This window comes from Yersinia bercovieri ATCC 43970 (assembly GCF_013282745.1).
GTDB lineage: Bacteria > Pseudomonadota > Gammaproteobacteria > Enterobacterales > Enterobacteriaceae > Yersinia > Yersinia bercovieri.
This window is the reverse complement of record NZ_CP054044.1, coordinates 630,812-688,482: the sequence shown is the minus strand read 5'-3', so window position 1 is coordinate 688,482 and position 57,671 is coordinate 630,812. Positions and strand designations below refer to the sequence as shown.

The window sequence follows — 57,671 nt, the reverse complement described above, 5'->3', positions numbered from 1 at the left end:
CCAGTTCAGCGCCGGAATGGCGGTATGGGCGATGGAGACACTGGTAGCACTCCAGGCTTTAATCTGCCCGCGCGAGTGGTAATTATCGGCGTCAGTAGCGGCGCTATCCGCCATCATCGCCCCATGAGGGTGGGACATCGGCATACTGTCTGCCATTGGTTGAGTCGCGGCAAACAGGGGGGCAGAGAACAGAGTCACCGCAGAAAGTACAACAGCCGCAGTCGCGGAGAGGGCATTAGATAAGAAACTCATAGGAATAACTCCAAAACATAAAATAAGCGCAACGCACCGCACTAAGGCGGCCTGAAAAATGCGATCAGCTAGGTCTGGAGTTACTCTCTAAATCGGCAGAAAACGATTTCGGTGGGGGGGCCAACAATTGGGGGTGTTTGCCAGTCAAGGCGGTGAATGCGCGGGTTTTGCTGCACATCTGCCAGCACTAATTCAGTATGGGTCGGCAGGGCTGCCAGTACCAGCATACCGCTGTCAGACTGCACTGAGTCAGGGATGCAGTGCTTTTCGCACAGTGAGTTTTGCGCCTGACCATGGGACATATTCATCATCGATGGCATGTCATGCATCTGGTTCTGCAAATGACCTTGGTTCTGCAAATGGCCTTGGTGCTGAGTAAAGACTGGCGAGGCGGCAGGCGTGATATCACATTGATGGCTGGCAACCGCCAATTGCGCATTGAGGATCAACCAGCAGGCAATCAGCAGCATACCGCACATGCGCTTTTTACTGGCGCGCATCCGATGCATAAGCTGTGATATTCCCATGAATACTGGCATTTTTAACCCGAATGAGTGGCGGTATGAAATTATGCTGTCAGCGAGTATAGGGCTATCCCCCTGTTTTTAGAATGGTTTTGTCCGGTTACGCTGATTGAATGGAAAGGTTACATAAAGGTTAGCACACTGAATTTATTCTGTTTTTTTTAAAACGCGAGGCATAAATGGCGCGAATCGAGGTAAAAATTTACTTTTCTTTAATCAATTATCGGTAATATTAATAATTCTGAGCCTACTCAAAAAGGATAGTCCGTGAGCGTGGTGAACCGATATCCAGATAGTCAGCAGTTGTTACACTCACCTTCGGCCGGCAGTGACGGCTGGTGGCAGCAGATTGCACAGTGGGGCACTCCACTGGCTGAACCGCTGGGTGAGGGCAAAGTAAAGCTGACATTTCTCTGGCGTGATCGGCAGGGTAGGGCGCGCGATGCTGTGGTTAGCCGGGTATATATCGACGTCAACGGTGTAACTGATCACCACAGTGTCAATCCTGAAACCCTCCAGCGGTTGGGCCAGACCGATGTCTGGTATTGGCAGGCGGAGGTGGAGTCTGATTTTCGCGGCAGCTACAGCTTTATTCCCGTCACTGGCGAGACGTGTTTGTGTTTGCCGGCAGGCAGCCGGCAGGAGCGGCGTCTGGCACAGCGTAATTGGTGGATCTCATTAATGGATCTGGCGGAAAACGACCCGCTAAACCACACTGCCGCCCATGCTAGTTATCGGGGGATGGCGCTCTCGGCGATACATTTAGCCGATGCTCTGCCACAGCCCGCCTGGCACCCCATTGATGCAGGCCAACCACTCCCGCCCGATCCACAACGGCTGCAACTGATCACTTGGGACAGCCCGTTATTAGCTAACAGCCGCAAGGTGTGGATTTACTCTACGGGCAGTGCTGAAGCTCTGGCCGAGCGGCCATTAGCTATCTTGCTCGATGGGCAGTATTGGGCGGAGAGACAGCCACTGTTTGGCGTACTGGATAATGAAACCGCTGTGGGCCGCCTTCCTGCCACTGTGTATGTGTTGGTAGATATCATTGACCAAAAGCATCGTTCACAGGAACTGCCCTGCAATCAGGATTTCTGGCAGGCGTTGCAAACGGAGCTGTTACCGCAAGTGGCCTTGCTGCAACCCTTTACCGAGCAGCCATCTCGCACCGTGGTGGCGGGGCAAAGTTTTGGCGGCTTGGCATCGCTGTATGCCGGATTACACTGGCCACAGCGTTTTGGCTGCGTGCTGAGCCAATCGGGTTCTTTTTGGTGGCCGGACGTCGACCATGTTAAGGGGTTAACCGCCGGTACGGTCGAGCGTCAGGGCTGGTTGACTGAGCAGGTGTTGCAAGGGTTGGGGGCTAACCAGCCGTTGAATATATTTATGGAAGCAGGCCGCCACGAGGATGTGATTTATCAGGTCAATGAAGTGATGAGTGAAGCGCTACGCCGTGCCGGGCATCGATTACAGTATCGGGTTTATTGCGGCGGGCATGATTCACTCTGTTGGCGAGGGGGGCTGATTGAGGGATTAGGGCGATTGCTGGGAGCACGGTGTGGTGGTTGATGATTGAGATTGGATCTGGTTTCGGTTGATATTCGTTCAGTGATCACCTGACCCTCGACGCCTCAACCGAGTCGGGCCGCAGGGCGGCGGCCCAACACCCGCGCCTTGCGCGAAATATTGCCCTGCGGGTAAACCTCCTACGTCTTTCGGGCTGACGAGCCAGCGCGATTCGCATCCATGCTCAAGCGCGCTTTTCGCGGGCGTCCTGCCCGCTCACTCTACCCTCCATCCTCGTCGGCAATATTCCTGATTGCGCTCAACATCAAAACCCTCTTCTTTGTTTTAGGTGTTGAAGTTAAAAGCACATTTGAGCTGCCGAGTGAAGAGTGGAGCAAGGGAAATCCGCCATGGACGGCGGATTTAGGCGTCATGAGCAGGGATGCGAATAAAGCCGTCCCGCCAGCGAAAGGATGAGTCGAGGGAACCTGCGAAGCAGGCAAGCGATACGTGCGCAAGCGCAGGGGTTCCAAGGGGGTTACGCGCTTGTAACCCCATTGGCGGTTGAGGCGCTGGAGGCCAAGTGAACGCCGATCTCATGTCAACCGAACCGATCGCCTGAGCCGCTATCAACCGAAACCTGATCCGATCTAACTAAACTTAAACTTAAACCGAAACCCTAAATCTCCCCCTCGGGATCACCAACGGCGTCCCCGACACCGGATCATCAATAATCAAACACGGCATACCAAACACCTGTTCTACCAACTGGGCGGTAATCACCTCGCGCGGTTTACCTTGCGTCACTATCTGCCCGTCGCGCATGGCGATAATATGGCTGGCGTAGCGGCAGGCGTGGTTGAGATCATGCAGGACAGCAACCAGCGTGTGGTTATTGTGCTGATTCAGGTGGCTGAATAACTCAAGTAAATCAATCTGATGGGCGATATCCAAATAGGTGGTTGGCTCATCCAACAGCAGCAGCGGTGTTTGCTGCGCCAGTACCATGGCGATCCAGACTCGCTGGCGCTGCCCGCCAGATAGGGCATCGACTGACCGGTCAGCCAGTTCACTGACGCCAGTGGCCTGCATCGCTTCACTGACTGCCCGTTTATCAGCCTGTGTCCACTGCTGTAATAGCTTCTGATGGGGATAGCGGCCCCGCGCCACCAGATCCAATACGCTGATACCGTCCGGTGCTTGCGAGCTTTGCGGCAATAAGCCCAAATGGCGTGCGACGTGGCGAGTATCAAGGCTGGCGATATTCTTGCCATCCAAAATCACCTGGCCCGCCTGCGGTTTCAGCAAACGGCTCAATGCGCGCAGCAATGTCGATTTACCACAAGCATTGGGGCCGACTATCACCGTAAACTCACCATCAGGAATGGCGACACTCAAATTTTGGCTGATTACCTTGCCGTCATAGCCCAGTGTCAGGGCATCAGCCTGCAAACGGGGGGTGCTGCTCGCTGGGTTAACAATAGTCATGATCGCCCGGACTCCCGGATTAAAAGCCAAATAAGATACAGCCCACCAATACTGATAGTGATAACACCGACTGGCAGTTGATTAGGTAAAAACAGGTGTTGGGCGCAGAGATCCGCTGCGATCAACAGAAACGCCCCCATCAACGCCGAGGCGGTGAAGGTCACTGATGATGTTCCCGCCAGACGCCGTGCAATTTGTGGCGCGGCTAAGGCAATAAAGGAGATTGGCCCAGCGGCGGCGGTGACGGCAGCCATCAGAATCACCCCAATCGCCATTAGGCTCAGGCGCGTTCTCTCCACTGGCACACCCAAAGCACCCGCAGCATCATCACCCATTTCGAGCAACGGCATACGGCGGCTAAGTAGTATCGCAACCAGCATGGCGATAGTGATAAACAGCACCGAAGGCAGACTTTTCGCCCAAGTCAGGCCATTGAGTGAACCGGCCCCCCAGGCCGCGGCGGTCATGGCAGACTCCAGTGACGCGGTGATCGTCAGCCAGGTATTGAATGCCGTCAGCATTGCACCCATGGCAATGCCGACAATAATCAGCCTAAAGCCCTGAATCCCCTGCCGATATGCCAGTAAATAGACCGCAATGGCGGAGAGTAACCCCCCCACCAGTGCGCTACTGGCAATCTCAAAATAGTTGCCATTAAACAACGTGATGGCGACCAGTGCGCCGGTATAGGCCCCCACATTGAAGCCGATGACATCTGGGCTGCCCAGTGGGTTGCGCACTAATGATTGAAATATTGCGCCACTAACACCTAGCGCCGCCCCGAAAATTAGCGCCATCACAGCACGGGGTAAGCGCCATTGATTGACGATAATATCCACAGTGCCATGGCTATTGCCGAGCAAGGCATTCACCACCTGCTCGGGAGATAACGACAGCGTGCCGGCCATTAATGCCAACAGCGCACTCAGTAAGCAAGCCAGTAATAGCAGAGCGCCTACCATCAAACTGCGTGACCGGACACGTAAGTTTACCGGGCCATCAGGACGCCCCAATAGCCACGTGGGTGTGGCGGGTTTCATAGTGTGGTCATCCTTTTGTTACGCCGTACCAGCCAGATCAGTAGGGGCGCACCAATAAATGCGGTCACGATGGAAACCCGCAATTCGCCCGGCACCAAAAAGCGCCCAACAATATCGGATGCCAATAGCAGGATAGGTGTCATTACCAGCGTAAATGGTAAAATCCAGACCTGATTTGGCCCGACAATCCAGCGCGCAATATGTGGCACCATCAGGCCAACAAAGGCGATAGGGCCGACGGCCGCGGTCGCCGCACCACATAATAGAGTGATGGTGATTACCGCCCAAAATTGGGTGCGGGCAATACGCGCCCCCATCGCCGCCGCCAGATCCTGCCCCATATGTATGGCATTTAGTGACCGCGCCAGTAGCAGGGCAATGATGCAACCGAGCAGAATGAGTGGGGCGACGGCTATCACCACCGCCATGTTACGGATATCCAGCGATCCCGCTTGCCAGAAGCGGACACTATCGTAAACCTGTGGATGGGTCAGCGAGATACCGGAAGTGATGCCGGTTAATACCGCACCAATGGCGACGCCAGAGAGTGTCAGGCGCAGAGGATTCACCCGCCCGCCGCCGGTTGCGCCGACCCAATAGACCACCAGAGTGGTGATCAGGGTGCCGATAAATGCCGAGATCATATAGCCGTAAATGGCGTGCACGCCAAACACCACTATGCCGATGACCACAGCAAAACTGGCCCCTGCATTCACCCCGAGAATACCGGGATCAGCCAGCGGGTTGCGGGTCAGCGCTTGGATCACCGCACCTGATAACCCCAAGGCAGCACCCGCGAGCACCCCGATCAGGGTGCGCGGCAGGCGTGATTCCAATATCAAAATGCTATCGGCATTGTGGCTCTCACCGAGCAGGCTTTGCCACACCACGGATAAGGGGATAGCTTTGGCCCCGAACATCAGGCTGGCCGCCATCACCAGCATCAATATAAGGAGGCTGAGAAGCAGTAACAGGGCGTGTCGGCGCTGCGTTTGCGCACCTGGAGTGGGGGCTGGTTTCAGCGCTGTTGTTGACGATTGATCTGAGGAATAAGCAGCTGGCATTGTTACTCTTTTTTAACAAATGATTATTGTTATCGATTTGATTATCATTATTATTTGCTGGGGTTATGTTAGCACGAGTTATGGTGGGAGGGCAGGGGGATTTATTACAATTCAGTTTGGTACAGTTTGGTTCAGTTTGGTGATTGGTTCGGTTGTTAAAGCTTCAGTGTTCACCTTGCCTCCGATGCTCCAACCGCCAAAGGGGTTACAAGCGCGTAACCCCCTTGGAACCCCTGCGCTAGCGCACGTATCGCTTGCCTGCTTCGCAGGTTCCCTCAATCATCGTTTCGGCTGACGGACCGCCGTGATTCGCTCCTGCTCAAGCACGGCTCGCTCGGCATCCATGCCTCGCGTCCTACCTCCACTCTTCACTCGGCAGCTCAAATGTGCTTTTAACCTTGAGCGCAATCAGGAATATTGCCGACGAGGATGGAGGGTAGAGTGAGCGGGCAGGACGCCCGCGAAAAGCGCGCTTGGGCAGGGATGCCCATCGCGCTGGCTCGTCAGCCCGAAAGACGTGGGAGGTTTACCCGCAGGGCAATATTTCGCGCAAGCCGCAGGTGCAGGAGGGCCGGCCTGCCCTCCTGCTCGGTTGAGGCGACGAGGGTCAGGTGATCACTGAACGACTATCAACCGAAACCAGATCCAATCTCAATCTCAATCTCAATCTCAATCTCAATCTCAATCTCAATCACCAAACGAATATCAACCAGAAACCTGGTTCGGTTTCCCCCTTTACCCCTTAAACATCCCCTCAATCCGTGCTAACAAATGACTCGCACTATAATAATCCAGCCGGAAAGTATCATAACCCACCGCATAAACACGGTTGTGCTCAATCGCTGGGATGTGCGCTAAAAACTGATTACTTTTCAATGCATCAACTGCAGGTCTCTCGCCGGAGAACAGTAAAATCGTCTCCCCGTTTAACCCCTCGGCCAGCTTCTCACCACCTAACTGAATGATATCCTTGCGATGTCCCATGCTGGTGTTGCCTTTCACGGCATCAGGAATAGTCGCCAGTGTGAAGCCCAATTGCTGCAATAACTTCCCCTGCGCTGAGTTATCAGTCCATAAATTGGCGGTGCTGCCCGCTGCTTGATAGACAAAAGCGGAGGTGGGTTGTGGTGGCAGGGTGATATTCTGCTTCACCTCATTAAGCCGATTGGCAAAACTATCAATCACTTGCGTTGCATCTGACTCATGCCCGGTAGCCTGCCCTAAAAGGATGGCTAACTCCTGCCAGCTCTTATCATCGTAATTAATCACTAATGTTGGCGCGATAGCGGATAACTGCTCATACAACTTCAGCGCGGAGTCGCCACCGGTAGCGGAAATGATAATTAAGTCCGGATTCATGCCGGCGACAGCTTCGGCATTCGGCTCGGTTTGATACAGCGGTACCAGTTTTTTAGCCTGTGCAACATCTGACCACTGGATAAAGAACCCTTGATTATCCGCGACAGTGGTATTGGGGGCGGTGGCTCCGGTGGCAATAACCGGGGCATTGATCGCCAGTAAAGTGCCAGTGATGGTGATGCTGGTGGAGACAATACGCTGCGGCTGTGAGGTCAATGTAACCGGGCCTTTTGCTGTCTCCACCGTTCGGGACCAGGCTGGCGTATCTTTCGCTGCCGCTGATGTCTCGGCTTCTTGCGCAGGTTTGCAGCCAGATAAGCTGAAAGTGAGAGTCAAGAAACTCAGCAGGAGGAGAGCAAAACGAGCTGTTTTGGGTGAAATTGGTGGCACGTATCGGGATATCACGGCGTTTCTCTCTCTATTTGACGATGCTGGGCCGTAATTTATCACGCCATAAAATGAATGGTAGTAATTATTATTTCGATTATTATTTGTGACGAGGAGACAAAAAAGAGCTGCCAGAGAGGCGTTCGATAGCATGGTTGATCGGGCGAATAGTTGTACTTTAAGCAGGATATTGGTGTGTTAAGCACGGAAATTGCTTTTTATGTCCCTATAGCCAATATGTGATTGAGCGGTATTCATCGGTTAATTTCACTCAAGGTAGCTCGATAGGCTGGTTTTAGTTTTCATACTAATCATTTCAATTTAATTCACTCGGATTATTGGTTTAATTCACTCATAGCGAAAACTATTGCACCAGCCAAATCATTTAGACGATAATGATTATCGTTAAGCTTTGTTGGCTAAAGTTCCCTTCCACCGATTTTTTATGCGCTGACCTCCATGACTCATATGACCACATTCTGGAGTAACTTCTATCTGGCTCATCAGGGCTGGTTGCGTGGATGGCTGCGTAAAAAAGTGGGTTGTCACCATAGTGCCGCCGATCTGACCCATGACACCTTTATCAAATTGCTGACCATGGCTGATCCCAGTGTGATCCGCCAGCCCAGAGCTTATCTGATGGTGACGGCTAATCATGTGATGATCGATCAATTCCGTAAGCGCAAGCTGGAGCAGGATGCCTTAGTGGCGCTGGCCCAGATGGCGGAAGATGTACATGAGCAATCGGCAGAAGAGCGGGCGGCGGTCAGTCAGCTGGTGGCGCAGGCGGTGCAGATCCTGGCAAGCGAGCTGGAAGATCACGTCTGCCGTGCCTTCTTAATGGCTCGTGTTGAAGGGTACAGCTACAGCGAAATTGCCCAGATACTGGGGGTCAGCGAAAGTAGTGTAAAACAGTATCTCGCCAAGGCACTTATTCATTGCCATAGCCGCATTTTTTGTCAGGAAAATCATGAATAAAAACCCCCATAGCCCTGATGGTGGGGTTGCTCAAATTCAGCAAGATGCGGCGCAATGGCTGTTGGACTTCTCTGAGGCGACGCCCGGCAGCCCGGAGCATAGCAAGCTGTTGGATGCCTGGTACAACTGGTGTCAGCAGAATGAGCAACATGAAAAAATTTATCAGCAAATGAGTGGGTTATGGCACAGCGGCCAACATGAGCCAGTGCGCCGCCGACCGGGTCTGCGGGTGTCGATTTGGCTGGCGCTAATGGTCAGTGGGTTGCTGCTTAGCCAACTGCCATACGGCTACTGGTTGGCGGATCAACGCACCGCTGTTGGCGAAATCAAACATATCCCGCTGGATGATGGCAGTGAGATCATTCTGAACAGCAACTCGGCTGTGAACATTCACTACTCATCGGGGCAGCGCCTAATCACCCTGCAACAGGGCGAGGTGTATGCCATTGTGGCAAAAGATCAGGCTAAGCGGCCCTTTGTGGTCAGTAGTCGTGATGCGCAGGCGCGAGCACTGGGTACACGTTATACGGTAGAACAGCAGCAGCAGGAGACCAAAGTCAGTGTGGTTGAGTCCGTCGTCGAGGTCAGGGCGAATGGCAACCTACAGGCCAAGGTGACATTGGTGGCAGGGCAGCAGGTGAGTCTCAATAAGCACGCATTTACCGGCCCGGTATCCAATAACCGCAACGCCGACAGTTGGCTGCAAAACCAGCTGATTTTTGAGGATGCGCCACTTGAACAGGTGATTGAACAATTGACCCGCTATCGCGCCGGCCTGATGTATATCGATCCCCGTAGCCGGCGCGCATTAAGCGAATTGCGCTTCACAGGTGTACTACCTGCAACCGACAGTGATCAGGCGCTTAGCCTGCTCAGACAATCACTGCCGCTAAATGTGAATACAGCGCTGCCCGGTCTGGTGTGGCTATCAAAAAAATAAATCATCACTATTCAATTGGTTAACTCTTTTTTGAACAAAAATGATAATTAATTTCATTATCAACTGCCCATTTTTATCTCTGATGCGTCTTTGATCCTGAAAACATAAAAATATTATTTCAGGGTAAAAGTATGCGCAGGAAAATTCTGCTGAATACATTGCTGACAGTCATTCTGTCTGGCGGTACTTCAGCGCTGGCTATCGCAGCTTCAGGGAGCGGCGGCAGCACCCAGGTTATCACTATCTCTGCACAGCCATTAGAGAGTGCATTGACGCAGTTTTCCAAACAGACCGGCATCACCTTTGGCGTCGATAGCCGCTTATTGACGGGTAAACAGGCAGCAGCCATCAGTGGCAATTACAGCACCCCTCAGGCGCTGGAATTACTGCTAAAAGGCAGCGGGCTGTATGCGGAGTTATCGGTCGATGGCCGTAGCTATATTTTGCGGCCACTGGCAACTTCAGCGGGTGAGACCGCTGATTCTTACCGCAAAACACTCCCCACTGCCACCGAAAATGCACAAAGTACCGGGGATGTGATTACCGTGCGAGGACGTGCGGCGGGGCAGTTGCAAATTGGTAGTCAGCAGATGACGGAGACAGATATTGCCAAACAGCCTACCGGCAACGGCAATATTACCGAGCTATTGCGCACCAATCCCAATGTGCAGTTTTCTGAAACGTCGCGCAACAGCACGACGCCGGGAGAGCTGGCCCCTGAGGCGGTCTCTTTCCACGGGGAAAAGTTCTATAACAACAATTTTATTGTTGATGGTTTATCCAATAATGACCGCTTAAATCCCGGCGACAATGTTGCTGATATTGAGAAAGCACCGAATGGCAATTCAGGGGCAGACTTTCCTGCGGGTCATCCGGAAGCCTTTTGGATTGATACCAGTTTGCTGGAGTCGGTCTCCGTCTATGACAGCAATATCTCCGCCAAATATGGGCAATTTACCGGTGGTGTGGTGGATGCCACACTAAAACGCCCGTCATTTACTGAATCTAGCGGCAATATCTCTTATCGCACCACTCGCTCTAGCTGGGCGAAATACCATATCGAAGATAAGAAACAGGTCAGTTTTAATAAAGCCTCCTCACTGGATGCTCAGCCCAAATTTACCAAAGATTTTTACAGCATCACGGTCAATCAACCGCTGAATGACCGCGCGGGTTTTACCTTTTCCTATAATCGCAAAGAGTCGGCCATCCCCTATTGGCACAGCTACATGCAAAAGTGGGAGGACCAGTCACGGCTGAGCGAAACCTACTTATTACGTGGCTCTTGGGACAGTGACGAAAATAATAAATTTAACCTGACATTAATGTATTCACCGCACAGTTCGACCTTCGTGCGCGCCAATACCATGAATGGCCAATATACCAATGAGGGGGGCGGTTATAGCGCTAATTTTGATTGGGCAAATCAGAATAAATTAGGTTCGCTTAATACTAAGCTGGCCTATCGGCAAAATGAAAACACCATCACTAACCAAGAGCAGAACTATTTTGCCTGGATATCCAGCCCCCACTTTGATTGGCGTAGCTCCGCCGGCTTGTCCGGTTTTGGTGGCTATGGCAGGGTAGAGACACAGCAGAGAAGCCAGATTTTACAGCAGGAGATGGCGTTCAATAGCTTCTACACCGGCCCTGTGAACCACAAAATTGATGTGGGTTATACCGCCGAATTTTCAACGGCAAGCTATAACCGGCCAACCAGCAGCTACGGTTTTACCGGGCAGATTGCCGCGCCTAATGTGGTCTGTAACGGGGATATCGGCTGTCTGGATGGCGACCAATATTTCTATATGCGATCTGTGTATAGCGCCGGAAAAACGGACGTTAACGCCAGCACTTACGGGATCTATTTGCAGGATACGGCGAAATTTTCCCTCCTGACCATGATGCCCGGCGTGCGTGTGGACTATGACGATTACATGAAAAATCTCAATGTCTCACCACGATTTAACCTTGCTTATGATGTGTGGAATGATCACCACACCGAGGTGTTTGCTGGGGCTAACCGCTACTATGCGGGCAATATTCTGGCCTATAAATTGCGCGAATCCCGTAAGGCGGTTTATACCGAGTGCCGTGCCGGACATCTGTCGTCCACGGGAACTTGCGCGAAAGGGAAAACCCCGCTTACCACTCCGGGGCCGTGGGTTTACAGCAAAGCTCAGTCAACCACCAACTATAACTACAGCCAGTTGAACACGCCGTACAGCGATGAGCTGAACTTCGGTTTGCAACAACGTATTGGCGAGACGATTTGGACGGCCAAATGGGTTCATCGTCAGGGTAAAGATCAATTTGCCGCAGAAAAAATTGAGGGCACCAAAACCTATGTCATGACCAATGACGGGGAGAGCAGAGCAGATACTTACAGTTTGACGGTTGCCCCTGTTGCCCCAATTGACTGGCACTCGCTGGTTTTATCCTGGAATTTGGGTGCCAACATTCAACGTAGCTATAGCTCGAATGGGACTTATGACGATGAGGCCGATCCTGACCAACTGATTATCTATCGGGGCAGTGTTATCCGACAAATAGAGAAACCCGCAGATAACTTTAATCGCCCATGGTCGGCGTTTGCTGAATTAAATACAGAAATTCCGGCATGGCGTTTGGACTGGACACAGCGGCTGAGTTATATCGCCGGTTATCGCTCTATCACCACCAAAGAGACAGTTTCATGTAACGTCGATGTGCGCTGTCAGGGTTATAGCGGCACCATGGATGTTTATGAAGAAGAGCAATTCAGCCCAAATATTAATCTGGATTGGCGCGTTTCTTATACCCAACCATTAGGCAAACAAAATATTAAGGTGGGTTTGGATATATTCAACGTACTTAATCACGTCAATAAAACGGAATCGAATTATCAGATGGGCCGTCAATATTGGCTGGATGTGGCATATAGCTGGTAAGCAATTTTAAATAAAGAATAAGGATAGTTATGACACGCATATTGCGCTATTGGTCAGCGGGTATTCTATTGCTGCTGACTGGGGTTCCTGTTGCCAGCGCACAGGAAATTAGCAGCCCGGCACCTGAGATAATCGAAGGGCAATTGGAGAATGGCCTGCGCTATTCGCTGGTTCCACTGGCGGGGCAAAAAGGGCGGGTGGATATCCGTCTGGTGGTCGGTGCCGGCTCTCTGGATGAAGAGGAGCAACAGAGCGGCGTTGCCCATATGGTGGAACATATGGTGTTTCACAGTAGCAAAAATTACCCGCAAGGGGTCTCTGAATATTTGCATCAACAGGGCTGGGTGCGGGCGCAGCACTATAATGCAATGACCAATTATGAGCGCACCTCCTATTTATTCAGCCCCCCTAAAGGCAGTAAGCAATTACCTGAAGCACTGGCGGTATTAAGCCAGATGGCAGGTGATAGCAATATTACGCAGCCGGAGTTGGATCGCGAACGGCAAATAGTTTACGAAGAGTGGCGCAGTAAACTCGGGGTGGCTGAACGTATGAATCAGCAGCGGGTTCAGGCAGTCCGTTTTGCTTCTCGCTATCCCGAACGGCCAGTCATTGGTGATGAAAAAAATATCAGAACACTACCCGCCACAGAGTTAAAAGCCTTTTATCAGCGCTGGTATGTACCGGGTAATATGCATTTGATTATTACCGGCGATATTGATGGGGAAAAAGTCACGCAACAGATTATCCACTATTTTGCGCCTTTGATTAGCACCCAACTCCCTGAGCGTCACTATTATGAGCCGACGCTATCCCCGCAACTGCGGGTGGTTCGCCTGCAAGATAGTGAAAGTGGTGGCAGTCAGGTCTCTTGGGTCTATCGCTTAGATGAATCTGCCAGTCGGGTGGCGGGCTATAACGGTATTTATGCGCGTTTAGTGGATCAAATCGCACTCACCGCACTTACCCGCCAACTGCGCCGTCAACAGCAGCAGCTTCCGCCTGCGGTCAGCTCGATGGTTATTCGGAAATCCAATATTGGCAGAACCACGTCAGCGCTGGGTATTTTCGCGCAAGTGACACCAGAGGGGCATCGCCGCGGGTTGACGCAGATTCAGACTGAGATCCAGCGCTTACAACGCTACCCGATTGCCGCTGACGATATCAACGACATCAAGCAAGAGCTGCTGGAGACACTGGCGAAAAGCAATGATCGCGAAGAGAGCCGCGATTTTGCCGCCTGGGTGCAGAAGGTCAGTGATACGCTGGTGCAAGACAAGCCAATGACCAGCCAGAAGCAGATCAACCAATGGGCCACTATGGCGCTGAGCCATATTGATGCCGATAAAGTGAATGCTCGCATTCAGCTTTGGTTATCCACGCCAGACCGCTTAGTACAATTCACCGTGCCGGGTAACGCCCCTTTTGCCCTGCCAACTCCGGGGGCGATTTTGCGTGCCGAGCAGCATCTCCAAAACAGAACCATTGCGCCGCCACAAGCTAAACCAAAAACTGTCGCCGCGCCGGTTTTACCCGTGGTCAAAACCACAGGGACGGTAGTGCGTAAACAGAATTATCCGCAGCAACAGGTTACTGTTTGGTCGCTCAGCAATGGTGACCGCGTGGTCTGGTTACGCTCACCGCAAGCGGATAAAAAAGTCTGGTTTACTGCCGTCAGTGGTGCCGGATTTATGTCCCCAGATCTTAATCCGTGGCAGGCCCAGTTAGCCTCGCAGTTGGTACAACAAAGTGGCCCTCAAGGCTGGAGTGGAGAACAATTTGCCGCATGGAGAAAGCAGCAAGGCGTCTCACTGAGCTTCAACCAAAATGCAACTGAGTTGCAGATAAGCGGCCAGGCTGATGCATCAAAGCTGGATGATTTGCTGGGCTTATATAACAGCCTCCATCAGCAGCCGCAAATAGCATCAGAAGTGATGAAAGAGAGTCTAAATTCGCTATTACGGATGACGGCAAGTAGCGCTGATTCTGTTAGCGCGAATAAGGAGCAATTGGTAACTCAGTTGCGGTTTGGCCAAGAGATCTTTACCCGCCCAACTCATGCGCAGTTATCTGCGGTTAGCCAGGAAGACTTGTTATCACAGTGGCAACGAAGTGCCGCTGCGCCCGCCACGTTCTATCTGCTGACGGATGTAGATGCTCCGCAACTACAAGAAAAAACCGAGCGCTATCTGGCGGGGATCCCCCGAAAACCGCTGGCCGCCGCAGCCACCCACTCCCCACTAACGGGCCATCGTGAAACCCGTAATCAGTGGAATATCGAGCCGCGCTCAGATTTAAATGTCTGGAGTTTCACCCCGCTGAAATGGACGCCGCAGCAGGCGGTTCAAGTGGCTATCGCCCAAGACCTGGCGCGTAAATACCTCAAAACAGCTTTACGGGATGATTCACTGGGTATTTACCGCATGAAAATTGACAGCACATTAGCGGATAAAACCAATCGCATCGACACCACAATGAGTTTTGGCAGCGAACCGGCTCGAATTGAGGCGCTATTGCAGCAGGCCGAGAGAGTCTTTGCCCAATTGCCGACGTTGATTACCGAGCAAGATGTCAACGAGGGGATCGCTAACTTCAAACGTAGCCAAGCCCCTCGCCTCAGTGATCCGACGACCCAATTACGGCTGTTGATCCTGAGTGACGAGAATTATGGTGATCCTCGCTATCTGAGTGAGGTTAAGTCGCTAGCGGATACCATCACCTTGGCGGGGGTGCGCACGGCGGCGGGCCAGTTATATAATCGGCAAAACAGTGTGATATCCATTATTCAACCACAGGAAAAACCTGCTAAGCCACAAGGTAGTTCGACAGTTCCGCAGGAGCAACAGCCGTGAAAAAGCTGTTTGCGATGCTGCTCGATTTAAGTCGCCCATTCTGGTGGAAACGCCAGAACTGGCAGGCGTGGCTACTATTGGCGTCAATATTGGCGATCGGCTTTGGTGTGGTTTATCTGAATATTCGGATTAATGACTGGAGCAAATCTTTCTATGATGCGCTGGGGGCATTTGATAGCGCGAAACTCTATGGTTTGGTCAAAGAGTACAGTCTCTATATTGCTATTTATATTGGCATTTATGTCTATCAGGATTGGCTCATCAAGTTGTTGACCATTCAGTGGCGAGGGGCGCTCACCGAACAACTGATCGACAGCTGGTTTGCCAAAAGAGCATTTTATCGTTTATCGCTCAATGGCCAGATGGACAACCCAGACCAACGTATCGCCGAAGACATTGACCTGTTTGTCACCAAAACCCTTGAGCTGTTTACCTCATTTATTATCAATTTTGCTCAATTGTCCTCATTTGTCATCATTTTGTGGAATCTCTCTGGAGTGCAGCAATTTACCCTGTGGGGCAAAAACATCACCCTATATGGCTATTTGGTGTGGGTAGCGGTCATTTACACCTTGCTGGGCAGCTTGATTACCCATTGGATTGGTAAAAAACTGCATGGCTTAAACTACCAGAAGCAGAAAGCCGAGGCCGATTTCCGCGCCTCATTGCTACGTAAACACGATAACGCCGAGCAAATTGCACTCTATGGCGGCGAAAATCAGGAAAAACATCATTTAAAACGTAATTTCTCGGCGATCGTGAGCAACTGGCGCGCCATGATGAATAGCGAACGAAATTTGGGTTTCTTCACTGTGGGTTATGGGCGTATCAGTATGATTGTCCCTATTTTCGCGGCCCTGCCTGCTTTCTTGAACAAAACCGTGACGCTGGGGGGCTTGATGCAAATTCGCAGCGCCTTTAGTCAGGTTTACAGCGCGTTAAGCTGGTTTGTGCGGGCATATCACTTGCTGGTCACCTGGTCGGCAACACTGGAGCGCTTAAGCCAATTTAAGCAGGCGATTTTGGATGAACAGCGTAAACAGCCGTTAGCCACAGCGGGAGACGAATTAGTCACTCAGAATTTATCGCTGTCGACCCCACAAGGCATGGCTTTGCTGCACGATATCAAACTGCATTGTGCTCACGGCAGTTGGCATCGGCTCTCCGGAGAGAGCGGCTTGGGTAAATCGACCCTGTTGCGCACATTAAGTGGATTATGGCCTTACTATTCAGGTGGTTGGGTAATGCCGCAAGGGCGAAATCTGCTGTTGCCGCAGCAGAGCTATCTGGGGCAGGGCACATTGGCTGAGTTACTGTGCTACCCGCTGGCAAGCACCGCAGAACCTGAATATCTGCGCGAAATACTGCATAAAGTGGGGCTGTCGGGCTGGCAAGATCGGCTTGATGCGCGGCTTAATTGGGATCGCATATTCTCCGGTGGCGAGCGCCAGCGTTTGGCTTTTGCCCGAGCGCTGATTAACCAGCCGGATACGCTCTATCTCGATGAAGCAACCAGCAATTTAGATACCGCAACAGCCAGAGAGTTGCTATTGCTGCTTAAAAAGCAGCTACCACAATGTACTCTGGTGGCTATCACCCATCAGCATGGATTGGCTGACCTTTTTGAGTATCAACACGACTTAAGTCAATTCAGGCTACCTACTGCTGCAATCTCCGCCGTGAATTAAGGGAAATTAACCGCCAGCGCTCCAAGAAGTTTGCTGGCGGTTTCTCTTCCGGATAACTCAATGTTGCGCTATGCATTTAGCCGCATATCAATGAATAAAATTGTCACTCTTCTCGCCATATTTCTTTGCTCAAAAATCGATACAAAAAACAATTTTGATAAATAGATAAATTCTGCTGTATATCTAATCTGATAACTTTAAATGAATTTTTGTTAATTTTTTATTTATTTCGTCTAATCTCATTTAGTGGAGTGTTTAATGCTGCCATTGTAGGGGCGTTAATGACGACTCAGTAAGCAAATTAATTGTTTGGCTTATAATCCTAATAGTTAATAGGCAAGATGACACTGTATTTATATTCAAAATAAAGACATATTCTGCGAAAAATAGTGAGAGTTGCTAATTACTTTTCGATCAAAATTAGCGATCGTTATTTACATTTTAATAGATGAAATCAATTAGTTACTTATTATTGATCGGTTATCTCGATCTTTTGTGTTGGTTTTATGCTATTTTGGTGATTAATCCTGATATTAAGCCTTTTTCCCTGCGGGAATTATCAGCGATAAACACCTTGAAATCTCAAGGAAATAAACTAAAAAAATAAAACACAAGGGTATTCCCGTGAATTTTCTAAAACATATCACCATCAGGATGGCGTTATTATCTATTCTTGTTATATTTTTGTTGCTCTGGGGCGGTGTTTCAACCTTTACATTATTTTCACTTAATCAATTGATGCACTCTTTGCAATTGAGTTCCAACCAACAGAAAAACATTAATATTATTAACCGGGGCAATGACCAATATTTCCGCGTGGTAACACGTTTAAGTCGTGCGGCAGCATATCGCCAGAGTGGGGCAACTGCCGAGGCAGATCGTGAACTGGCTTCGGCAGGGGTAGCGCTGAAAAATACTCAAGACGCGTTGGCGGCATTTAAGCTGCAAATCCATGAGCCGATGGACCCCGCATTGACGGATAAAACGATTCAAAGCTACTCAACACTCCTAAGTCAAGGGATTGAACCTATGTTCAAGGCGGTAGCTGAAAATCGATTTGATGATTATAACAAACTGTTTAATCAAGGTTATCCACCATTAAGTCGCGAGTTTGGCGCGGCAGTAGAGAAATATAACTCTACTGTCGATCAAGCAACCGAGGCCGCCAGTGTCCGGGTTGAGCTATTGGTCACTTGGTGTGTGCGGGCGCTGATCGCGGCATTAATTGCCGGTTTCATTATTTTGCTATTAACCGATCGCTACATTGTTCACTATCTGGTGCGCCCGCTGGATTCGATTAAACAGCACTTTAAGCGGATGGCGGAAGGGCAGCTAGGTCGACCAATGGCTGAATTTGGCCGCAACTGCGTTGGGCAATTAATCCCCTATTTGCGTGAAATGCAAAACAGCTTAGTAAACACGGTTTCGACTATCCGCAGTAGCACCGATGCCATCTATACCGGCGCCGGCGAGATAGCGGCGGGCAATGCGGATCTCTCTTCGCGCACTGAACAGCAAGCGGCGGCACTGGAAGAGACGGCTGCCAGTATGGAGCAGCTAAATGCCACGGTGAAACAGAATGCGGAGAATGCGCATCAGGCCAGTAAGCTGGCAGATAATGCCTCTGTCACGGCACAAAATGGTGGGCGAATAGTCAATGATGTGGTCGCCACCATGAGTAGTATTACCGAAAGCTCGCGGCGTATTGCTGACATCATCGGCGTGATTAACAGTATCGCCTTCCAGACGAATATTCTGGCTTTGAATGCCGCAGTGGAAGCTGCTCGTGCGGGTGAGCAGGGGCGTGGTTTTGCGGTGGTCGCCAGTGAAGTGCGTAATTTGGCGCAACGTAGTGCGCAGGCCGCCAAGGAGATCGAGGGGCTAATTAGCGAATCGGTCTCTCGAGTCAATATTGGTTCGAAGCAGGTCTCTGAGGCTGGAGAAACGATGAATAGTATTGTTCAGGCAGTGACTAATGTGACTGATATTATGGGAGAAATTGCCTCTGCCTCTGATGAGCAAAGTCGTGGTATCAGCCAAATTGGTCAGGCTGTCGCTGAGATGGATGGTGTTACACAGCAAAATGCCTCCCTGGTGCAAGAGTCAGCAGCAGCAGCGGCTTCGTTGGAAGAGCAGGCTCGTCAACTGACTGATGCTGTTTCGGCATTTAAGCTTTCGGATAATATGCAAGAGTATAACCATAATTAAAATAAGGATTAGGCTTAAGTTAGTGAAACTATTGCCGTCATAAAATAGTCAGTAGATAAACCATCCGTTTGGGCTAAGTGATTAGCCTAGGCGGGTGGTTTTTTATTTTCAACTAAAGATATTTTTTGATAGAAAAGATATAATATGAACGAATAGAGCTGGTTTGTAGTAATAAAAATCATATATTCTTCATCAGGTTAAATAATTAATATGACTTTTTTCCGCAATGTTTTTTTTCTCTTGATACTGCTGTTTTCATCCTCATCTTTCGCCATTAACTGCCAGCGGGCAGTGACACCGGTAGAGTATACCGTATGCAGCAATGAGGATTTACACTGGTTAGATCAGACCTTCAGTGAGATCTATCAGGTGATGCTCATCAAATATGATACTGAAATAGTTTATCAGCAACGGCGAGTGTGGGAGAAAGCGCTGAATAGCTGTACCAGTAATAGTTGTATTCAGCGCGCCTATTTTCAAGGCATCGCGTCTATGTCTGATATTGATAAGAACTTTGATTGGAAGGGGCAGTGGTGGAATATTACCAAAGGGAATGATCGTGGGGGGGTTATCAAAATTAACCGAATTACCGAGTGGGGGTTCAGTATTGATAGCCGTGCCTGGTCGGGCGAAAACAGCGGTACTTTCAGAGCCGAAGCGCGCAAGATTGAGGGGCTGGCTGTTGTCGATCTCATTGATAAAACATCAAATTGTCGCTTGTTGCTGATCCCGATAAAAGATGGTTCTATTCAGGTACACAGCAATGGCAGCTGGGGCTGTCGTATTTCGATGCCCAAAGATGTCTTTATTGATGGGCAATATGTGAGGGCGGATAAAGATCCCCGCGAAGAACCAACACTGCTCTCTATCGGTATTTTTGCTAATGCTGAGGACGATAAAAACTTCCGCGATTTAGTTGGTGATAATTACACTCAATTTGTCGCTTCAGCCAATGTCTATATCTATACCCATGATCTGGATAACCTAGGGGCGAAAGTATTAACCACTTGGGTACGTGGTGCGGCCAATACACGGGCATCAATAATCATGTACAGCCCTACCGGTGAAATATGGGCTGCTTTTGTTGCACCGGAAAAAAATGGCGACTTGCAGATTCACTATTTCACCAATGTCGCTGGCGATAAAGATAAGAGACCAAAAACCATTACACAATGGCAACAAACATTTATGGATAACTGATTTTTACGCTAGGCCACAGTGCTATTTTTTCTGCTTTTACACTGTGGCCAGTTTTATCATCACTTGTTGTGAAATAGCGCCTTTACTCCAATGTACCAATGACATTCAGTGCCATATCATCGGGCACTTCATTATAAGACAATACATTTAGCCCATCGCAGAATAATCGCGCATAGCGCGCGACCAATGGGCGTAGTTGTGGTGTAACCAATAAAATTGGCTGGTGATTCTCTGCCTTCATTTGTTCTTTAATGATGGGCATATTCTGTTGCAGCTGAGTTAGGATATTGGGTTCAACAGGGAAATTATCCAAAACAACTTTCCCCGCTTGCTGTGCCTGATTCAGTGAACCCAATAACATATTCTCTAATTCGTGATTGATGGTATAAACCGCCAGATTTTTATCGTCGCCATTGATGGCATTAACTATCCCTGAGCGCAAGGCGTAGCGTACATCAGAGGTCAATAACAGAGCATCCTTGGTAACATTGGCGCTTTCCACTAAGGTAGTGGCAATGGTGACTATATCTTTCAGTGAGACATTTTCGATTAATAATTGGCGATATACTTTAAGCAGTTGACTGAAATTAAGTGCTGCAGCCAAATCTTCAGCCAGACGTGGTGACAGTGATTCAAGCCGTTGGTGTAATTGAGTGATGTCGTCATAGTTAAACAGTTCAGATAAATGATCCCGCACCACTTTATTCGCATGTGTCGCTACCACACTGGCACAATCAACTATCTGATAACCCAAGTTTAAAGCGGTCGCTTTATCATGTGGCTCTATCCACACTACAGCCAAGCCGTAAGTCGGATCGATATCCAGAATACCATCGATCTCGCCATATTGTTCCGCTGTAGGAATTGCCATCAGTTTATCAATATGGACTTCGCCCCCCGCCATTTTGACACCATTAATATTGATGGTGTACTGAGAGGGCTTTAAGCGAAAATTCTCTCGGACTTTAATTTCGGGTAATAAAATTCCGCAGGTTTCGGAAATAATTTGCCGTACCCCCCGCAGGCGTTGGATTAATGGGCGACCTTTTGATTCATCGACCAGTGTTACCAGTTTATAACCCAAATTCAGTCCAATTGGCTCTACCACCGGGATATTATCCCAATTGATATTTAACGCACTATCTTCAGAGATGGCTTGGTTGATGGCTGTAAGATCGGGTTCAGCATCAGCTTGCTGAATTTTTTTACTTTGCTGCCAAGCAGCGAACAGGAGTAATCCGGTGAAGCTGAGAAAGGCAAGATGGGGCATCCCCGGCACAATGGCGAGAATGAACATCACAAATGCCGCGGCATATAAGATGGTCGGTTTAGCCAATAACTGATCTTTAATTTCATCAGTCATATCCCCGCCATCACTGACTCGGGTGACAATAATTGCCGCTGCGGTTGCCAATAATAGCGACGGAATTTGTGCAACTAAGCCATCACCAATGGTCAGCAAGACATATTGCTGGAACGACTGGCTAGCACTGAGATCGTACTCAAATATACCGATACAAACACCGCCGATCACGTTGATCACCAGAATCATAATACCGGCAATGGCATCACCGCGAACAAACTTGGATGCACCATCCATTGCACCGTAAAAATCAGCTTCACTGGCGACATCTTTGCGGCGTAGACGTGCTTGCTCTTGATTGATTAACCCAGCATTCAGATCGGCATCAATTGCCATCTGTTTCCCTGGCAAGGCATCCAATGTAAAGCGCGCGGAAACCTCAGAAATTCGCTCGGCACCTTTGGTTACTACCACAAAGTTGATTGTTGGGGTCGTCTCCGAAGAGGAGCGACAAGAAATTGTGGCGCAATTGAATGGCGAAACCATTTTTGACAAGCAATCCTATATTTCGATCCCCTCCAAAAGTAAGAGTGGTGGCGGCAAGTTCTCCGACAGCATTGATGGTCACGAACAGGCCAAAGAGACCAAAAGTAACCTTGCAGTGGAGGTGCCGGAGCCAGAACAGTCATTGGAAGAGGTGGTGGATAAGTCGGGTAAAGAGATGGAAGAGTTATCGCGCATTATTATGCAAATCACCTCAACCTACGACGCGCAATCTAACTTGAAAATGGAGGTAGTACCGCAAGGGCTACGTATCTTGATTCAAGATGATAAACAGCGGGATATGTTTCAGCGCAGCAGTGCGTTATTGACCCCATTCTTCAGCCGTTTACTGGCTGAACTGGCACCCGCCTTTAATGAAATGGACAATAAAATCATTATTACCGGTCATACCGATGCATCCCGTTATCGTGATCAGGTGCGGTATAACAACTGGAATCTATCTGGCGAAAGGGCACTAATGGCGCACAAAGCGCTGGTAAAAGGCGGATTGAGTGAGGAGCGAGTGCTGCAAATCAATGCAATGGCGGATCAGATGCTACTGACTCCGACAGAGCCTTTAGCGGCCAGTAACCGACGTATCGAAATTATGGTCTTAACCAAAACAGCGTCGGACACCCTATATCAGTTCTTTGGCAACCACGGTGAGAATGTCGTGAAGTCGGCGGTCAAAAAAGTCGAACAGTGACACTCATATTTTTCACCGTCCAGCCTACCCTCGAACCTCAGGGCTGGACGGTGTTTTTTATTGGCGATAATCGATTTGTTAACGCCACTCCTGCTAACGCCCATCGAATGTCGCTATTTGTCACGCCAAAAATTATCGTGGCGTGATAGTGACACTATTGCCATTGGTGGCAATCGTCACCCGTTGACCCGCATGGAACTGTGTCACCCCTTGCGCCTGAACAACCAGGAAGGTGGTGCCATTATCACGGCGGACTTCCAGTTCAACCCCACTGCTGCGGTTCATCATGCTCTGGACTTGTTGGCCGACAACGCCACCAGCAACCGCCCCTGCGGCGGTGCCGAGACGGCGGCCAGTACCACCACCAATGGTGTTACCCAAAAAGCCACCCACAACAGCCCCACCTACCGCACCGGCAATGTTATTGCCATCCCCACCCTGAATAGTGACCGGACGAACAGAAACCAAGGTGCCGTAAGTCACCGATTGGGCTTGCCCCGCCTGAGAGCTGCTAAAGGTATCGCCCGAAAGTGTATTATTATTGGCGCAGCCACTGAGTGTGGCGATGGCTAGAGCAGCAACAATGAATGATTTTGTCATAGCGGACCCTTCCTACTTGAAGTTGCAGCGGTGTTAGCTGCGCTTACTCACCCGAATCACTTACTGGAGTAAGCTCATCGGGATTCGCTCGTTTGCTGCCTAACCGGTTGAATAGTGACCGGTAAACAAATCATAGCACGACTCATTTACCGATAAATTGATTAAAACACAAAATATACAATTAACTACGATATTGGTGAGTGAGATTAAGGCTTTGTACCTGCGCTGAATTGACGAGGGGGAGGTCACCGGGGGCGCGTGTGTCACCTTTGGGCATGATATTACCGCTTTGCTGGCTCATCGACTAACCCCAGTAAGGTGATGGCGGCAGCACAGGTAAAGTTGATGACTCAATATACCTATAACGAGTTATTATCCGGGGCTGATATTATCTGTTTTCATTTCTCGACTTATGAAATTAATATTTATAGTTAAATAACTAAAATAAGTAATCGGCTATTAAAGTTATTAAGTCAATTTATGTTTTTGGCTAAATGATATTGAATTTCATCGGCATTATTCGCGGTATCACCTGACAGATTTTTTATTTTCTGGCAAATGAAATATTTTGCTGAAACGGTTTTAGTTCACAGATATTAGCCCCCCAATCATTCAATCAATTTCCATTGATAAAGATCAACTTAATTAAATTGGTGAGGTTACAAACTATTAACACTAAAACCATGTTTTATCTAAGGGTATAAACAGAGGAATAATAATGGTAGGGGAAAAAAACATGCTTTCCCAGCATGGCGTTAACCGTCGTGATTTTATGAAGCTTTGTGCAGCACTGGCTGCCACCATGGGTCTTAGCAGTAAAGCTGCCGCTGAAATTGCTAACACGGTCAGTTCACCGCAACGACCACCGGTCATCTGGATTGGTGCGCAGGAGTGCACCGGTTGTACTGAATCGCTACTACGTTCGACCCATCCCACCATTGAGAATCTACTGCTCAGTGTTATCTCGATGGAGTATCACGAAGTGCTGTCGGCCGCATTTGGTGAGCAAGCGGAGGAGAATAAGCACCGGGCTATCGAACAGTACAAAGGGAAATATGTGCTGGTGGTCGATGGCTCTATCCCGCTGAAAGATGGCGGGATTTACTGCATGGTGGCGGGCAAGCCGATTGTCGAGCATATCCGCGAAGCAGCGGAACATGCGGCGGCGATTATTGCCATTGGTTCCTGCTCCGCCTGGGGAGGTGTGCCCGCCACTGGCGGCAACCCGACTGGCGCGGTGAGTTTGCAAGACGCACTGCCCGGCAAAACGGTGATTAATATCCCCGGTTGCCCACCCAACCCGCATAACTTTTTGGCGACTGTCGCCCATATCATCACTTTCCAGCGGCCACCCGCGTTGGATGCCAAGAACCGCCCAACCTTTGCTTATGGCCGCTTGATTCATGAAAACTGCGAGCGCCGTCCGCACTTTGATGCTGGCCGCTTTGCGCGCCAGTTTGGCGACGAAGGTCACCGGCAGGGCTACTGCCTTTACCACTTGGGCTGTAAAGGGCCAGAGACTTATGGCAACTGCCCAACACTGGAGTTCTGCGATGTCGGCGGCGGCATCTGGCCGGTGGGTATTGGGCACCCTTGCTACGGCTGCAATGAAGAGGGAATTGGCTTCACCAAAGGCATCGCCCAATTGGCGAATGTGGAGAACCCCACACCGCGCGCTGAAAAACCGCTGATTCATAATCCGGAAGGCGGCGAGGTGTCGACCACGGCGACGGCACTGCTGGGCGGCGTGGTGGGATTGGTGGCGGGCGTTAGCCTGATGACCGTCCGTGAGCTGGGGCGGCAACAGAAACAGCGCCGTAAAGATGACGATCACCCATCGCGGGAGGAGTAGCCGTGAACCGACGTCACTTTTTCAAATTAGCCTCTGGCGGTGTGCTGCTGGCAGGGCTTTCGCCCAGTGCGCGAGCTGAGGTACAAAATCGGCCACCGATCCCCGGTGCGTTGAGCATGTTATATGACTCCACGTTATGTGTCGGTTGTCAGGCGTGTGTGAGCAAATGCCAGCAGATCAACCATAGCGAGTTTGCCGAACATGGCGAAACCTATGCCAGTGGTGAGGCCATCTGGTCAAACAACGACAAACTTAGCCCCTACACCAACAATATTATTCAGGTGTGGACCAGCGGCGCGGGGATTCATAAAGATCAGCTAGAAGATGGCTACGCCTATATCAAAAAGCAGTGTATGCACTGCGTTGATCCCAACTGTGTTTCTGTCTGTCCGGTGAGCGCACTGCGCAAAGATGCCAAAACCGGCATTGTCCACTATGACCCCAATGTTTGTACTGGCTGCCGCTATTGCATGGTCGGCTGCCCATTCAATGTGCCGAAATATGATTATGACAACCCCTTTGGCCAGATCCACAAATGTGAATTATGCAATCAGAAAGGGGTAGAGCGGCTGGACAAAGGTGGGCTACCCGGCTGTGTCGAGGTGTGCCCAACTGGTGCGGTGATATTTGGCACCCGTGAGGAGTTGCTGTCTGAGGCGCAACGGCGGCTGACCCTGAAACCGGGTGAAAACTACCGCTTCCCGCGTCAGACACTCAGTGCCAATGACACCTACGAGCACCCGGTCGCCCACTATGAACCGCACGTTTATGGTGAAAAAGAGGGCGGCGGCACACAGGTCTTGGTGCTGGCGGGGGTCCCGGCCGAGAAGCTCGATTTGCCGCCACTGGCAGAACTGGCGACTGGCGCGCGCTCTGAGCATGTCCAGCATACGCTGTACAAAGGCATGATCCTACCGCTGGCGGTTCTGGCGGGTGTCACGGCACTGGTGCATCGCAATACCCGCGATGAGCGCAAAGAAGATGATAGTCAGGAGCCGCCACAGAGCCAGGGTAAGCCGCAGACGCAGAACAAAAAGGAAAGTCGCGATGACGATGCATAAATCCAGCCCACTGGGTGGGCGGCTGGTCAGCTGGCCAGTGATGCTGTTAGCGCCCTTTGTGGTGCTCTGCGCGCTGCTGATAGTCAAGCGCTTGGTGCTTGGGCTGGGGTCTGTCAGTGATTTGAATGGCGGCTTCCCATGGGGGATCTGGATAGCCTTCGACTTACTGGTCGGCACAGGACTTGCCTGTGGCGGCTGGGCGCTGGCGTGGGCGGTTTACGTGTTTAACCGTGGTGAGTATCACCCGCTGGTACGCCCGGCACTGCTCGCGAGCCTGTTTGGCTATGCGCTCGGCGGTTTGTCGATCACCATTGACGTGGGCCGCTACTGGAACCTGCCGTACTTCTTCATTCCCGGCTATTTCAACGTCAATTCAGTGCTGTTCGAAACCGCCGTCTGTATGACGATTTATATCGGCGTGATGGCGCTGGAGTTTGCCCCCGCCCTATTCGAACGTCTCGGCTGGAAAGTCTCGCTGAAGCGGCTAAACAAAGTGATGTTCTTTGTTATCGCCCTCGGTGCGCTGCTGCCCACCATGCATCAATCCTCCATGGGGTCACTGATGATTGCTGCGGGTGCCAAGATCCATCCCCTGTGGCAAAGCTATGAAATGCTGCCGCTATTCTCCCTGCTGACGGCCGCCATTCTGGGCTTCTCGATTGTTATTTTCGAAGGCTCCTTAGTACAGGCGGGATTGCGCGGGCGAGGGGCCAATGAAGCGCCGCTGTTCACCCGCTTAACCACCATCATTGATCTGTTCCTGCTGCTGTTTGTGCTGCTGCGCCTCGGTGAAGTCATCGTGCGCCATAAGACCGATTATCTGTGGCATTTTGACCGCTACGCCATCGCCTTTTGGGCGGAAATCGTGCTGATGACCCTGCCGCTGCTGATCTTCCGTATTCGGCGGGCCAGAGAGGATAGCCGCTTACTCTTTATCGGCGCGCTCTGCATGATTGGCGGCGCGGCACTGTGGCGGCTCAACTACTCGCTGCTGGCCTTCAATCCCGGCGGTGGCTACAACTACTTCCCCACCACCAGTGAAATTCTGATCTCAATCGGCTTCGTCGCCATTGAGGTCTGCGCCTACATTTTATTGATTCGGCTGTTGCCGGTGCTTCCCGCTCACGGACAGTTACATAAGAGTAATCAAACAGAGGTAAAGCATGAGCCAACGCATCACCATTGATCCCGTTACCCGCATTGAGGGACACCTACGGATCGACTGCGAAATTGAGGATGGCAAGGTGATCAAGGCCTGGTCCTCCGGCACCATGTGGCGCGGCATGGAGGAGATTTTACAGGGCAACGATCCGCGCGATGCCTGGATGATTGTGCAGCGCATTTGCGGCGTCTGTACCACCATTCATGCCATCGCCTCGGTGCGTGCGGTGGAGAACGCGCTGGGGATGGAGGTGCCGGTTAACGCGCAACATATCCGCAATCTGATCCTCGCGGCCCATAGCATTCATGACCATATCGTGCACTTCTATCAACTGTCGGCGCTGGATTGGGTGGATGTCACCTCTGCGCTGCAAGCCTCGCCACAAAAGGCGGCCGCCATGTTGAGCGGCCTATCCAGTTGGCCATTGAACAGCGCTGAAGAGTTCACCCGCGTGCAGCAGAAAATCAAAGATCTGGTCGCCAGCGGGCAGTTGGGTATTTTTGCCAACGGCTATTGGGGCCATCCGGCGATGGCGCTGCCGCCAGAGGTGAATTTGATTGCGGTGGCGCACTACCTGCAAGCACTGGAGTGTCAGCGCGATGCTAACCGCATCGTGGCAGTTTTGGGCGGTAAAACCCCGCATATTCAGAATCTTGCGGTAGGTGGCGTGGCTAACCCGATCAATCTGGATATGCCGAGCGTGCTCAATCTGGAGCGCCTGATGCTGGTGAAATCCTTCATCGATCGTCTGGGCAGCTTTATCGAGCAAGTTTACAAAGTGGATACGGCGGTGATCGCCGCTCACTATCCGGGCTGGCTCCATCTGGGCAAAGGGGCGGATAACTACCTCAGCGTGCCGGAGCTACCGACAGATCGCAAAGGCGAAACCTTCCTGCTGCCGGGGGGCTATCTGGAAAATGGCCGCTTCCGCCCGATAGCCAATCACAACGATCCCTATCTGATCAAAGGTATCGCCGAGAGCGGCAAACACGCCTGGTATCAGGACGACGAACCGCTCGCGCCATGGGAGGGTAAAACCAACCCGAACTACACCGGCTGGCAGGAAGATGGCAAATATTCGTGGGTCAAAGCGCCGACCTTCTACGGCAAAACCGTGGAAGTGGGGCCACTGGCGTGGCTGATGTGTGGCATGGCGGCAGACCATGGGCCAACCAAGCAGCACTTCAGCGATATCGGCGCGGCCTATCAACAGCTCAGCGGGCAGGGGATCACTGCCGAACAGTTACCTTCAACACTGGGCCGCATTATTGGTCGTGCGGTGCATTGCTGCGTGCTGCATGAAACGCTGGCGCAGCAGTGGACGGCACTGGTCACCAATATTGGCACCGGTGATGTGGAAACCTTTATCAAGCCGGATATTCCATTGACAGGGGAAATACGTGGTGTCGGATTTGAAGAGGCACCGCGCGGCATGTTGTCGCACTGGGTGGTGATTAAGGATGGCAAAATCGCCAATTATCAGGCGGTGGTGCCCTCCACCTGGAATGCCGGGCCACGTAATTATAACGACGAACCGGGGCCATACGAGCAAGCGCTGGTGGGCACGCCGATTGCTGATCCTGCCAAGCCGCTAGAGGTGGTGCGAACCATTCACTCATTCGACCCGTGTATGTCTTGTGCTGTACATATTGTTGATACAACGGGCAACGAAGTGACCAAAGTCAAGGTGCTGTGATGGGGATTTTGGTATTAGGTATAGGTAATTTGCTACTGAGTGATGAAGCGGTGGGAGTGCGTCTGGTGGAAGCACTGGAGCAGCGCTTTGCCATTCCTGCGGGTGTCGAAGTGCTGGATGGCGGCACGGCTGGTCTGGAGCTAATGGAGGCGATGGCGAATCGCGAGCATCTGATTGTGGCCGATGCGGTGCTAACTGGCCAGCCGCCGGGCAGTGTCGCGGTGCTGCGTGATAAAGAGATCCCCGCCATGTTTAGCCGCAAAGTGTCGCCCCATCAACTGGGGCTATGTGATGTGCTGATGGCGCTACAACTGACTGATGAGTTCCCGCGCCAACTGACACTGGTGGGCGTGGTGCCGGAGTCACTGGCGCCGGGGATCGGCCTGACCTCGACCGTGACGCAAGCAATGGAACCGGCACTGGAACAGATCCTGGCGGCGCTGCGGGCCAGTGGCGTCACCCTCAACCGACGGGAAGAGAGTCATGTCTGATGTGATTACCGGCCATCAACACCATCCGGCGGCATTGCTGGAGAGTCGCTTTGGTCAGATAGCGGCTGAGTCGATGCGCGGTTTGCCGTTTTACCGCGACCACATCCCACTGCGGGCCTGTGGATTTCAGCTATTTGAGCAGCAGTGGATTGGCGCGCTATTGACACCGTGGATGCTGAGTTTAGTGGTGTTACCGGGGCCGAGTCAGAGCTGGCAGCGCCGCACTGTGGGTGAGCGACTGATGCTAGCGCTGCCTTGTGGCACCATCGGTTTTACCGTCAGCGAAGTGGCGGGCTGTGGCCAATACCTGAGTCGCTCGCTGATGTCGCCACTGGATACTACCCTCAGCGCGGAGCGGGCGCTGCAACTGGCAGAGCAAAGTGCGCGCATGGCGCTCTCACTGCCGGTGGTAGATGCCGACGGCCCTGCCAATCCACGGCGGCGCGCTTTGTTTAATAAAGTTAGCCAAATAAAGAATCAGCATGCATGAAATCAGCTTATGCCTCAGCACGCTAGAGCTGATTGAACAGCAGGCGCAGCGCCACGGTGCCAAACGGGTAACCGCAGTATGGCTAGAGATTGGGGCGCTCTCTTGCATTGAAGAGAGCGCCCTGCGATTCAGTTTTGATGTCGCTAGCCGCCAGACACTGGCCGCCGATTGCCAACTGCATCTCAGCTACTTGCCGGCAACGGCTTGGTGCTGGGAGTGTAGCGCCAGCGTAGAGATTGAACGGCATGATGCCGGGTGCCCGCATTGCGGCAGCCATGCTCTGCAAGTAGAGAGTGGCGGCAATTTGCAGGTGAAACAGATAGAAGTGGAATAATTCTGAAGGAGTGAGTTCCTATGTGTACCACTTGTGGCTGCGCCAGCGGCGAGAGAAAAATCGAGGGCGACGACAGTCACCATCACGACCATCACGACCATCATGACGGCCACCACCATCATGACCATCACGACCATCATGACGGCCACCACCATCATGACCATCACGACCATGATGATGGCCACCACCATCATGACCAGCACGACAGTGATACCAATGCGGCAAACATTCAGCATAAGCATAAACACAAATATGTCGCCAAAGGCACACAGCCAGTCATTGTCCATCACCACTATTACTACCATCAAGGCGATGTCCATCACCACTATCATGGTAAAGGCGCTGAGCATGACAAAGCCCCTGAGTCGCTGACTTTCTCTGAACCCGACGACACTGATGCGCCCGCCGTGGAGCCTTTTACCCCGCAGCTACATGCCGATCAACAAGGGCTGCATTACGGGCAAGGTGAGGCCGGTAGCCATGCGCCGGGGATGGGGCAGCGCCGTTTGCTGCAAATCGAGCAAGATGTGCTGAGTAAAAATAACCAGTTAGCCAGCCATAACCGTGAGCATTTTGTTGAGCAACATATTCTGGCGCTGAATCTGGTCTCCAGCCCCGGTTCCGGCAAAACGACCTTGTTGACCACTACTCTGCGACGGCTGGCAGGGCTGGTGCCTTGCGCGGTGATTGAAGGCGATCAGCAAACCACCCACGATGCCGAGCGCATTCGTGCCACGGGGGTGCCGGCGATTCAGGTCAATACCGGCAAAGGCTGCCATCTGGATGCGCAGATGGTGCATGATGCCGCGCACCGCTTGGATCTGAGCAATGACAGCCTGCTATTTATTGAAAATGTCGGCAATTTGGTTTGCCCCGCCAGCTTTGATCTGGGGGAGCGCCATAAAGTGGCGGTGCTCTCAGTGACCGAAGGCGAAGATAAGCCGTTGAAATACCCCCATATGTTTGCCGCATCCAGCTTGATGATTATCAATAAAATCGATCTGCTGCCCTATCTGGATTTCGATATTGAGCAGTGCATCGCCTATGCCCGCCAGGTGAATCCGGGCATTCAGGTGATTGCCCTGTCCGCCAGTAGCGGCGAGGGGATGGATCTGTGGCTGGAGTGGCTGGAGGCGCAGCGATGTGCTTAGGCGTACCCGGTAAAATTGTGGCTGTCGGTGAGGATATCCACCAGCTGGCTTGGGTCGAGGTGAGCGGCGTAAAACGTGAGATCAATATCGCGCTAGTGTGTGATGAATCACCAGCGGCCCTACTCGGCCAATGGGTATTGGTGCATGTCGGCTTCGCCATGAGCTTGCTTGATGAGGAGGAGGCCCGGCAGACACTGGCCGCGCTGGCCCATATGCAGGCGGTTGGATTGGATCTGGACCATATGGCAAGTGGGGCTGGTGATGCGCTACGTTGATGAGTTCCGCGATCCCGCCTTGGTGAGCGCCTTACTGGCCCGGATCGAACACTTACTGCCGCAACTGCCGCAACTGCCGGATCAACAGTGCTTGCCATTGCAGATCATGGAGGTGTGCGGCGGTCATACCCATGCGATCTTCAAGTTTGGCCTCGATCAACTGCTGCCGGACGGGCTGGAGTTTGTCCATGGGCCGGGTTGTCCGGTGTGTGTGTTGCCGATGGGGCGTATCGACAGCTGCCTTGAAATTGCCGCCCATCCGGAGGTGATTTTCTGCACCTACGGCGACGCCATGCGCGTACCGGGGCGTAATGGCTCAATGCTAGATGCCAAGCGGCGCGGCGCGGATATTCGCGTGGTCTACTCGCCGCTGGATGCGCTGACACTGGCACAGCAAAACCCAGAGCGGGAAGTGGTGTTTTTCGGCCTGGGTTTCGAAACTACCATGCCCGCCAGTGCCTTAACTCTGCAACAGGCCAGGCGGCTCGGGCTGAGTAACTTCACCCTGTTCTGTCAGCACATCACCATCATTCCCACTCTGCGCAGCCTGCTGCAACAACCAGATGTGCGCATCGACGGCTTTCTGGCTCCCGGCCATGTCAGCATGGTGATCGGCACCACGCCATACGGCTTTATTTGCGATCAATTTTGTAAGCCGCTGGTGGTCACGGGTTTTGAACCGCTAGATATCTTGCAAGGGCTGGTGATGCTGCTGGAACAGAAGGTCAGCGGGCGCTGCGCGGTGGAGAACCAGTATCGCCGCATTGTGCCGGACAGTGGCAACTTACTGGCGCAACAGGCGCTGGCGGAGGTCTTTACCGCTAAAGCCAGCAGTGAATGGCGCGGCTTGGGCGAGATAGCCGACTCCGGTGTCCAGATAAGCCCAGCGTATCAGGCTTTCGATGCCGAGTTGCGCTTCAACCCGCAACAGCAGCGGGTCGCCGATGATCCGCGATCCCGTTGCGGTGAGGTGTTGACCGGCCGCTGCAAGCCAGATCAATGCCCGCTGTTCGGCGGCGAATGTACGCCAGAAAATGCATTTGGGGCGCTGATGGTCTCCTCCGAGGGGGCTTGCTCCGCTTACTATCAATATCGATAGTTTTCGATATCAGAGTTATGGCAAAGCTGGCCGGCGGGGAGATGTGCCGAATGGATCGTAGCGACGCAAGTCGTCGGAGCGCCCATCGGTGTAGTCGCCCCGCTAGTCTCCGAACTATAACTATTGGTTATCAAAATCAATAATCAGGCTACAACATAATGAATAACAAAGAGATTACCTTGGCTCACGGCAGTGGTGGCCGGGCGATGCAGAGCTTGATCGAGTCGCTGTTTCTGACGGCATTTTCTAACCCAGCGCTGAATGAGCGGGAAGATCAGGCGCGTATCGCGCTGGCGGATCTGGTGGCGCAAGGAGATCGACTGGCCATCTCGACCGACAGCTACGTCATTGATCCGCTTTTCTTCCCCGGTGGCGACATTGGCAAGCTGGCAGTGTGCGGCACCGCCAATGATGTGGCAGTCAGTGGCGCAACCCCGCGCTATCTCTCCTGTGGCTTTATTCTGGAAGAGGGGCTGCCGATGGCTGACCTTGAGCGCATTGTGCACTCGATGGCCGCTACCGCCCAGCAGGCGGGTATTCAGATCGTCACTGGCGATACCAAAGTGGTACAGCGCGGGGCGGCAGATAAGATCTTTATCAACACCACCGGCATCGGCGTGATCCCCGCCGAGATCCAGTGGGGAACCGCAATGATCCGTGCCGGCGATCGGATCATTGTCAGCGGCACCTTAGGTGATCATGGCGCGACCATCCTCAACCTGCGGGAAGGTTTGGGGCTGGAGGCCGAGCTGAGCAGTGATTGCGCGCTACTGGCCCCCTTGATTGCGCCACTGCGTGCTATTGCGGGGGTGAGAGCGCTGCGTGATGCAACTCGCGGTGGGGTCACCGCAATTTTGCACGAATTCGCCGCCGCCAGTGGTTGCGGCATGGAGATCAACGAAGCAGATTTGCCGCTAAAATCGGCAGTGCGCGGGATCTGCGAGCTGCTGGGGCTGGATGCGCTCAACTTTGCCAATGAAGGCAAACTGGTGCTGGTGGTCGCCCCCGAGGCGCAGCCGGTGGTATTGGCCGCACTGCATCGCCATCCGCTAGGTCTTGATGCCGCAGTGATCGGGCAAGTAACCGAACGCCAGCAGGTGCGCTTATGTGGTGCGTTTGGTGTCTCGCGGCGATTGGATCTGCCGCTCGATGAACCTTTACCGCGTATTTGTTAATCCCATTCGTACTTGAAGCCGCAGGGGTGTTAGCTGCGTTCGCTCACCCGAATCACTGACTAGTGTCAGCTCATCGGGATTTGCTTACTTGCTGCCTACCTGCGACTCCAATTACTTTTGGGATCCCAGAGTCCTTTAAGCGGCAGAGAATTAACTATCAGTGGGAGTGTGATGTGGAGACAAACGGCCTCTGCCTGCGGGTAAAAGGCAAGGTGCAGGGGGTGGGGTTTCGGCCCTATATCTGGCAGCTTGCCCACCGCTACGGGTTGCGGGGTGATGTCAGTAATGACAGCGCTGGCGTCACTATTCACTTGTGGCAATCGGCAGCGGTGGCTGACTTTTTGCGTGCGCTGCCGCAAGAGTGCCCGCCATTGGCGCAGATCGACAGCATCACCACCACCCCCTATCACTGGGGGCAACCGCCGCTGGATTTTGTGATCCACCACAGTGGGGCGGGGCAGATGGACACCCAGATTGTGCCAGATGCCGCGACCTGCGCTGCTTGCCTACATGAAATGAACGATCCCGCCGACCGCCGCTACCGCTACCCCTTTATCAACTGCACCCACTGCGGCCCGCGCTTCACTATCATCCACCGGATGCCCTACGATCGCCCAGACACGGCTATGGGCGAATTTCCGCTGTGTGCGGCTTGTCAGGCAGAATATGACCATCCCGCCGATCGCCGTTTTCATGCCCAACCCAATGCCTGTGCGGCGTGTGGCCCGCAACTATGGTTGAGCGAGGCGAATGGGCAAGCCGTGGCCCATGGCTTTAGTGCGCTAGAGCAGGCCGCGCAAGCCCTGCTGGCGGGCGAGATCGTCGCCATCAAAGGCTTGGGCGGTTTTCATCTGGCGGTGGATGCCACTAATGCCGCTGCGGTGGCCCGTTTAAGACGGCGCAAGCAGCGGCCCTCTAAGCCACTGGCGGTGATGCTGCCGAGTGAGGAGTGGCTGACGCGCTGCGTGCAGAGCGCTGATAATGACGCACTGCTCCGATTACTGCGCAGCCCAGCGGCTCCGATTGTCCTGGTCGCGAAACAGCCCGACAGCCCGCTCTGTGCGGCAGTCGCGCCGCAATTAGCTGAAATTGGCGTCATGCTAGCGGCCAATCCGCTGCAACATTTGTTGCTGCAACAGGTGGCGCGCCCGCTGGTGATGACCTCCGGCAATGGCAGTGGCAAGCCTCCGGCGCTCAGTAATGAGCAAGCCCTGAGCGCCCTGAGTGATATCGCCGATCACTGGCTGCTACACAACCGGCAAATTGTGCAGCGGGCTGATGACTCACTGGTACGTTTCACGGCACAAGGGGCTGAAATGCTACGCCGTGCCCGTGGCTATGTGCCGGATAGCTGCGAACTACCGCCGGGATTTAGTCAACAGCCGGCGATTCTGGCGCTGGGCGCTGACATGAAAAACACCTTTTGTCTGCTGCGCAACCACACTGCGGTCTTGAGCCAGCACTTAGGGGATCTGGCGGATAGCGATATCGCGCAGCAACAGCAGCAGCTTTTGGCGCTGTTTTGCCAGATTTACCACTTCACGCCGCAGGCGGTGGTGGTGGATGCCCACCCCGCTTATGTCAGTCACCAATTGGGTAAACAGTGGGCCGCACAGCGGGAGATCCCCTGTGTGGCGGTGCTGCATCACCATGCGCATCTGGCGGCTTGTCTGGCCGAGCATGGCTGGCCGCGAGAGGGCGGGGCGGTGATTGGTCTGGCGCTGGATGGGCTGGGCTATGGTGCTGAGGGGCAGCTGTGGGGCGGCGAATGCCTGCTAGTGGATTATGCCAACTGTGAATATCTGGGCGGCTTGCCAGCGGTGGCGCTACCCGGTGGTGATCTGGCCTCCCGCCAGCCGTGGCGCAACCTGCTGGCACAGTTGCAGCGTTTTGTTCCGCACTGGCAACAGTTACCTGAAGCGGCGGCAATTGCGCAGCCGCAGGGGATGATGTTGGCGCGCGCTATTGAGCGCGGGATCAATGCACCGTTGGCCTCCTCGACTGGGCGGTTATTTGATGCGGTCGCCGCTGCGCTGCATATTGTTCCGTCGTCGATAAGCTGGGAGGGGGAAGCGGCCTGCTTGCTGGAAGCGCTGGCAGGGCAGAGCGCCCAAACCGCCCCGCCGGTCACTCTACCGCTGCGTGATAATCAACTGGATTTAGCCACCTTTTGGCAGCAGTGGCTGGCCTATGATGCCTCACCAGCTGAGCGGGCTTATGCTTTCCACTTTGCACTGGCGCAGGGTTTTGCCGCCCTGGCCCGTCAAGCCGCTCAGCGTTTTAGCATTGATACTATTGCCTTTTCTGGCGGTGTGCTGCACAACCGACTGCTGCGAAAGTTACTTTGCGCGCAGTTGAGCGACTTTCAGCTCTTGCTGCCGCAGCGTCTACCTGCTGGTGATGGTGGATTAGCCTTGGGGCAAGCACTGATTGTGGCGGCCCGTGGTGTTGCTGGGCGATAGTCATTGCCCCGAGACCGAGCGGTGTTGGGTGGTGCGGCAGTTAGTCGAAATAGGCATTGCGGATAAGCACCGATAAATCATGCAATCTCATTGGCTTGCCCAATAAGTAACCCTGCACTTCATCACACATTAGCGACTGTAAATAGCCCAGTTGCGCCTCGGTTTCAACCCCTTCTGCCGTCACTGTCATTGAGAGTGCATGACCAAGATTAATGATGCCCTCGACAATCGACTGCCCCTCATGTGATTCAGCCAGCTCATCAATAAAGCTTTTATCAATCTTCAGCCCATCAAACGGGAAGCGGCGCAGATAGTTTAGTGATGAGTAGCCCGTGCCAAAATCATCCATCGATAAGCGCACGCCAAGGGCTTTGAGCGCCGTCATGGTCTTAAATGCCCCGTCGGCATCTTCAATCATGATCCGCTCGGTGATCTCCAGCTCCAGCCGATGGCTGGGCAGCCCTGTTAGCAGTAGCACTTGTCGCACCCGCTCAATCAGGCGCTGGCTGCGGAATTCAATGGCGGAAATATTGACCGAAACAATCAGTGACGGATGCCATGTGGAGGCATCCTGACACGCCTGCAACATAGTCCAGTCGCTGATTGAGGTGATAAGCCCGGTCTCTTCTGCCAGCGCAATAAATTGATCCGGCATCAGCAGCCCCAGCACCGGGTGATTCCAGCGCACCAGAGCTTCGGCACCAGTTAGTTGCGTGCCTTCGATGCGGTAACGCGGCTGGTAATAGAGGCTGAATTCGTTGTGTTTGACGGCTTGACGTAAAAATCGCTCCAGTTCACTGCGCTGCATTAGCCGATCATTCATCTCACTGGAGTAGAAACTCCAGTGGTTAAGGTCACTGTTTTTGGCTTCATACATGGCAATATCGGCAAAGCGCAATAGCTCCTCGGCCTGCATGGAGTCTTGCGGAGCCAGCGCGATACCGATGCTGGCACTGATATAAATATCCTGATCATTAATGACGTAAGGGCTTTCGATGTGCGTAATCACGCGGGCGCAGAGCTGCTCAATCTCCTTGATTGAGGAGAGGCCGGTAATAATCAGAATGAACTCATCTCCCCCCTGACGGGCCACTAAATCTTGATCGCGCAAACAACTTCTTAGCCGCTCAGAGACTTGATGCAGCACCTTATCGCCAGCAATATGACCGAAGGTGTCGTTAACCGGCTTAAATTTATCCAAATCAACATTGAGAATAACCAGCGGGTGCGGTGAGGCGGCGAGATTTCGCAGCTTATTTTCCAGAAACTCTTTCATTCGCAGACGATTAGGTAAACCTGTCAGCGCATCATGCAAAGAGAGGTGCTGAATACGCTCCTGCGCTTCTATTTCTCGGGTGATATCCGATGCGGTGCCACGGAAACCGATGGTTTCGCCATTTTTGATAATGGGTTTGGCATAAATACGGCAGATCCGTTTCTCGCCTTGGGCAGAGAAATAGGTGCATTGCAGCTCATTGCGCGACTCGGTGAGATGGGTATGTTGCAGCCAGGAGCGGAGCGGAATAATCTCGCAATTGAGCAGCGAATCCAGATTACGCCCTAGCCAATGCTCCACACTTAATCCGGTGATGGTTAAAAAACGCTGAGACAGATAGGTGATGCGCAGATTGGCATCGGTCTCCCATAACCAGTCAGTGGCGGCTTCGGCGACATGACGAAAACGCTCTTCGCTGGCTATCAAGGCGGCTCTATTTTCATCGGCAATCTGTGCTTCGGACATTGCACGCCTTAGTACCAGCCAGCCGGATAGCCCTAGGATCAGTGCAACCAGTGCCAGCAGCGGGAGCAAGATATTGAGCAGTTGTGCACCGGGCATATTTTGGTTCCAGTGCAGCGCCAGCGTACTATTATCATCTGAGGATAGCAGCATTGACGGGTTGGCGGCGGCATCCTCTTTGTCTCGAGGTGTGCGCAGTTGATGGATACCATAATCTTCGCCTAAGGCACTTAGCTCAGTTTGGGTCAGAAAATCGATAAAAACTAAAACAGAAGGTGCACCGGCGACTGATTTAACGCGCGGGTCACTGCCGGTGGTTAAGGCCGCGGCGGCCACGATCACCGGTTGCCCCGCCACCTCAATGGTTTCTGTCGCGATATATTGTTGTGTCGCCCGCTGGCGTGCCGCATCAATAATGGGGGTAATATCTTGGCCGAGCCAATCTAGCAAACTGGTACTGGCCAACTGCCCTTTGATGACGGAGTAGCGGGTCTTTCCCTGCCCATCAACCACAAATACGCCTTCATAGCGAAAGTCGTTATACAGCGACGGCCCCAGATTTTGGCTGACATAGGCCCACTCGGGGTCCACTTTGGTATGCAGATGCTCGTAAGCATCCCCCCAAAATGCATTATCTTTGATGCGAACTTTTATGGCGTCCTGGCGCATTTGCCAGGCTTTCTCTACCAGAAAACGGCTTTGGGACTGTGCTTGTTCATTCAACTGTGAGGCAATATAGATGATGCCCACCGCAGCAATAATAATGGTTGCTCCCACTAACAAGGCCATGGCCTGTAAAGTTTGTTTTGCGAAGAAAACATTATCCCCTTTTGCCCGTGTTTCCGGCCACTTGGAGTCTGTCATGGTGAATTCCCTTAGCACTGACGAAGTTCGGGCTGATAGTGAATATGATAAAAACTTTTTTTTAATCAGCAGGAAGCGATGACTCTGAGGCAATACAAGCTAGCATATTTCTGCATACATATAATTTGAGCTTAGAATAATTTAATGTTCAGATGCTGATTTTTTCAGCAAAAAAGAGAGAATTTAGAAAAAGCCTATATTATTACCGACTTAATCTTAAGGAGGTATGACCTGTTTATTCTGTGGGCGGCGCGATAAGGGGGATCATTCATCAGGCGGTGATAGGAATTTTTACCCTAAGACGTTAAAGTGACATCAGAATATTATTAATCCCGCTAAGCTTTGTTAAAGCCGCACTCAAACACATTATCCTGCCGAGAGTAAGGAATAAACCACCATGCCCACACTGAAATTGATTCGTCACAGGATAATGGCTGACATGCAGCAAGCCCGATTTGCTCGGCGACACCCTCTGACCCCTTATATTATTGCGCTACTCCTGAGTTTCAGCCCATTCGGCGCGATGGCTGCCGACGCGCCACTGCCGGCGGTGACCGTGGCGGTGGTGACCTCAGCCACGCCAGATTCGGCACTGCAATATCTGGGGCGAGTGGAAGCCATTCAAGCGGTGGATGTGACAACCCGCACTGAAGGTTTTATTGCCCGCCGGTTATTTACCGAGGGGCAGATGGTTAAGCAAGGGGAGCTGCTGTATGAGATTGATCCCGCGCTGCATCAGGCGTCAGTCACTCAGGCGCAGGCGCAGTTAGATAGCGCCACTGCCAGTGCCAACCATGCGCAGGTGAATCTCATCCGTTTGCAGCGGTTAGGCAATAATCGCTCAGTCAGTCAGGCGGAAGTGGATGAAGCGCAGGCGCAGCGGGATATCAGCCGTGCTGCGGTGGCACAGGCGCAGGCCAACTTACAAATTCAGCAGTTACAGCTCGGTTTCACCCAAATCACCGCCCCGATCAGCGGTCAAATTGGTCACAGCCGCTTTAATGTTGGCAGCCTGATTAACCCCGCCAGCGGCACCTTGGTCAGTATTGTCCAGCTTGATCCGATTCGTGTGGCGATTGCGGTCAATGAACGCGATTACATCACGGCGACCTATCAGTTATCCGCTGCGGGAACCACTGCTGATAACACTGCCCTGGCGTTTGGCAATTTCACGCCACGCATTCAACTGGCGAATGGTAAGCAGTACCCAGACAGCGGTGTTTTTGAATCCGTCGATAACCAAATTGATAAGCAGACCGGCACTGTGACGATCCGCACCCGTTTTGCCAACCCTCGGCATCTGCTGCTGCCCGGTGGGGTAGTGAATGTGTCGCTGGCGGCAGAAACGGCGAAATCAGTGATAGCGATACCCATTGCCGCGTTACAGCAGAATAAGCAGGGCCACTTTGTGTTAGTGGTGACTGATAAGGATCAGGTTGAGGTGCGGCCAGTGACCCTCGGCGAGCAGTTTGAGCAGCAATATGCAGTGAAAGATGGCCTGAAAGTGGGCGAGCGGGTGATTGTGGCGGGGCTACAACATGTGCGGCCCGGTATGACCGTCAACGCCACGGTTGCTACACCGCTGACCACGAACTAAGGGGAAGGCCAGATGCTGCATTTCTTTATCCGTCGCCCTAAGTTTGCCATTGTAATCGCCCTGGTGATCACCATTGTTGGTTGGGTGTCACTGCATGTGATCCCGGTGGAGCAATACCCCGACATCACGCCGCCAGTGGTCTCTGTCAGTGCCGTCTATCCGGGGGCCAGTGCTCGTGATGTGGCGCAAGCTATCGCTTCTCCCCTCGAGGCTCAGGTCAATGGCGTCAGCAATATGCTCTATATGGAGTCGACCAGCGCCAATAACGGCAGTTATCAGCTCAGCATTACCTTTGCCAGTGGCACCGACCCCGATATGGCGGCGGTTGAGGTGCAAAACCGCATCTCTCAGGTCAGCGCCCAGCTGCCGGCAGAGGTGAATGAAAACGGCATCTCAGTGCGCAAGCGGGCCTCCAATCTGCTGTTGGGGGTCAGTGTCTTTTCGCCAAAACAGACCCATGACGCCCTGTTTGTCAGCAACTACACCAGTATTCAGTTGCGTGATGCGATTGCGCGTATTAATGGTGTCGGTGATGTGCAGGTGTTTGGGGCGCGTGATTACAGTATGCGCGTCTGGCTGAACCCACAACGTATGGAATCGCTGAATGTCAGCGTGCAAGATATTGTCGCCGCACTACAGCAACAGAATGTGCAGGCGGCGGCGGGGCAGATTGGCTCATCCCCGTCGATGCCCGGTCAACAGCAGACCTTAACCATCAGCGGGCAGGGGCGACTGACTGACCCGCAGCAGTTTGCCAATGTGATTATTCGCAGCAATCCTCAAGGCGGGATGATTCGTCTGGGTGATGTGGCGCGCGTGGCTTTGGGGGCGCAGAACTATCAGGTGAGTGCGGCGCAAAACCAGACGGAATCGGCCTTTTTAGTGGTCTACCCGGTGCCCGGTGCTAACGCCCTAAATGTGGCGAATGGGGTGCGTGATGAGATGGCGCGCCTGTCGGCCTCTTTCCCCGAGGATCTGACCTATGAAATCAACTATGACTCCACCTTGCCGGTCACCGCGACACTGCATGAGATCGCGCTGTCACTGACCCTGACCCTGATTGTGGTGCTGGCGGTGGTGTACCTGTTTTTGCAAAGTATGCGGGCGACATTTATTGTCGCGCTAACAATTCCGGTCTCCCTGCTCGGCACCTTTGCTGTGCTGTATGTCTTTGGTTACTCAGCTAATACCCTCAGTTTGTTCGCCATCATTTTGGCGCTCACCATCGTGGTGGATGATGCCATTGTGGTGGTGGAAAACGTCGAGCGCTTATTATCGAATGACCCGAATCTGACCCCGGCGCAAGCCACCAAACAGGCGATGAGCCAGATAGCGGGGCCGATTATCGCCACTACACTGGTGCTGATGGCAGTATTCGTGCCAATAGCCATTTTGCCGGGAATCATTGGTGAGCTGTATCGCCAGTTTGCCGTGACCCTCTCAGCGGCGGTTATTTTGTCCAGTATCAATGCGTTAACCCTCAGCCCGGCGCTGTGTGCGCTGTTGCTGAAGCGGCGAACGCTGTCGACCACTGGGGTATTTGGTGGCATCAACCGTGGTTTGGATCGCGCCCGTGATGGTTATGTCTCATTGACGGGCCGTATCAGCAGCCGCGCACTATTCAGTATTGCCGCGCTGTTGCTGGTGGGATTGGCAACCTGGTGGGGCTATACCCGCCTGCCAACCTCATTTCTGCCGGAAGAAGATCAGGGCTACTTTTTTGTCAGCTTACAGCTGCCAGATGGGGCTTCCCTGAATCGGACTCAGGCGGTCATGGATCAGATGTATCAACAGGTGACCGCCAACGACGCCGTCGAGGATGTGATCAAAATCACCGGTTTCAGTCTGCTCAGTGGCAACAACGCCCCCAATGCAGGTTTTGCCATTGTGATGCTCAAACCTTGGGGGCAGCGGCCACACATTGATCAGGTGCTCGCCGCGATCCAAGCCAATTTAGCAGCCATCCCGTCGGCGATGATTATGGCGGTAAACCCGCCGGCGATTGCCGGTCTGGGGAGTGCTTCAGGCTTTGATTTGCGCATTCAGGCGCAACTGGGCCAATCACCGCAAGAGCTGGCGCAGGTCAGTCAGGGGATTATTTTTGCCGCCAATCAGGATCCGAAACTGAGCCGGGTATTTACCACCTTCAGCGCCTCAGTACCTGAAACCAATTTGAGCATTGATCGTGACCGCGCCGCGCTGCTACAGGTGCCAGTTAGCCGCATTTTCCAAACCTTGCAGACCTCGCTTGGGGGGATGAACGCTGGTGATTTCACCTTGAACAACCGCATGTTCCGCGTGCAATTGCAAAATGATATGGATTTTCGCCAGCGCACGGCGCAGATCAATAGCTTGAATGTGCGCAGTGATAATGGGGCGCTGGTCAGTTTGGCTAATTTGGTCACCCTGACGCCGTCGGTCGGTGCACCATTTATCAGTAATTTCAACCAGTTCCCATCAGTCGCGGTGAGCGGCTCGGCGGCCGAGGGGGCCAGTTCGGGTCAGGCCATGGCGGCGATGGAAGCCCTGTTGGCGCAGAATTTACCGCAAGGTTACAGCTATAGCTGGAGTGGCATGTCATGGCAGGAGCAGCAAACCGGCGGGCAGGTGATGCTTATTTATCTGGCGGCGTTGGTGTTCGCTTATCTGTTTTTAGTCGCTCAGTATGAGAGCTGGAGCATTCCGCTGGTGGTGATACTGTCGGTGGTGTTTGCCGTGGGGGGGGCGGTGGCCGGGTTGTCAGCCATGGGCTTTGCCAATGATGTTTATGCGCAAATCGGGTTGGTGCTACTGATTGGGCTGGCGGCCAAGAATGCCATCTTAATTGTTGAGTTCTCTAAAGCCCGACGGGAAGAGGGGGCCAGTATTGCTGAGGCCGCGCAGGATGGGGCTAAACAGCGCTTCCGTGCGGTGATGATGACGGCAATCTCATTTATTCTTGGTGTGATGCCGCTGGTTTTCGCCAGTGGTGCCGGGGCGATGAGCCGCCAAATTATCGGTATTACTGTATTTGGCGGCATGTTGATGGCGACCGCAGTGGGGATTCTGTTTATTCCGGCGCTCTATCTACATATTCAGCGGCTGCGGGAGTGGGCCAAATCCCGCAAGCAGCCTTCGGATGAAGGTTCGCAACACTAAAATCACTCCCGGATGAAGAGTGTCGGCAGGGCGCTGTTCATCTGGGCTTGGTTGAATAGAGATCACTCTATTATAGATATTCTATATTGTTGTCAGAAGAGGAGATCTGCTCGATTTTGAGCACACAGAAAAACCAGAATCATTCTGCTGTATCTTTGTGCATCTGCTGCGAAACAGTGCGAGAAATGCCTACAATCAGTGCCTCTCTCCTATTATCTCACTCATTATCATCATAAAAAATACGGGTATATCCACGCATTAGCGGATGCCCCGTATTTGGTACAAACTTTGCTTTAGCCCTAGACCGCACTATATACCGTTAAATTGCTTTGATAGGGGTAAGGTATGTCACAGGTGAAACAAGCACCGGAATTAAAACGCACGTTGGGCAGTTTTCAATTATGGGGTATTGCTGTCGGGTTGGTTATTTCCGGCGAATATTTTGGTTGGAGCTACGGTTGGGCGCAGGCAGGGACTTTGGGCTTCCTGTTTACCGCCTTAGGCGTGGCGGCGATGTACACGGCATTTATCTTTAGTTTTACCGAATTAACCACCTCGATTCCCCATGCTGGCGGGCCGTTCGCCTATGCTCACCGCGCTTTTGGCCCCACTGGCGGTTTTATTGCCGGTCTTGCGACCTTAATTGAGTTTGTCTTTGCACCACCCGCCATTGCCATGGCTATTGGTGCCTATATTAATGTCCAATTCCCCGCCATTGACCCTAAATGGGTGGCGGTTGGCGCTTACCTAATATTTATGTCACTGAATATTCTGGGTGTCAGTATTGCTGCCACTTTTGAATTATTAGTCACGATATTGGCAATTTTTGAGTTGCTGGTCTTTATGGGGGTGGTGGCACCGGGTTTTGAAGTCAGCAACTTTGTCGCCGGGGGCTGGGCGGGTTCAGATACCTTCAGTGTTGGCGCACTGTCGGGGATTTTTGCGGCGATACCCTTTGCTATCTGGTTCTTCCTGGCGATTGAAGGCGCTTCCATGGCGGCGGAAGAGGCCAAAGATCCACAACGTACTATCCCGCGCGCTTTTATCGGCGGCATTCTGACATTAGTGGTACTGGCGCTCGGCGTGATGGTGTTTGCCGGTGGGGTTGGCGACTGGACGAAGCTGTCCAATATCAATGACCCATTACCGCAGGCCATGAAAATCATTGTTGGTAGCGACAGTGGTTGGCTGCATATGTTGGTGTGGCTCGGGCTGTTTGGTCTGATTGCCTCCTTCCATGGCATCATCATGGGCTATTCGCGCCAGATCTTTGCCCTGGCCCGCGCCGGGTATCTACCTAAGCCGCTGGCAAAAGTGAATCGGCGTTTCCGCACTCCACATCTGGCTATTCTGGCCGGTGGCGTGGTGGGGATTGCGGCGATTTTCTCCGATTCGCTGATAGTGATTGGCGGTATGCCACTGACGGCAAATATCGTCACTATGTCGGTGTTTGGTGCCATCGTGATGTATATCATCTCAATGCTGTCACTCTTTAAGCTGAGACAAACCGAGCCACGTTTGACACGCCCATTCTCTGCTCCGCTCTACCCGTTTGCGCCAGCATTGGCGCTGGTTTTGGCCGTGGTCTGTCTGGTCGCGATGGTCTATTACAATCCACTGTTGGCGCTGATTTTCGCCGCAATGATGTTGGCCGGTTATCTCTATTTCCGCCTGACTCACCGCTCGCGCGCTGCGGCTGCATTCGATCCGCAACTGAGTGGTGCCGAGTAATTTCGCATTGGTGGTGTCGACGTCATCACTACAGGCTGCTTCGGTAGCCTGCTGAACTAAGGGACGCGTTATGTATCAGACCACCTTGAGCCATCGCAGCTATCACTTTGGCGATCTACGGGAGTTGATGGCGAAAGCCTCACCTGCCCGTTCGGGGGACTATTTGGCGGGTGTGGCGGCAGAAACAGCAGAAGAGCGCATGGCGGCCCGCATGGCACTGGCCGATGTGCCGCTAAAAACATTCTTACAGCAGATGCTGATCCCGTATGAGCAGGATGAAGTGACCCGGCTGATTATTGATAGCCATGACCAACCGGCTTTTGCTCCGATAGCCCACCTCACGGTGGGGGATTTTCGCGACTGGCTGCTCAGTGAGCGCACCGACAGTGCAATATTGGCGCAGGTCAGTGCGGGCATTACCCCAGAAATGGCGGCAGCAGTAAGCAAAATCATGCGCAATCAGGATCTGATTCTGGTGGCGAAGAAGTGCCGTGTCATCACCCGTTTTCGCAATACTATTGGCCTGCCCGGCCATCTGAGTGTGCGACTACAGCCTAACCACCCGACGGACAGTTTACCGGGCATCGCCGCCAGTATGCTTGACGGCCTGCTGTATGGCAGTGGCGACGCGGTAATTGGCATCAATCCTGCCAGTGACAGCTTGCCACTGCTAGAAAAACTGAATTATATGCTGGACGATGTCATCAGCCGTTTTGCGATCCCCACCCAATCCTGCGTGCTAACCCACGTCACCAATACCATTAAATTGATTGAGCGCGGTGCGCCAGTGGATTTGGTGTTTCAGTCAATTGCGGGTAGTGAAGCGGCGAACGCCGGATTTGGCATCAACCTCGCTCTATTGGAAGAGGCACAGCTTGCCGCATTGAGTCTCAAACGCGGCACCTTGGGCGATAATGTGATGTATTTCGAGACTGGGCAGGGCAGTTGCCTCTCCGGCAACGCCCATTTTGGTGTCGATCAACAAAGCTGCGAAGCGCGCGCTTATGCCATTGCCCGCCGCTTCTCTCCGTTGCTCACCAATACAGTGGTGGGTTTTATCGGGCCGGAATATCTCTACGACGGAAAACAGATTATTCGCGCCGGTTTGGAGGACCATTTTTGCGGCAAATTGCTTGGCGTGCCGCTCGGTTGCGATGTCTGCTACACCAATCATGCACAAGCAGATCAAGATGATATGGACACCTTGCTGACCTTGTTGGGGGCGGCGGGACTGACCTTTATGATGGGCGTCCCGGGGGCGGATGACATCATGCTGAATTATCAAAGCACCTCTTTTCATGATGCGCTCTATATCCGCCAATTACTCGGCTTGAAACATGCGCCCGAGTTTGGCCAATGGTTGGAAAAAATGCACATTATGGATGCACAGGGGCAACTACTTGATGCAGGGATTAATCATCCATTACTGAAACAACTGCCCTATATGGAGGTGTCCTGATGAGTCGTCGCGAGATAGATCTGCTCCATCACAACCCGTGGCAAGCCCTGCGGCAGTTTACGGCGGCGCGCATCGCACTGGGGCGCAGCGGGGCCAGTTTGCCTACCGCTGAATTGCTAAAATTTGGCCTGGCCCATGCCCAAGCTTGTGATGCGGTGCATCAGCCCTTTCTCAGCGAAGAGCTTGCCAGCCAGCTAGCAGAGTTAGGGCTGCGAACAATAACGGCTAACAGTGCGGCACCGGATCGCTTGACCTATCTGCGCCGCCCAGATTTGGGGCGAAAACTCTCGCCGCAAAGTCATGATCAACTGTGTGCATGGCCAGATAAGCAAGCGGATCTGTTGTTGGTTATTGGCGATGGATTGTCATCAAAAGCGGTGCATCGACAAGCTGTTCCGCTGATAGTGGCACTGTTGCCCTATTTGCACACTCTAGGTTTGTCACTAGCACCCATTGTCCTGGCGCACCAATCTCGGGTGGCATTGGGCGATGATGCAGGTGAATGTCTGCAAGCCAAAGTTGTAGTTATGCTAATTGGTGAACGGCCGGGACTTTCATCGCCAGACAGTTTGGGGGTTTATATGACTTGGGGGCCGAATATCCGGCGGCTGGAGTCCGAGCGCAACTGTATTTCCAATATCCGACCCGAGGGATTAGATTATCCGCAGGCAGCATTTAAATTGGCATGGCTGTTGGAACACTCTTTCCAGCGGCGCTTATCTGGTGTGCAACTCAAAGATGAGAGTGATAACCCAGCACTGCATGGCCAAGTAAGTCCCGCTTATGTAATTGATGGCATGAATGGAATGTCCAACTAGATATAGCTGCAATACCAGCTAGAACAGCGCATATAACCTTTTATTTCCGCAGTTTAAGTGGCTATTTTGGTATGGTTCAATTAGCCACTCTACTGCTTTATAGTCAATTCACCCTACACATCTCCTCTATTTACAACTATTCTTATAAATCTACAATAAAGTTTTTAACCCTTAATCGGTACTACCATTTATCTGTGGGTTTGACTTTATATCGTGGAGCAACAGGGTAAATAAGGAAGAAAAATGGGACTCAGAAGAAAGAGTGTTAAACCGATGCAAATCAATGACATTACCATCATTGATGACACCAAATTGAAGAGAGCGATTACCGCCGCGGCGCTGGGCAATGCAATGGAGTGGTTCGATTTTGGGGTGTATGGTTTCGTCGCATTCGCCCTTGGACAGGTGTTTTTCCCCGGCGCTGACCCAGGTCTCCAGATGATCGCCGCATTGGCTACTTTCTCCGTGCCTTTCCTGGTTCGCCCCCTCGGTGGCCTATTTTTTGGTGCCTTGGGTGACAAGTATGGGCGGCAAAAAGTCCTGTCTGTCACCATTATTATTATGTCGGTCAGTACCTTCTGTATTGGTTTGATCCCCTCTTATGCCTCGATAGGTATTTGGGCACCGATACTGCTGTTATTGGCAAAACTGGCGCAGGGTTTCTCTGTCGGTGGCGAATATACGGGGGCCGCTATTTTTGTTGCTGAGTATTCACCGGACAGAAAGCGCGGTTTTCTGGGTAGTTGGCTGGACTTTGGCTCTATTGCCGGTTTCGTCTTAGGGGCCGGGGTGGTGCTGCTGATCTCCAGTATCGTCGGCGAGGCCCAGTTTCTCGAGTGGGGATGGCGGATCCCATTCTTCATTGCTGCGCCATTAGGACTGATTGGTATCTACCTGCGTCATGCGCTTGAAGAGACGCCGACCTTCCAACAGCATGTGGATAAAATTGATAGTGATTCGCGTAACAGTATTGCCGAGCCACCTAGAGTCTCTTTCCGCGAGATTCTCACCAAGCAATGGAAAAACCTGACTATTTGCGTCGGCATCGTGATTGCCACCAATGTCACCTATTACATGCTACTGACCTATATGCCGAGCTATCTCTCTCATAGCCTGCACTACTCAGAAGATCATGGCGTCTTGATCATTATCGCCATCATGCTCGGAATGTTATTTGTCCAGCCAGTCATGGGGTTAATGAGTGATAGATATGGCCGAAAACCTTTTATTATTTTCGGCAGTCTCGGGCTGTTTATTCTCGCGATCCCCAGCTTTATCCTGATTAATAGCGGTGTTATCGGTTTGATATTTTGTGGTTTGCTGATTTTAGCCATTTTGCTTAACTGCTTTACCGGAGTGATGGCTTCAATATTACCGGCGATGTTCCCAACCCATATTCGCTACAGTGCCTTGGCTATCGCTTTTAATGTCTCGGTACTGGTTGCTGGCCTGACCCCAACGGCTGCCGCATGGTTGGTTGAAACCACGCAAAATCTCTTTATGCCGGCTTATTATCTGATGGTGGTGGCACTTATTGGGCTGGTTACTGGGATATTTATGAAGGAGACGGCGAATAAGCCGCTGAAAGGGGCGACACCAGCCGCGTCTGATCGGGCGGAGGCTAAAGAGATATTGCAGGAGCACCATGACCATATCGAACAGAATATTGAAGATATTGATCAGCAAATAGCGGAGTTGGAGAAGAAGCGTAAAAATCTGATTGCTCAACATCCTGATATTGATTAATCCGCATTGTGAGGGATATCACGGGTTGAATTTGATTTAAATCAATAAAAGCCATTTCTATACAATCACTTACCTTTCTATTCAAATCTATCTTTGACCCTCCCCTTAGGGGAGGGCTTAGATTATTGCGACTTACATTGAGATTATGACTCTTATCGACAGGACCCTCACAATGAATAAAACCTTCGCTTTCGCTACCCGACTGGCGGTTATTGCTTTAGCCGCAATGACTTTCAGCCATTTTGTTTCTGCGCAAACAACTACCAGCGCTGAAAATAACTTTCTGGCTCAACAGGGTTTAGCCGGAAAAACCACTGAGCAGATGATTGAGGCGATTGATCAGTCGAAACAGGCGCGGCCTCTACCCTATTCAGCCTCGGTCACCGGCACCGAACTAAAATTATCGGATGGACAACAGCAACTCTCTTTCCCGCTGGGCGATAAGTTTTATCTCTCATTTGCGCCTTTCGTGAAGCAAACTCACCCTTGCTTTAATCACAGTTTATCCGGCTGCCGTGGTGAAATGGCGGAGACGACATTTGATGTCAAGATTACTGATAACGCCGGGAAAGTGATCATGCAGGATAAGTTAACCAGTTACCCAAATGGCTTTATTGGTGTGTGGCTGCCGCGTAATAGCGAAGGGACGATTGAGGTGAGCTATCAGGGCCTTAAGGCAGTATCACCTTTTGCTACCCATGCTGAGAGCCAAACTTGTATGACCACACTACAGCTGAAAAAATAGATCCCACCGGATATTAGGCTTAAATTGAAATCAGTGGGGATCAGTCATCAACGGCACATATCATTTGGTATGTGCCGTTTTTATGGTCAGCATCCGCTTAATCCAAAGGCTCTTCCTGCACTTCCAGCACATGGTAGGCCGTCGAGCAAAATAGTGAGTTTAAGCGCTTCATATCCCCTAGCAGCCCCATATGCAGGCTACTGGTTTCAATGCTCTGGACGTTTTGCTGATGCAGACGTTCAACGTGAGAGTGGGAGTAGCGGCGGTTCAGCAGGCGGAAACGGTGCTTGGCACGGCGCAGGCGCTTGGCGTTATTGATATCACGCGATAAAAATACCGACATGCCCAAATCCAGATTCGCCACCAGTCGAGTATGCAGGGTATTTAGCTCCTCAAAGCCCTCTGCGGAAAATGGCTTCTGGGCATTGAGGGATTTGGCGGCGACATCGGCGGTCATGCGGCCAATAATATCGCCAGCCTGTTGCAGGTTGACGGCGGTATCAATAATTTCTGCCCAGCGGCGTGAGTCAATCTCACCCAATTCATCTTGTTGAATTTGCGCCAGATAGAGCTTAATCGCGCTATACAGCATGTCCACTTCATCTTCCAGCAAACCCACTTCATGTTTTTGCTGCTTGTTGCCCTCGAGCACCTCTTTAAAGCGAAAGAGCATCTGCTCCAATACATCACCCATGCGCAGAGTTTCCCGCACCGCATTAGCGAGCGCCAGTGATGGCGTGTCGATGGCGGTAATATCAAGATAGCGCGGGGCTGAGGGCAGCGCGCTATTGGGGTCATCTTTAACTAATCGGCTACAGATGCGGGTCATCACTTCCACCAATGGCAGCATCAGTAAACAGCGCAGCAGGTTATAGAACACGTGGAAGTAGATGACCACCTCGGCGGCAGGGAGGTTCTGACCGAGCAACCACTGCGCTAAGGTATTGACCCATGGCAGCACCAAAATACAGCCGATCACTTTAAATAATAAGCTCCCTAACACCACTTGTCGGGAGATAGCATTCTGCCCACGGCTGCTGATCAGTGCCAGTAAACCGCTGCCCAGATTTGAGCCGATCACAATGCACAGGGCGATATTCAGTGGCACTAAGCCGGTGGCGGCCAGTGTGGCGGTTAGCAATACGGCGGCCAGACTGGAGTAGCTGATCATGGCGAACAGTGCGCCGATCAATAACGCCAAAATGGTATCGCCGGTCAGGGAGGAGAAAATGGCCTGCACGGCGGTGGCCTGGGTAATTGGCCCGGCGGAGGTGACAATCAGTTGCAGCGCCAGAATAATCAGCCCAAGGCCAATCCCCACGCGGCCCATCTGGCCAATGCGGCTTTTGCGCTGGCCGAGAAAGGTAATCACCCCGATTAAAATCAGCAGCGGCGATAGCCAGGAGAGATCAAAGGTCAGCACCCGTGCCATCAGCGCGGTGCCGACATCGGCACCTAACATGATAACCAGTGCAGGCGACAATGAGATCAACCCCTGCGAGACAAAAGAGATCACTAGCAGCGCGGTGGCATTGCTGCTTTGCACCAGTGCCGTCACCCCAATCCCCGCCATAAACGCGGTCGGTTTTTTCTGGATACTGGCACTTAGAATTCGGCGCAAATCAGCGCCATAAACCCGCATGATGCCGGTACGGACAATGTGTGTTCCCCAAACTAGCAGGGCGACGGAAGAGAGCAGGTGAAGCAGTGTCAGCATAGTTAATCTCAGTTGTGGTAAAGCGGTAGCCTTACACTGATTTAAGTCAGATCCTATTTAAGCGGGGCCGCCCGACAGCGAAAAGCCCCAAGATGGATAGCTATGATAGCTGATACCTGCCGAACAGGTGCTCAACCAGACTAATGATAACAACTTAGGGCGTGATAAAGCGTCGCCAAGAGTTTTTTATTATCAACAGCTTGCAGTATCGTGACCGGTTTACCTTTGGGGGCCGGAATGCCAACATCCAAACGCAAACTCTCTGGGCTGAAACGCAAGGTCATGCCACGGGTCAGTGCCCCCTCCAGCGCCACATCTAGGTAGTCGCTGCCGGTGGTGACGATGCTTTTATCCAGCAACCAGGCGACCACCAGTGCATCATGCACCCAACAGCCCGGCAACTGACGAGTCTGCATTGAGTAGCTGATCCACGGACGGATAGTCTCCACCAGATAGCGGCTGAGTGGCGACTCAATTTGCGCGATTTTATCCAAATCCTGATGCAGCAGTTGGGTCTGGGTGGTGACATCCAAAGGTGCGAGGGTGATATTCGCGCCACTGGTCAGTACCATATGGGCCGCTTCTGGATCGAAACCAAAATTGGTGTCTTTCAGGTAACCATCGACATTAAAAACCCCGCCCATGATAGCAATTTCGGCGACCGATGAGGCCAACTGCGGATAGAGCTGCATCGCGTGGGCGATATTGGTCAATGGGCCGATAGCCACCAAGGTTATCTCACCGGGGTTATTACAAATTAATTCACCTATGGCATGGGCCGCCAGTGGTGCATTGGGTGCCACAACGGGTGGGCGCGCTGTTTGCTGCCAAAGTGCGGTTAATCCACTTTTGGTTGCGCCATTATCCAGTTTGTCGCGCCATGGTTCGGGTGGCTCAACCAGCGCCTGCGAGGCCCCACGAACAATGGGGACACTCAATCCCAGACGGTTGACTAAATCATGGGCAACAGAGAACCCCACCTCGCTTGGGGTGTTGCCCGCCACGATGGTGATTAATTCTAAGGCTATTTCCGGGGCCGCGATGGCCAGTGCCAGGGCTAAACCATCATCGACATTGGCGCCGGGTACGCCATTTCCTGGGTCACAATCAATAATTAAACGCATATTTTTTATCTTTTTTATGTTGGAAACTAATCTCTTTTACTTCTGGAGCAGCCGCAGGACTCACCGAGTTGCAGTGAGAAATTGAATTCGCGAATAGTTGGCGCGCCGCTCCAGTTTTTCAGCATTTCGATAGCGGCTTTCGCCATTGCATCCACCGGTTGGCGTACAGTGGTCAATGACGGCACGTTATATTCAGATTCGATGTGCCGTTAAAGCAGATAAGCGCCAGATCCTTAGGTGCCGTCAGATTGTGTTCGGCCATGGCCCGCAGACAGCCAAACGCCTGTAATTCATTGGTGGTAAACAGGGCTTGTGGCAACCGCCCTTTTAGCATCTGCTGTGCCGCCTGATAACCACCGGGGCGGGTATAGCTGGTCGCGAAAATCCACTCATTGCGCACGGGCAATCCGGCCTGTAGCAAGGCATCGCGCCAACCATTGACCCTATCTTGAGTATTAAGCATATCCAGCGGCCCGCAAATAATGGCGATTTCACGATGGCCATGCTCAATCAGATGTTGGGTCGCCTGAAACGCCGCTGCACGTTCATCCACCCGAATGGCGCAGACTTGCTGCGCAGGGTCGACTCTATCGAGCATCACAAAGGGTGTGGCGGTGGACTGAATCAATTCGATATAGGGATGGTGGTCGACACTGGTATACAGCAAACCATCAACCTGACGAAGCAGCAGGTTATTAATGAGTTCGAATTCACGCTGACGAGAGTCACCGGCGTCGCCCAGCAGCAACACTTGCCCATTGGCAAAGGCTTCACGTTGCAGGGCATGGGCCATTGAGGAGATAAAAGGGTTGGAGATATTGGGCACCACCAGACCATAGGTTTTAGTGGTGCCGGACGCCAATGCTCTGGCAATTCCATTGGGGCGGTAACCGGTTTTTTCGATAGCATCCAGCACACGTTGCCTGGTTAGCTCAGCTACCGGACGCGGCCCGTTATTAATGACATAACTCACCACTGCCACAGAGGTACCCGCTTCGCGGGCCACATCAGAACGTGTAATACGGTTGACCAAAGTTACCTACTTAATCTGCAAACAGATGCCAAACATCCCTGAAGGGGTTATCCCCAGTAAAGCGGGTGCTAAACTCACTTTACCGTGAAAGGCAGGTAATTTCTGTATTAAATCGCATACTTCAAGCTGCCTGTGTGTTGGCTACATTCGTTACTCGACCCATCCATGGGTCGCGGCATTAAATTGCATCTTCTGGCAGATTGAGGTCACGTCCGCGCGTCTCAGGGGCAAAGAAGGTGGTGACAAAGCCGATTCCTGCCATAACAGCAAAGTACAGGGCGATTGGCCACCAGTGGCCGGTGAAGGTCAACATGGCTGCGGCCATCAGTGGGGCAGTGCCGCCGGACAAAATGGAACCTAGCTCTTTAGCCACCGCCATCTTGGTGTAGCGGTTAGTCACGCCAAACAACTCAACGCCCCACGCCGCTTGCACGCCGAAGATACCCAGTGATGCCAGGCCCATACCCACAATGATAGTTGCCATTACAATAATTGGCTCGCGGGTTTCCAACAGCATAAAGGCCGGGAACGCATAGATAATCAATAACAGGCAGAACCAGCGGTAGGTGATACGGCGACCAAAACGATCCGACAGATAGCCCGCCAATGGGATGATCAGGAAGCCGAGGCAGGAGGCGATAAACACCGCCATGGTCGGCACCGACTTATCAACCATCAGCACTTTGGCGACATAACCAATCATAAAGCCCTGGGCCAGATAAGAGGGGCCGTTCTCGCCGATACGCAAGCCCACCATGATCCAGAAGGATTTACTGCGCTGCCAGAAGCTGCGGTTATCCACTTCTGCAATGTGCTCACGACCCAGTGCCAGTGCTTGTTGGCGCTGCTGCTCCAGCACCAGTTTTTGGCGTTCAAATACTGGGCTTTCACGCATATGGCGGCGAATAAACAGCGCGGCACCGGCGATTAAAATGCTGGAGAGGAACGGAATACGCCAGCCCCAATCAAGCAAACTCTGTTTGTCCATCTGCAACACTAACAACCAAACTAGCGCTGCCAGTAACGTGCCGCTGTTAGAGCCTAATGCAATAATTGAGGAGACCAGACCGCGTCTTTTGGCTGGGGCATACTCCCCCAACATCACTGCACCGCCGGAGAGTTCAGCGCCAGCCCCTAATCCTTGCATAAAGCGTAAAAAAGCCAGGGAGGCCGGGGCCCATAGGCCAATAGAGGCATAACTGGGGATTAAACCAATGAGAGTGGTGGATGCCCCCATCAAGGTAATAGTGGTAATCATCACCACTTTTCGGCCCTTGCGGTCACCGAGTCTGCCGAACAACAGTGCGCCAATGGGGCGAGCAATGAAGCCGACAGAGTAGGTGGCAAAGCTAGATAACAAGGCAATCGCCGGTGTTGCTTCAGGGAAGAAGACATCACCAAATATTATGCCAGCAGCTAAACCATAGAGTGCGAAATCCGCATACTCCATGGCGGTGCCGAGCCAGCATGAAAAGGTTGCGCGCCAAAAGTCTTTGCGACCTTCGGGCGTAGCCAGACGCTCTTCCGCAGCCATGCTCTCTGATGGAGCATTGTCTGCCGCCGAGCTATTTAGTGAAGTCATTAAAAAGGTTCCCCTGGTGTTGAAGCATCATGTTCACGCATTAATGTTTGCTTATTCGCCTTGCACCCAGCCACTGAGATAAGCGGGCTAAAAGATGCAGGATGAGAAACATTAACAAACATTAATCTTTACCTTCCTTTTTAGTGTATCTACCCGCGTAGATAGGTCAATCTAATTATTAAATCTTTAGAGATTGTTCACAAAACTGTCATGTAACTGAGCGGGATTTGCACGGGATAGCTGTGGTGGCCGGATTAAAGTGGCTTTTTAACCTGTTCATCACAGGCAGAGATAGGTATTATCTCGACATTAGTAATGCAAATCATTAGCGTTAGCACTCAAGGATCTTTACATTCCCACTTTTCAGGAGAGAAAATGCGATTACGTCTGGCTCTATTTTCATCATTACTGGCAGCCACTGTTGCGATGACTGGTTGTGATGACTCATCTACGGCTTCAGAACCATCAGCAAAAATCAGCATTGAACATGCTCAAGGGAGCACCCAGGTTCCGCTAAACCCGCAAAAAGTCATCATATTGAACCCATCCGTATTGGATACCGCCGATGCACTGAACATTAAAGTGGCCGGTGTCCCGCAGACCAGTGCCCATCTGCCCGCATTTTTATCCAAATACAGTAGCCCTGAGTATTTGAACGCCGGCACACTTTTTGAACCCAACTATGAAGCACTGAGCCAGGAAAAACCTGACCTGATCATCGCGGGTGGTCGTGCGCAAGATGCCTATGACAAACTGAGCGCCATCGCGCCCACTATCGCACTGGATATTGATCCCCAGCACTTTACCCAGAGTCTGACTCAGCGCACTGAACAACTGGCCTCAATATTTGGCAAAGAGGAAGAGGCGAAGGTGCTACTGGGCACATTCACCGCCCAGATAGATGAGATCAAGCAGAAATCGGCTAACGCAGGTTCAGCCATGGTGGTGATGGTCAGCGGCGGGAAAATGTCTGCCTACACCCCCGGTTCCCGGTTTGGTTTTGTCTTTGATGAGCTGGGATTCAAACCTGCGGCCGTCTTCACAGAAACAGGCAGTCATGGGAATGTGGTGACCTCGGAATTCATTCTTAATGCCAACCCTGACTGGCTATTTGTGCTGGATCGCGACAATGCGATTGGTCGGGCTGAAGGGCAATCTGCACAACAAGTGCTCGATAACCCGCTGATTAATAAAACCAAAGCATGGCAAAAAAACCAGGTTGTCTATCTTGATTCGGCCTCACTCTATATTGCGGGCGGTGTGCAGAGCTATATGCAACTGATGGATAAAATTGCCTCAGTGCTGGATCAACAAGCAGCAGCTCAGTAATCATTACTAATGAAAAATCTTGGCTTTATCGCCGGCCTGGTTAGCTTACTGGGCCTGATGATGTGCAGTTTGTTCATCGGTGCCGGACATGTCACCTTGGCGGATGTCTGGTCAGACTCGGATATGCGCGACATCTTTCTACTTAGCCGAGTGCCGCGAACACTGGCATTGGTTCTGGCGGGTAGTGCGATGAGTGTTGCCGGTCTGATTATGCAGATGTTGACACAAAAT

The 57,671-nt window shown here is 52.3% G+C and carries 42 protein-coding genes and 2 pseudogenes (2 of these 44 running past the window's edge); 31 read left to right on the top strand and 13 right to left on the bottom strand.

All coding sequences use genetic code 11. The features are described from left to right. On the bottom strand, nucleotides 1–252 hold the 5' portion of the coding sequence (locus tag HRK25_RS03120) for a copper-binding protein (RefSeq protein ID WP_005271187.1). 138 nt of this gene lie to the left of the window's left edge; the window shows 252 of its 390 coding nt (coding positions 1–252); the start codon lies at nucleotides 250–252; the stop codon falls past the left edge of the window. Nucleotides 253–332: 80 nt separating this feature from the next. Next, on the bottom strand, nucleotides 333–761 hold the full coding sequence (locus HRK25_RS03115; RefSeq protein WP_049602694.1) for a hypothetical protein: 429 nt from the start codon (nucleotides 759–761) through the stop codon (nucleotides 333–335). 282 nt (nucleotides 762–1,043) lie between these two features. On the opposite strand from HRK25_RS03115, the gene fes reads away from it, so the two are divergent. Both fes and HRK25_RS03105 read left to right on the top strand, forming a co-directional pair. Further along, nucleotides 1,044–2,348, top strand: coding sequence for an enterochelin esterase (fes, locus tag HRK25_RS03110; RefSeq protein ID WP_005271192.1), 1,305 nt, complete (start codon nucleotides 1,044–1,046; stop codon nucleotides 2,346–2,348). A 177-nt stretch (nucleotides 2,349–2,525) separates the two neighbouring features. Further along, nucleotides 2,526–2,762, top strand: coding sequence for a hypothetical protein (locus tag HRK25_RS03105; RefSeq protein ID WP_099460365.1), 237 nt, complete (start codon nucleotides 2,526–2,528; stop codon nucleotides 2,760–2,762). Nucleotides 2,763–2,951: 189 nt separating this feature from the next. Here HRK25_RS03105 and HRK25_RS03100 read toward each other — a convergent pair whose 3' ends face one another. From HRK25_RS03100 to fepB, 4 genes are all read right to left on the bottom strand, one after another. After that, complete coding sequence (locus tag HRK25_RS03100; protein ID WP_032899195.1) at nucleotides 2,952–3,773, bottom strand: ABC transporter ATP-binding protein; 822 nt, start codon at nucleotides 3,771–3,773, stop codon at nucleotides 2,952–2,954. Continuing rightward, nucleotides 3,770–4,813, bottom strand: coding sequence for an iron-enterobactin ABC transporter permease (gene fepG / locus HRK25_RS03095; RefSeq protein WP_032899194.1), 1,044 nt, complete (start codon nucleotides 4,811–4,813; stop codon nucleotides 3,770–3,772). The genes HRK25_RS03100 and fepG overlap by 4 nt, the downstream gene beginning before the upstream one ends. Then, entirely contained in the window at nucleotides 4,810–5,877 is a 1,068-nt protein-coding gene (fepD, locus tag HRK25_RS03090) for a Fe(3+)-siderophore ABC transporter permease (protein WP_005279915.1), read from the bottom strand. Before fepD ends, fepG begins: the two co-directional genes overlap by 4 nt. 735 nt (nucleotides 5,878–6,612) lie before the next feature. After that, nucleotides 6,613–7,572: a Fe2+-enterobactin ABC transporter substrate-binding protein gene (gene fepB, locus HRK25_RS03085; RefSeq protein ID WP_005279661.1), complete on the bottom strand. Its 960-nt coding sequence runs from the start codon at nucleotides 7,570–7,572 to the stop codon at nucleotides 6,613–6,615. 510 nt (nucleotides 7,573–8,082) lie between these two features. Here fepB and HRK25_RS03080 point away from each other — a divergent pair. The 7 genes from HRK25_RS03080 to HRK25_RS03050 all read left to right on the top strand — a co-directional run bounded on the left by HRK25_RS03080 (nucleotide 8,083) and on the right by HRK25_RS03050 (nucleotide 20,419). Further along, a complete protein-coding gene (locus HRK25_RS03080; RefSeq protein ID WP_049601974.1) occupies nucleotides 8,083–8,601 on the top strand; it encodes a sigma-70 family RNA polymerase sigma factor in 519 nt (172 codons plus the stop codon). After that, nucleotides 8,594–9,541, top strand: coding sequence for a FecR family protein (locus HRK25_RS03075; RefSeq protein WP_071984962.1), 948 nt, complete (start codon nucleotides 8,594–8,596; stop codon nucleotides 9,539–9,541). Before HRK25_RS03080 ends, HRK25_RS03075 begins: the two co-directional genes overlap by 8 nt. Nucleotides 9,542–9,672: 131 nt before the next feature. Then, nucleotides 9,673–12,471, top strand: a complete 2,799-nt coding sequence (locus HRK25_RS03070) for a secretin and TonB N-terminal domain-containing protein (protein ID WP_005279670.1) — start codon at nucleotides 9,673–9,675, stop codon at nucleotides 12,469–12,471. Nucleotides 12,472–12,500: 29 nt separating this feature from the next. Continuing rightward, the gene (locus HRK25_RS03065) at nucleotides 12,501–15,323 is read left to right on the top strand and encodes a M16 family metallopeptidase (protein WP_005279673.1); all 2,823 of its coding nucleotides are present in this window, start codon (nucleotides 12,501–12,503) and stop codon (nucleotides 15,321–15,323) included. Nucleotides 15,324–15,337: 14 nt separating this feature from the next. Continuing rightward, entirely contained in the window at nucleotides 15,338–17,011 is a 1,674-nt protein-coding gene (locus HRK25_RS03060; RefSeq protein WP_173361780.1) for an ABC transporter ATP-binding protein/permease, read from the top strand. 624 nt (nucleotides 17,012–17,635) lie between these two features. After that, on the top strand, nucleotides 17,636–19,219 hold the full coding sequence (locus HRK25_RS03055) for a methyl-accepting chemotaxis protein (protein WP_032898092.1): 1,584 nt from the start codon (nucleotides 17,636–17,638) through the stop codon (nucleotides 19,217–19,219). A gap of 210 nt (nucleotides 19,220–19,429) precedes the next feature. Continuing rightward, a complete protein-coding gene (locus tag HRK25_RS03050) occupies nucleotides 19,430–20,419 on the top strand; it encodes a lysozyme inhibitor LprI family protein (RefSeq protein WP_005275293.1) in 990 nt (329 codons plus the stop codon). Nucleotides 20,420–20,501: 82 nt separating this feature from the next. Here HRK25_RS03050 and HRK25_RS03045 read toward each other — a convergent pair. Beyond that, nucleotides 20,502–22,205, bottom strand: a pseudogene (locus tag HRK25_RS03045) (flagellar biosynthesis protein FlhA); the annotation flags it as partial. On the opposite strand from HRK25_RS03045, the gene lafU reads away from it, so the two are divergent. Then, nucleotides 22,183–22,971 carry a putative lateral flagellar export/assembly protein LafU gene (lafU, locus tag HRK25_RS03040; protein ID WP_032898094.1) on the top strand — a complete coding sequence of 263 codons (789 nt, stop codon included), beginning with the start codon at nucleotides 22,183–22,185 and terminating at the stop codon, nucleotides 22,969–22,971. The pseudogene HRK25_RS03045 and the gene lafU overlap by 23 nt on opposite strands. A gap of 132 nt (nucleotides 22,972–23,103) precedes the next feature. Here the strand turns inward: lafU and HRK25_RS03035 are convergent, their stop codons facing one another. Beyond that, nucleotides 23,104–23,571, bottom strand: coding sequence for an outer membrane lipoprotein (locus tag HRK25_RS03035; RefSeq protein WP_005275300.1), 468 nt, complete (start codon nucleotides 23,569–23,571; stop codon nucleotides 23,104–23,106). Between the two features lie 736 nt (nucleotides 23,572–24,307). On the opposite strand from HRK25_RS03035, the gene hybO reads away from it, so the two are divergent. The 12 genes from hybO to hypF all read left to right on the top strand — a co-directional run bounded on the left by hybO (nucleotide 24,308) and on the right by hypF (nucleotide 36,819). Continuing rightward, the gene (hybO, locus tag HRK25_RS03030) at nucleotides 24,308–25,423 is read left to right on the top strand and encodes a hydrogenase 2 small subunit (protein WP_005275305.1); all 1,116 of its coding nucleotides are present in this window, start codon (nucleotides 24,308–24,310) and stop codon (nucleotides 25,421–25,423) included. Nucleotides 25,424–25,425: 2 nt separating this feature from the next. Next, a complete protein-coding gene (gene hybA, locus HRK25_RS03025) occupies nucleotides 25,426–26,484 on the top strand; it encodes a hydrogenase 2 operon protein HybA (protein ID WP_032898096.1) in 1,059 nt (352 codons plus the stop codon). Continuing rightward, nucleotides 26,471–27,670, top strand: a complete 1,200-nt coding sequence (hybB, locus tag HRK25_RS03020) for a Ni/Fe-hydrogenase cytochrome b subunit (protein ID WP_032898098.1) — start codon at nucleotides 26,471–26,473, stop codon at nucleotides 27,668–27,670. Before hybA ends, hybB begins: the two co-directional genes overlap by 14 nt. Further along, on the top strand, nucleotides 27,648–29,342 hold the full coding sequence (gene hybC, locus HRK25_RS03015; RefSeq protein WP_032898099.1) for a hydrogenase 2 large subunit: 1,695 nt from the start codon (nucleotides 27,648–27,650) through the stop codon (nucleotides 29,340–29,342). Before hybB ends, hybC begins: the two co-directional genes overlap by 23 nt. After that, entirely contained in the window at nucleotides 29,342–29,833 is a 492-nt protein-coding gene (locus HRK25_RS03010; protein WP_032898101.1) for a HyaD/HybD family hydrogenase maturation endopeptidase, read from the top strand. Before hybC ends, HRK25_RS03010 begins: the two co-directional genes overlap by 1 nt. Next, the gene (gene hybE / locus HRK25_RS03005) at nucleotides 29,826–30,323 is read left to right on the top strand and encodes a hydrogenase-2 assembly chaperone (protein WP_032898102.1); all 498 of its coding nucleotides are present in this window, start codon (nucleotides 29,826–29,828) and stop codon (nucleotides 30,321–30,323) included. The genes HRK25_RS03010 and hybE overlap by 8 nt, the downstream gene beginning before the upstream one ends. Next, entirely contained in the window at nucleotides 30,316–30,657 is a 342-nt protein-coding gene (gene hypA, locus HRK25_RS03000) for a hydrogenase maturation nickel metallochaperone HypA (RefSeq protein WP_032898103.1), read from the top strand. The genes hybE and hypA overlap by 8 nt, the downstream gene beginning before the upstream one ends. Nucleotides 30,658–30,677: 20 nt before the next feature. Further along, a complete protein-coding gene (hypB, locus tag HRK25_RS02995; protein WP_173361759.1) occupies nucleotides 30,678–31,808 on the top strand; it encodes a hydrogenase nickel incorporation protein HypB in 1,131 nt (376 codons plus the stop codon). Beyond that, nucleotides 31,799–32,083 carry a hydrogenase maturation factor HybG gene (hybG, locus tag HRK25_RS02990; RefSeq protein WP_032898104.1) on the top strand — a complete coding sequence of 95 codons (285 nt, stop codon included), beginning with the start codon at nucleotides 31,799–31,801 and terminating at the stop codon, nucleotides 32,081–32,083. The genes hypB and hybG overlap by 10 nt, the downstream gene beginning before the upstream one ends. After that, a complete protein-coding gene (gene hypD / locus HRK25_RS02985; RefSeq protein ID WP_032898105.1) occupies nucleotides 32,070–33,182 on the top strand; it encodes a hydrogenase formation protein HypD in 1,113 nt (370 codons plus the stop codon). Before hybG ends, hypD begins: the two co-directional genes overlap by 14 nt. Nucleotides 33,183–33,340: 158 nt before the next feature. Beyond that, on the top strand, nucleotides 33,341–34,357 hold the full coding sequence (hypE, locus tag HRK25_RS02980; RefSeq protein WP_005275328.1) for a hydrogenase expression/formation protein HypE: 1,017 nt from the start codon (nucleotides 33,341–33,343) through the stop codon (nucleotides 34,355–34,357). Between the two features lie 173 nt (nucleotides 34,358–34,530). Then, nucleotides 34,531–36,819 carry a carbamoyltransferase HypF gene (gene hypF / locus HRK25_RS02975; RefSeq protein ID WP_005275331.1) on the top strand — a complete coding sequence of 763 codons (2,289 nt, stop codon included), beginning with the start codon at nucleotides 34,531–34,533 and terminating at the stop codon, nucleotides 36,817–36,819. Nucleotides 36,820–36,859: 40 nt separating this feature from the next. On the opposite strand, the gene HRK25_RS02970 is transcribed toward hypF, so the two are convergent. Continuing rightward, the gene (locus tag HRK25_RS02970) at nucleotides 36,860–39,421 is read right to left on the bottom strand and encodes a bifunctional diguanylate cyclase/phosphodiesterase (RefSeq protein ID WP_005275333.1); all 2,562 of its coding nucleotides are present in this window, start codon (nucleotides 39,419–39,421) and stop codon (nucleotides 36,860–36,862) included. Nucleotides 39,422–39,944: 523 nt separating this feature from the next. Here HRK25_RS02970 and HRK25_RS02965 point away from each other — a divergent pair. The 7 genes from HRK25_RS02965 to cueP all read left to right on the top strand — a co-directional run bounded on the left by HRK25_RS02965 (nucleotide 39,945) and on the right by cueP (nucleotide 50,655). Then, nucleotides 39,945–41,018 (top strand): efflux RND transporter periplasmic adaptor subunit, encoded by a 1,074-nt coding sequence (locus tag HRK25_RS02965; protein WP_478212745.1) that lies wholly within the window; start codon nucleotides 39,945–39,947, stop codon nucleotides 41,016–41,018. Between the two features lie 12 nt (nucleotides 41,019–41,030). Continuing rightward, complete coding sequence (locus tag HRK25_RS02960) at nucleotides 41,031–44,156, top strand: efflux RND transporter permease subunit (protein ID WP_005275338.1); 3,126 nt, start codon at nucleotides 41,031–41,033, stop codon at nucleotides 44,154–44,156. Between the two features lie 345 nt (nucleotides 44,157–44,501). Further along, entirely contained in the window at nucleotides 44,502–45,887 is a 1,386-nt protein-coding gene (gene eat, locus HRK25_RS02955) for an ethanolamine permease (protein WP_005275341.1), read from the top strand. A 70-nt stretch (nucleotides 45,888–45,957) separates the two neighbouring features. Continuing rightward, nucleotides 45,958–47,346 (top strand): ethanolamine ammonia-lyase subunit EutB, encoded by a 1,389-nt coding sequence (locus HRK25_RS02950; RefSeq protein ID WP_005275345.1) that lies wholly within the window; start codon nucleotides 45,958–45,960, stop codon nucleotides 47,344–47,346. After that, the gene (eutC, locus tag HRK25_RS02945) at nucleotides 47,346–48,164 is read left to right on the top strand and encodes an ethanolamine ammonia-lyase subunit EutC (RefSeq protein ID WP_032898106.1); all 819 of its coding nucleotides are present in this window, start codon (nucleotides 47,346–47,348) and stop codon (nucleotides 48,162–48,164) included. Before HRK25_RS02950 ends, eutC begins: the two co-directional genes overlap by 1 nt. Before the next feature lie 243 nt (nucleotides 48,165–48,407). Continuing rightward, a complete protein-coding gene (proP, locus tag HRK25_RS02940) occupies nucleotides 48,408–49,910 on the top strand; it encodes a glycine betaine/L-proline transporter ProP (RefSeq protein WP_049601933.1) in 1,503 nt (500 codons plus the stop codon). Between the two features lie 172 nt (nucleotides 49,911–50,082). Further along, nucleotides 50,083–50,655, top strand: a complete 573-nt coding sequence (gene cueP, locus HRK25_RS02935) for a copper-binding periplasmic metallochaperone CueP (protein WP_005275351.1) — start codon at nucleotides 50,083–50,085, stop codon at nucleotides 50,653–50,655. A gap of 97 nt (nucleotides 50,656–50,752) precedes the next feature. Here the strand turns inward: cueP and HRK25_RS02930 are convergent, their stop codons facing one another. From HRK25_RS02930 to HRK25_RS02915, 4 genes and pseudogenes are all read right to left on the bottom strand, one after another. Then, nucleotides 50,753–52,372: a Na/Pi cotransporter family protein gene (locus tag HRK25_RS02930; protein ID WP_005275358.1), complete on the bottom strand. Its 1,620-nt coding sequence runs from the start codon at nucleotides 52,370–52,372 to the stop codon at nucleotides 50,753–50,755. A 140-nt stretch (nucleotides 52,373–52,512) separates the two neighbouring features. Continuing rightward, complete coding sequence (locus tag HRK25_RS02925; protein WP_005275361.1) at nucleotides 52,513–53,496, bottom strand: nucleoside hydrolase; 984 nt, start codon at nucleotides 53,494–53,496, stop codon at nucleotides 52,513–52,515. Nucleotides 53,497–53,522: 26 nt separating this feature from the next. Then, nucleotides 53,523–54,478 (bottom strand): annotated as a pseudogene (locus HRK25_RS02920) (LacI family DNA-binding transcriptional regulator). A gap of 229 nt (nucleotides 54,479–54,707) precedes the next feature. After that, nucleotides 54,708–56,111 carry an MFS transporter gene (locus HRK25_RS02915; RefSeq protein ID WP_032898107.1) on the bottom strand — a complete coding sequence of 468 codons (1,404 nt, stop codon included), beginning with the start codon at nucleotides 56,109–56,111 and terminating at the stop codon, nucleotides 54,708–54,710. A gap of 375 nt (nucleotides 56,112–56,486) precedes the next feature. On the opposite strand from HRK25_RS02915, the gene HRK25_RS02910 reads away from it, so the two are divergent. After that, on the top strand, nucleotides 56,487–57,440 hold the full coding sequence (locus HRK25_RS02910; protein WP_005275373.1) for a siderophore ABC transporter substrate-binding protein: 954 nt from the start codon (nucleotides 56,487–56,489) through the stop codon (nucleotides 57,438–57,440). Nucleotides 57,441–57,449: 9 nt separating this feature from the next. Continuing rightward, a protein-coding gene (locus tag HRK25_RS02905) for an ABC transporter permease (RefSeq protein WP_005275375.1) crosses the window boundary here: on the top strand, nucleotides 57,450–57,671 show its beginning. Its footprint extends 738 nt past the window's final position; 222 of the gene's 960 nt are visible here — the first part of the coding sequence; it begins with the start codon at nucleotides 57,450–57,452; its stop codon lies beyond the right edge, outside the window.

Coding starts and splice junctions, on each gene's coding strand:
- HRK25_RS03115 (WP_049602694.1), bottom strand. CDS start 761: ATGCATCGGATGCGCGCCAGTAAAAAGCGCATGTGCGGTATGCTGCTG.
- HRK25_RS03105 (WP_099460365.1), top strand. CDS start 2,526: ATGCTCAAGCGCGCTTTTCGCGGGCGTCCTGCCCGCTCACTCTACCCT.
- HRK25_RS03100 (WP_032899195.1), bottom strand. CDS start 3,773: ATGACTATTGTTAACCCAGCGAGCAGCACCCCCCGTTTGCAGGCTGAT.
- fepG (WP_032899194.1), bottom strand. CDS start 4,813: ATGAAACCCGCCACACCCACGTGGCTATTGGGGCGTCCTGATGGCCCG.
- fepD (WP_005279915.1), bottom strand. CDS start 5,877: ATGCCAGCTGCTTATTCCTCAGATCAATCGTCAACAACAGCGCTGAAA.
- HRK25_RS03080 (WP_049601974.1), top strand. CDS start 8,083: ATGACTCATATGACCACATTCTGGAGTAACTTCTATCTGGCTCATCAG.
- HRK25_RS03075 (WP_071984962.1), top strand. CDS start 8,594: ATGAATAAAAACCCCCATAGCCCTGATGGTGGGGTTGCTCAAATTCAG.
- HRK25_RS03070 (WP_005279670.1), top strand. CDS start 9,673: ATGCGCAGGAAAATTCTGCTGAATACATTGCTGACAGTCATTCTGTCT.
- HRK25_RS03065 (WP_005279673.1), top strand. CDS start 12,501: ATGACACGCATATTGCGCTATTGGTCAGCGGGTATTCTATTGCTGCTG.
- HRK25_RS03060 (WP_173361780.1), top strand. CDS start 15,338: ATGCTGCTCGATTTAAGTCGCCCATTCTGGTGGAAACGCCAGAACTGG.
- HRK25_RS03050 (WP_005275293.1), top strand. CDS start 19,430: ATGACTTTTTTCCGCAATGTTTTTTTTCTCTTGATACTGCTGTTTTCA.
- HRK25_RS03035 (WP_005275300.1), bottom strand. CDS start 23,571: ATGACAAAATCATTCATTGTTGCTGCTCTAGCCATCGCCACACTCAGT.
- hybO (WP_005275305.1), top strand. CDS start 24,308: ATGCTTTCCCAGCATGGCGTTAACCGTCGTGATTTTATGAAGCTTTGT.
- hybB (WP_032898098.1), top strand. CDS start 26,471: ATGACGATGCATAAATCCAGCCCACTGGGTGGGCGGCTGGTCAGCTGG.
- hybC (WP_032898099.1), top strand. CDS start 27,648: ATGAGCCAACGCATCACCATTGATCCCGTTACCCGCATTGAGGGACAC.
- HRK25_RS03010 (WP_032898101.1), top strand. CDS start 29,342: ATGGGGATTTTGGTATTAGGTATAGGTAATTTGCTACTGAGTGATGAA.
- hybE (WP_032898102.1), top strand. CDS start 29,826: ATGTCTGATGTGATTACCGGCCATCAACACCATCCGGCGGCATTGCTG.
- hypA (WP_032898103.1), top strand. CDS start 30,316: ATGCATGAAATCAGCTTATGCCTCAGCACGCTAGAGCTGATTGAACAG.
- hypB (WP_173361759.1), top strand. CDS start 30,678: ATGTGTACCACTTGTGGCTGCGCCAGCGGCGAGAGAAAAATCGAGGGC.
- hybG (WP_032898104.1), top strand. CDS start 31,799: ATGTGCTTAGGCGTACCCGGTAAAATTGTGGCTGTCGGTGAGGATATC.
- hypD (WP_032898105.1), top strand. CDS start 32,070: ATGCGCTACGTTGATGAGTTCCGCGATCCCGCCTTGGTGAGCGCCTTA.
- hypE (WP_005275328.1), top strand. CDS start 33,341: ATGAATAACAAAGAGATTACCTTGGCTCACGGCAGTGGTGGCCGGGCG.
- HRK25_RS02970 (WP_005275333.1), bottom strand. CDS start 39,421: ATGACAGACTCCAAGTGGCCGGAAACACGGGCAAAAGGGGATAATGTT.
- HRK25_RS02965 (WP_478212745.1), top strand. CDS start 39,945: ATGGCTGCCGACGCGCCACTGCCGGCGGTGACCGTGGCGGTGGTGACC.
- HRK25_RS02960 (WP_005275338.1), top strand. CDS start 41,031: ATGCTGCATTTCTTTATCCGTCGCCCTAAGTTTGCCATTGTAATCGCC.
- eat (WP_005275341.1), top strand. CDS start 44,502: ATGTCACAGGTGAAACAAGCACCGGAATTAAAACGCACGTTGGGCAGT.
- HRK25_RS02950 (WP_005275345.1), top strand. CDS start 45,958: ATGTATCAGACCACCTTGAGCCATCGCAGCTATCACTTTGGCGATCTA.
- eutC (WP_032898106.1), top strand. CDS start 47,346: ATGAGTCGTCGCGAGATAGATCTGCTCCATCACAACCCGTGGCAAGCC.
- proP (WP_049601933.1), top strand. CDS start 48,408: ATGGGACTCAGAAGAAAGAGTGTTAAACCGATGCAAATCAATGACATT.
- cueP (WP_005275351.1), top strand. CDS start 50,083: ATGAATAAAACCTTCGCTTTCGCTACCCGACTGGCGGTTATTGCTTTA.
- HRK25_RS02930 (WP_005275358.1), bottom strand. CDS start 52,372: ATGCTGACACTGCTTCACCTGCTCTCTTCCGTCGCCCTGCTAGTTTGG.
- HRK25_RS02925 (WP_005275361.1), bottom strand. CDS start 53,496: ATGCGTTTAATTATTGATTGTGACCCAGGAAATGGCGTACCCGGCGCC.
- HRK25_RS02915 (WP_032898107.1), bottom strand. CDS start 56,111: ATGACTTCACTAAATAGCTCGGCGGCAGACAATGCTCCATCAGAGAGC.
- HRK25_RS02910 (WP_005275373.1), top strand. CDS start 56,487: ATGCGATTACGTCTGGCTCTATTTTCATCATTACTGGCAGCCACTGTT.